The 47,910-nt window shown below is 39.1% G+C and carries 43 protein-coding genes, 4 tRNA genes and 1 pseudogene; 14 read left to right on the top strand and 34 right to left on the bottom strand.

What is annotated here, in order from left to right; genetic code table 11:
- Positions 1-223: 223 nt before the first annotated feature.
- Both B554_RS18860 and B554_RS0101605 read right to left on the bottom strand, forming a co-directional pair.
- A complete protein-coding gene (locus B554_RS18860) occupies positions 224-4,150 on the bottom strand; it encodes an esterase/lipase family protein (RefSeq protein ID WP_019456724.1) in 3,927 nt (1,308 codons plus the stop codon).
- Positions 4,151-4,479: 329 nt separating this feature from the next.
- A complete protein-coding gene (locus B554_RS0101605) occupies positions 4,480-5,031 on the bottom strand; it encodes a TetR/AcrR family transcriptional regulator (RefSeq protein WP_019456723.1) in 552 nt (183 codons plus the stop codon).
- Between the two features lie 750 nt (positions 5,032-5,781).
- Between B554_RS0101605 and B554_RS19260 the strand changes: the two genes are divergently transcribed.
- Entirely contained in the window at positions 5,782-5,937 is a 156-nt protein-coding gene (locus tag B554_RS19260; protein ID WP_081400261.1) for a DUF1524 domain-containing protein, read from the top strand.
- Here the strand turns inward: B554_RS19260 and B554_RS18930 are convergent.
- The 5 genes from B554_RS18930 to B554_RS0101580 form a co-directional block, all read right to left on the bottom strand.
- Positions 5,897-6,232: a hypothetical protein gene (locus B554_RS18930; protein WP_019456722.1), complete on the bottom strand. Its 336-nt coding sequence runs from the start codon at positions 6,230-6,232 to the stop codon at positions 5,897-5,899. The two genes, B554_RS19260 and B554_RS18930, sit on opposite strands and share 41 nt — an antisense overlap.
- Before the next feature lie 143 nt (positions 6,233-6,375).
- Entirely contained in the window at positions 6,376-6,867 is a 492-nt protein-coding gene (locus tag B554_RS0101595) for a flavin reductase (protein ID WP_019456721.1), read from the bottom strand.
- Between the two features lie 187 nt (positions 6,868-7,054).
- Positions 7,055-8,098, bottom strand: a complete 1,044-nt coding sequence (locus tag B554_RS0101590) for a methionine synthase (protein ID WP_004703605.1) — start codon at positions 8,096-8,098, stop codon at positions 7,055-7,057.
- Positions 8,099-8,119: 21 nt separating this feature from the next.
- The gene (locus B554_RS0101585) at positions 8,120-9,106 is read right to left on the bottom strand and encodes a DUF1852 domain-containing protein (RefSeq protein WP_019456720.1); all 987 of its coding nucleotides are present in this window, start codon (positions 9,104-9,106) and stop codon (positions 8,120-8,122) included.
- Between the two features lie 369 nt (positions 9,107-9,475).
- The gene (locus B554_RS0101580; protein WP_019456719.1) at positions 9,476-10,348 is read right to left on the bottom strand and encodes a LysR family transcriptional regulator; all 873 of its coding nucleotides are present in this window, start codon (positions 10,346-10,348) and stop codon (positions 9,476-9,478) included.
- A gap of 255 nt (positions 10,349-10,603) precedes the next feature.
- Between B554_RS0101580 and B554_RS0101575 the strand changes: the two genes are divergently transcribed.
- The 7 genes from B554_RS0101575 to tcuB all read left to right on the top strand — a co-directional run bounded on the left by B554_RS0101575 (position 10,604) and on the right by tcuB (position 18,428).
- Positions 10,604-11,212: a LysE family translocator gene (locus tag B554_RS0101575; protein ID WP_019456718.1), complete on the top strand. Its 609-nt coding sequence runs from the start codon at positions 10,604-10,606 to the stop codon at positions 11,210-11,212.
- A 117-nt stretch (positions 11,213-11,329) separates the two neighbouring features.
- The gene (locus tag B554_RS0101570; RefSeq protein WP_004703620.1) at positions 11,330-12,259 is read left to right on the top strand and encodes a LysR family transcriptional regulator; all 930 of its coding nucleotides are present in this window, start codon (positions 11,330-11,332) and stop codon (positions 12,257-12,259) included.
- Positions 12,260-12,537: 278 nt separating this feature from the next.
- On the top strand, positions 12,538-13,848 hold the full coding sequence (locus B554_RS0101565) for an MFS transporter (protein WP_004703623.1): 1,311 nt from the start codon (positions 12,538-12,540) through the stop codon (positions 13,846-13,848).
- Positions 13,849-13,939: 91 nt separating this feature from the next.
- Positions 13,940-14,734, top strand: a complete 795-nt coding sequence (locus B554_RS0101560; RefSeq protein WP_019456717.1) for a substrate-binding domain-containing protein — start codon at positions 13,940-13,942, stop codon at positions 14,732-14,734.
- A gap of 131 nt (positions 14,735-14,865) precedes the next feature.
- A complete protein-coding gene (locus tag B554_RS0101555) occupies positions 14,866-15,795 on the top strand; it encodes a LysR family transcriptional regulator (protein WP_019456716.1) in 930 nt (309 codons plus the stop codon).
- A gap of 103 nt (positions 15,796-15,898) precedes the next feature.
- Positions 15,899-17,305, top strand: a complete 1,407-nt coding sequence (tcuA, locus tag B554_RS0101550; RefSeq protein WP_019456715.1) for an FAD-dependent tricarballylate dehydrogenase TcuA — start codon at positions 15,899-15,901, stop codon at positions 17,303-17,305.
- Entirely contained in the window at positions 17,295-18,428 is a 1,134-nt protein-coding gene (gene tcuB / locus B554_RS0101545; protein ID WP_019456714.1) for a tricarballylate utilization 4Fe-4S protein TcuB, read from the top strand. The genes tcuA and tcuB overlap by 11 nt, the downstream gene beginning before the upstream one ends.
- Positions 18,429-18,517: 89 nt before the next feature.
- Here tcuB and B554_RS0101540 read toward each other — a convergent pair whose 3' ends face one another.
- Positions 18,518-19,042: an HPP family protein gene (locus B554_RS0101540; RefSeq protein ID WP_019456713.1), complete on the bottom strand. Its 525-nt coding sequence runs from the start codon at positions 19,040-19,042 to the stop codon at positions 18,518-18,520.
- Between the two features lie 97 nt (positions 19,043-19,139).
- On the opposite strand from B554_RS0101540, the gene B554_RS0101535 reads away from it, so the two are divergent.
- Both B554_RS0101535 and B554_RS0101530 read left to right on the top strand, forming a co-directional pair.
- Positions 19,140-19,688, top strand: coding sequence for a TetR/AcrR family transcriptional regulator (locus tag B554_RS0101535; RefSeq protein ID WP_014208449.1), 549 nt, complete (start codon positions 19,140-19,142; stop codon positions 19,686-19,688).
- Between the two features lie 14 nt (positions 19,689-19,702).
- Positions 19,703-20,362 (top strand): VOC family protein, encoded by a 660-nt coding sequence (locus tag B554_RS0101530; RefSeq protein WP_019456711.1) that lies wholly within the window; start codon positions 19,703-19,705, stop codon positions 20,360-20,362.
- Between the two features lie 85 nt (positions 20,363-20,447).
- Here the strand turns inward: B554_RS0101530 and B554_RS0101525 are convergent, their stop codons facing one another.
- From B554_RS0101525 to B554_RS0101515, 3 genes are all read right to left on the bottom strand, one after another.
- A complete protein-coding gene (locus B554_RS0101525) occupies positions 20,448-21,677 on the bottom strand; it encodes a CaiB/BaiF CoA transferase family protein (RefSeq protein WP_019456710.1) in 1,230 nt (409 codons plus the stop codon).
- Between the two features lie 51 nt (positions 21,678-21,728).
- Positions 21,729-23,051, bottom strand: a complete 1,323-nt coding sequence (locus B554_RS0101520; protein ID WP_019456709.1) for an MFS transporter — start codon at positions 23,049-23,051, stop codon at positions 21,729-21,731.
- Positions 23,052-23,275: 224 nt separating this feature from the next.
- Positions 23,276-24,496 carry an acyl-CoA dehydrogenase gene (locus tag B554_RS0101515; protein WP_024432382.1) on the bottom strand — a complete coding sequence of 407 codons (1,221 nt, stop codon included), beginning with the start codon at positions 24,494-24,496 and terminating at the stop codon, positions 23,276-23,278.
- Positions 24,497-24,742: 246 nt separating this feature from the next.
- On the opposite strand from B554_RS0101515, the gene B554_RS0101510 reads away from it, so the two are divergent.
- The gene (locus B554_RS0101510; RefSeq protein ID WP_019456707.1) at positions 24,743-25,690 is read left to right on the top strand and encodes a LysR substrate-binding domain-containing protein; all 948 of its coding nucleotides are present in this window, start codon (positions 24,743-24,745) and stop codon (positions 25,688-25,690) included.
- A 104-nt stretch (positions 25,691-25,794) separates the two neighbouring features.
- On the opposite strand, the gene B554_RS0101505 is transcribed toward B554_RS0101510, so the two are convergent.
- A complete protein-coding gene (locus B554_RS0101505; RefSeq protein WP_019456706.1) occupies positions 25,795-26,970 on the bottom strand; it encodes a zinc-binding dehydrogenase in 1,176 nt (391 codons plus the stop codon).
- A gap of 402 nt (positions 26,971-27,372) precedes the next feature.
- Between B554_RS0101505 and add the strand changes: the two genes are divergently transcribed.
- On the top strand, positions 27,373-28,368 hold the full coding sequence (gene add / locus B554_RS0101500; protein ID WP_019456705.1) for an adenosine deaminase: 996 nt from the start codon (positions 27,373-27,375) through the stop codon (positions 28,366-28,368).
- A 226-nt stretch (positions 28,369-28,594) separates the two neighbouring features.
- Here the strand turns inward: add and B554_RS0101495 are convergent.
- The 14 genes and pseudogenes from B554_RS0101495 to rpe all read right to left on the bottom strand — a co-directional run bounded on the left by B554_RS0101495 (position 28,595) and on the right by rpe (position 38,750).
- Positions 28,595-28,671, bottom strand: a tRNA-Pro gene (locus B554_RS0101495).
- Between the two features lie 4 nt (positions 28,672-28,675).
- A tRNA-His gene (locus B554_RS0101490) sits at positions 28,676-28,751 on the bottom strand.
- A 33-nt stretch (positions 28,752-28,784) separates the two neighbouring features.
- A tRNA-Arg gene (locus B554_RS0101485) sits at positions 28,785-28,861 on the bottom strand.
- Between the two features lie 56 nt (positions 28,862-28,917).
- Positions 28,918-28,994, bottom strand: a tRNA-Pro gene (locus B554_RS0101480).
- Positions 28,995-29,136: 142 nt separating this feature from the next.
- Complete coding sequence (gene nadA / locus B554_RS0101475) at positions 29,137-30,201, bottom strand: quinolinate synthase NadA (protein ID WP_019456704.1); 1,065 nt, start codon at positions 30,199-30,201, stop codon at positions 29,137-29,139.
- 146 nt (positions 30,202-30,347) lie between these two features.
- A complete protein-coding gene (gene argJ, locus B554_RS0101470) occupies positions 30,348-31,568 on the bottom strand; it encodes a bifunctional glutamate N-acetyltransferase/amino-acid acetyltransferase ArgJ (RefSeq protein ID WP_019456703.1) in 1,221 nt (406 codons plus the stop codon).
- A 136-nt stretch (positions 31,569-31,704) separates the two neighbouring features.
- On the bottom strand, positions 31,705-32,184 hold the full coding sequence (locus tag B554_RS0101465; protein WP_019456702.1) for a methylated-DNA--[protein]-cysteine S-methyltransferase: 480 nt from the start codon (positions 32,182-32,184) through the stop codon (positions 31,705-31,707).
- A gap of 11 nt (positions 32,185-32,195) precedes the next feature.
- A complete protein-coding gene (locus tag B554_RS0101460) occupies positions 32,196-32,516 on the bottom strand; it encodes a DMT family transporter (protein WP_004703760.1) in 321 nt (106 codons plus the stop codon).
- Between the two features lie 149 nt (positions 32,517-32,665).
- Positions 32,666-33,653, bottom strand: a pseudogene (locus B554_RS0101455) (cation transporter).
- A gap of 28 nt (positions 33,654-33,681) precedes the next feature.
- Complete coding sequence (locus tag B554_RS0101450; protein ID WP_019456701.1) at positions 33,682-34,437, bottom strand: copper resistance protein B; 756 nt, start codon at positions 34,435-34,437, stop codon at positions 33,682-33,684.
- Positions 34,424-36,268 (bottom strand): copper resistance system multicopper oxidase, encoded by a 1,845-nt coding sequence (locus tag B554_RS0101445; RefSeq protein WP_019456700.1) that lies wholly within the window; start codon positions 36,266-36,268, stop codon positions 34,424-34,426. Before B554_RS0101445 ends, B554_RS0101450 begins: the two co-directional genes overlap by 14 nt.
- A gap of 40 nt (positions 36,269-36,308) precedes the next feature.
- Positions 36,309-36,704, bottom strand: a complete 396-nt coding sequence (locus B554_RS0101440; protein ID WP_019456699.1) for a hypothetical protein — start codon at positions 36,702-36,704, stop codon at positions 36,309-36,311.
- A gap of 101 nt (positions 36,705-36,805) precedes the next feature.
- Positions 36,806-37,627, bottom strand: a complete 822-nt coding sequence (locus tag B554_RS0101435; protein WP_019456698.1) for a Cof-type HAD-IIB family hydrolase — start codon at positions 37,625-37,627, stop codon at positions 36,806-36,808.
- 436 nt (positions 37,628-38,063) lie between these two features.
- The gene (gene rpe / locus B554_RS0101430) at positions 38,064-38,750 is read right to left on the bottom strand and encodes a ribulose-phosphate 3-epimerase (protein WP_019456697.1); all 687 of its coding nucleotides are present in this window, start codon (positions 38,748-38,750) and stop codon (positions 38,064-38,066) included.
- Between the two features lie 184 nt (positions 38,751-38,934).
- On the opposite strand from rpe, the gene B554_RS0101425 reads away from it, so the two are divergent.
- On the top strand, positions 38,935-39,207 hold the full coding sequence (locus B554_RS0101425) for a DUF2218 domain-containing protein (RefSeq protein WP_019456696.1): 273 nt from the start codon (positions 38,935-38,937) through the stop codon (positions 39,205-39,207).
- Here the strand turns inward: B554_RS0101425 and fghA are convergent, their stop codons facing one another.
- The 6 genes from fghA to B554_RS0101395 all read right to left on the bottom strand — a co-directional run bounded on the left by fghA (position 39,208) and on the right by B554_RS0101395 (position 44,387).
- Positions 39,208-40,053, bottom strand: a complete 846-nt coding sequence (gene fghA, locus B554_RS0101420) for an S-formylglutathione hydrolase (RefSeq protein ID WP_019456695.1) — start codon at positions 40,051-40,053, stop codon at positions 39,208-39,210. It lies immediately after the preceding gene.
- Entirely contained in the window at positions 40,022-41,473 is a 1,452-nt protein-coding gene (locus tag B554_RS0101415) for a C13 family peptidase (RefSeq protein WP_004703777.1), read from the bottom strand. The genes fghA and B554_RS0101415 overlap by 32 nt, the downstream gene beginning before the upstream one ends.
- A gap of 136 nt (positions 41,474-41,609) precedes the next feature.
- The gene (locus B554_RS0101410; RefSeq protein ID WP_019456694.1) at positions 41,610-42,401 is read right to left on the bottom strand and encodes a class I SAM-dependent methyltransferase; all 792 of its coding nucleotides are present in this window, start codon (positions 42,399-42,401) and stop codon (positions 41,610-41,612) included.
- An 11-nt stretch (positions 42,402-42,412) separates the two neighbouring features.
- Positions 42,413-43,078, bottom strand: a complete 666-nt coding sequence (tsaB, locus tag B554_RS0101405) for a tRNA (adenosine(37)-N6)-threonylcarbamoyltransferase complex dimerization subunit type 1 TsaB (RefSeq protein ID WP_019456693.1) — start codon at positions 43,076-43,078, stop codon at positions 42,413-42,415.
- A 132-nt stretch (positions 43,079-43,210) separates the two neighbouring features.
- On the bottom strand, positions 43,211-43,738 hold the full coding sequence (locus B554_RS0101400; protein ID WP_081400262.1) for a gamma carbonic anhydrase family protein: 528 nt from the start codon (positions 43,736-43,738) through the stop codon (positions 43,211-43,213).
- 22 nt (positions 43,739-43,760) lie between these two features.
- Positions 43,761-44,387, bottom strand: coding sequence for a CoA pyrophosphatase (locus B554_RS0101395; protein WP_081400259.1), 627 nt, complete (start codon positions 44,385-44,387; stop codon positions 43,761-43,763).
- A gap of 114 nt (positions 44,388-44,501) precedes the next feature.
- On the opposite strand from B554_RS0101395, the gene B554_RS0101390 reads away from it, so the two are divergent.
- Positions 44,502-45,050: an NUDIX hydrolase gene (locus B554_RS0101390; RefSeq protein WP_019456691.1), complete on the top strand. Its 549-nt coding sequence runs from the start codon at positions 44,502-44,504 to the stop codon at positions 45,048-45,050.
- Positions 45,051-45,099: 49 nt separating this feature from the next.
- On the opposite strand, the gene B554_RS0101385 is transcribed toward B554_RS0101390, so the two are convergent.
- Entirely contained in the window at positions 45,100-47,025 is a 1,926-nt protein-coding gene (locus tag B554_RS0101385; RefSeq protein ID WP_019456690.1) for a hypothetical protein, read from the bottom strand.
- A gap of 29 nt (positions 47,026-47,054) precedes the next feature.
- On the bottom strand, positions 47,055-47,910 hold an 856-nt coding region (gene filE / locus B554_RS0101380; protein WP_019456689.1), incomplete at its 5' end, for a putative pilus assembly protein FilE.

Genomic DNA, 47,910 nt, shown 5'->3' with positions numbered 1-47,910 from the left:
ATCAATATCAATATCAATATTAATTAATTCTATTTATAAAAAGAGCCTACTGGCTCTTTTTATAAATATATTATTTTAAATATAAAAACCATTAGATAGATACTCCATAGCAAGGAGATCAAATTCAATTTATTGAATATAATTCAACTTATAAAACTTCAATAAGTATATATCAAAAAAAATGGTTAATTTTACTATTATTAATAGAAAAATATTTTAAAAATCAATCAAATCCTCTTAGCATTTTTTCTTCTGCCTCTCGTTTAGCTTCTAAATCAATTTGCATATCAATAGACTCAATAAATAGTCTTGCCCAATTTTTAATTTTTAAATTTTCATGATTAATTAAAGTAGCTATCAATTCTTTATCTTCCTGTAAGTAGGGAATAAGAGACCCTGCCCAGGACCTGCTTAAAAAGTTTGATGAAATCGCACTAGTAAAAGATTTATTATCACTGTACTCAGCTATTAGGCGTAGGAGCAAAGGATTAAAATATCTTTGCTCTCCATCTGAAATAAACATTTTTATTGCACGAGTAGTGATTATCAAAGCGACTTCATCTTTACACCATTCAACAACAATATCTGCATCCAATATATCAAAGATACTTTTATTACGTGTATGATATGATTTTCCACTTCCTAATAAATCTAATAATCTATATGTTTTTTTATACTTGCCATCTAAGAATTTAGGTAAGACTCTAGACCACAAATATTCTCCATAAAACTCAAATGCTTTATAAAATGCTTCGCCAATATAATCCCACAAATCATTATAATTAATTTCATATCTACCTACTTGATCAATTAAGTAAAGACACAACTTTAAAGCAAAATCTTTATCTTCGGTACTTAATAATTTTTCTACTGAAGTAAGCCAATTATAGCTATCAAATTGATATAATTTATCATTTTCTTGGAAAGAAACATTGAGAACTAAAGTAGTTAAAATTGGATTTATTATTTTCAAATCAAGCTCTGTGCGCCCAAGCATATACATGCTTAAATTATCTAGAGCAATCCAAACGGCAGTAGCGTCAACTTTACTTAAAGATAAACAAAAATTGGTAATTTCTTTTTCTGTGAGATGTTGAGTAACACCCCCATAATTTAATATTGATGCAGCACTACTTGGTAGTCTACCTGTACTGATTAGTCCGAGAAAAATATCCAAATGATATGAGTCAAACTTTCCGGTTTGAAGTATATTCGGATAGTATTGAACTAAAGCTTCGTCAGCAGCAGTTAATTCAATTATTTCTCTCCATTTAGCAATATTTTTATCATTAATTCCGCTTAAGAATCCTGAAAGGAATTGGATATTCTTTGGTTTATCGCTACGCAAGTACTTTAAAAGATTATCCAAAATTATGTTTACGCTATCTTCATCCAATTGTATAGCTAGATGTTTAGCAAAGATCCAGCTTTGCTTCTGCTCAGGAAAGGTCAATAACATTTTAAGATGAGGAATTAAATCACTGTAAATGTCTTTAATAGATTCTGCTAAATCTTTAGCAGCCTGAGCGGCCAAATCAACATATCGACCATCGACATCTTCAACATATTCTCTAGAAGGATTAAGAACAATTAATTTCAGTTTCTCTTCAAGGTCATTTTCATCAGGTGATAATAATTGTTCCCAAGATCTTAAAATTTCAATTTGTTCTTGTTGCAAAACTTTTATGTCGAATTGCAAAGCATGTGTTATTGCTTGAGAGGCTGCAGGCCAATACTTACCAGTGAGCCTAATAATTTCTCTAAAAGTTAGATCTAATTGTTGGCGGATTGGATATCTTATTAAACCTCTGATTTCATTTCCAAATAAGTTTTTAACTTGTTCTGTGATATGTCCATGCTCAATAAGACTAACTAACGTATTCAAATGATATTTTATATAATCATATATTTCTGATTGTTTAGTAGGCTGCCACTCTTTCAGCTCTGGCTTAGTTCCTTGATATTCTGCGCCAATTAATCTTGTACCTCCATGAGTACTAATAGCTGATTTGACTGCTTGACTAATAACTAAGTCGGCATTTTGATTATTTAACGCTATTGCTCTGTCTAACAATGCCATTCGCTTTTCGAAATTTACTTCAGTACCACACAAGTTTATTCTAAATAATTGTGCAAATTGTCCAGTAGCATTATTACCATAACTTTCATTTTCAAACTGAGCAAACTTGAACAAACACCAAGCAGCCTTATCGAAACAAGAAGCATGAAATACCAACATTTCCAATGACCAAATAAAATTGCGCCTCATATCTCCAGAAATAGATGATATATCTTTATCACTTAATTGATTGATAACTCTATATATAAGTTCAGTTGTAACTACAGGGTTCACTTCAACTAGTGCGCGGAAAAGTCTTGAACCCGCTTTAGTAAGCAACAGTTCCGCTTGGCCGAAAGGGCGATTAGAAGCACAAAAACCTTCAACAAACTCTTGAACATTCATTGATGAATCTAAATATTTAATTTGTTTACAAAAGCTTTCTAATAATGATTGGGGTAGTTGGTCTACTAACTCTGCTTGCCTATCGAATAAACTCGTATTCCACCACTCCATAGCTAGATTAAGAGCAAGTGGTTTTGGAACTACACGTGCAAAATTACTTGTACAATTAATTAATTCTTTTTGAGTAAAAATTCTAATTGTTTTATCAAAAGCTATTTTATCAGTACCAGCAATAGAGTTGATGAATTCCACATCTAAATTTATAGGCTGGTTAACATCATTTTGAAATTTAAAGTAATCAAATAGAGAAAAAACTTTTAATAGTTCTTTAGATTCTTCAGTAAGAGTACCATCACCATTAATCAATTTTTCAACTAGTTGAGGCTCACTGAAACTCGTTGTGATTTTTCCATCTTGTTGTAGCTCATGAGTCGTCATTTGAGCTAATAAAGGGAAGCCTTCAATAAATATCTCTAACTGATTTTTAGAACTATCATCAAGATTTGGTAAACAATCATTTATAATATCTTTAATTTGCTGAGAGGCTAACTTCTCTAATTTAATTCGGATAGTTTCTTTAAGCTGTTTTTCATCCTCATGATAAAAGTAAGTTGTTATTAGTCTAAGACGTGAATTATTCGCAGTCAGAGCATTTACTGCATAATTGTGTAATTCAACTGTACAGTTATCAATAATTACATATCCATTTGTACCATTTTCAGCTACCCTTAATACCTCATCTTTAATATTTTTATCAGAATCTCCACCATTAATAACTAAAAACTCTTCATCATCAATATTTTTATGGTTTTTATATTCTAGTATTAACCTAGATTTACCTAAACCAGAAAGACCCGTTAGCCTAACATAAGGGGTATTAGAGTTAAGCGCTTGTATTAATGCATTAAATGCTAATTTTCTAGCATTATCAGCTTTGTAAGGAAGTTCATGTTTACGTTCGTCATATCTAAGCCATTCATATATGGGCTTACCAATTCCCGAGTTAAATTTACCGACTGAAGGTGTTGATTTTATGAAATTTTTCAACAATACAACTATTGGATCACTCTCTGATTTAGGCTTGACAATCGTGCTATGGGTTACATTATTTATAGTTTCAATAGGATGATTTCTAAAGATACTTTTAGAGCTTGTAGATGAGACTACAGTCTCATTAGCATCAATAATACTTAATATATTTAAAGATTGATCAATTTTGTGATCTATCCATTGTTCATTAATCTCCTCAAGTTCGTCAGAATTATTAACTAGTGACCTTAAATGTCTATTCCTCCAGTTAATATATTTACCAATATTAGCTAATCCTGAACCTTGATGTGGTACATCAAAAAAGCATATTTTTCTAATATTATGTTTGATGCCTTGAGCATTCAGTTTTAATAATATTTTTCTAATAACTAAGCCACCCATGCTATGGCCGACTAAAATTATATCATCATGTTCTATATCACACTGAGTTTTGATTTCAGTCAATACCCCATTTGCAATATTAAGAATAGTAGGACCTGATTTAAGAAATAACCATGCAAGACTTGGTGATGTATAACCACATTCAATTACTTTATATTCAATAGATTCATCATTTTCTAAAAAATTTGGAAAATTTCCCCATGTGGTACCAACTTTTCCAGTGAGACCATGAACAAAAACTATATATTTACTCATAAATCAATCTTTATTTACATTTGAATTAAGTGAATAATATTCAATAATTTATAACTTTACTAATATTTAATTAAAACTCCTTAGAACACAAGCTATAGACAATGACTATTAAGTATAGAATTAAGATAGTATGATAAAGAATAAATTATATTAATTTTATAGTGCGCATTGATGTCATCAGGATCAATACTTGAATAATATTGTTATGATACTCAATAAGTGTAGAACTAATATTATATTGATTAGTTATTTCACCAAAGACTATCATTATTTATATTAAACTACGGCTAAATGCAGTATTTATATCTTTCTTACACATTCGCACCTTATTACCCCCTCCCCCAAAACCACTCCAACACCTCATCCCTTTCATCCAAACTATTAGAACTTAAAACCTGTAGCAGCAAACCATCGATCAGGTTTACCACCATGTCGGCATCGAATTTTGGCTCGCGGGTTTCCCCGCTAAAAATCAGGTCAAAAATTTCATGGCGCAGCCACTTTCGGTATTCAACCGCCATACAGTAAGCCTTCGGGTAAAGCAGTTTTATTTCAAAAATAGCTTTAAGTAAAAGGTTGTACAGGCTGCTTAAATTGGTATGTAAAACAATAATTGCTTTGAGTTTATCTTTTGAAGTGTAGTAACGGTTTGAGTAAATAATGGAAAGCACTGCTTCTTTCAGCAGACTTTTTTGAAAGGCGATGCACATTTCAATTAAGCGTTCTTTCGAGTGGAAATAGTTGTAAAGCGTACCTTTGGCGATTTTGGTTTCTTTAGCAATCAGGTCGATGCCTGCATTGTGGAACCCATGCGTTGTAATGAGTTGTATGGTGGTTTGAACAGCCAGTAATTTTTTGGAAGAGGTTTCTAAATTTCGCATAGTTTTACCGTTTTAAATTCTTGTTGTTTCTTCATGAGATAAAAAGCCTGTGCCCTTTTTGGGAGAAAAAAAGGCACAGCAAAGCCGTAAGACGGTGCTTGGCACATCTCAAGTTTTATTGTTGATATAAGTTTTTAGTCGTGACGAGCTAAAGTTTTAAAACGTATTTTCAATTAAACAGTTTTAAAGATGAGCTAAAGGATATCGGAATAAAAGGCTTGGCAATGGTTGCCAATAAAATAGAAATGTTGCGCATGAGCGACTCCTTAGGTAAAAGAAGTCCTACCGCATTACTGTCAAATAATGGTGGTAGAACGAAAGAGGGTTGACAGACTGAACCTAAGAATCAGCACACCCGAGGGTGTCCCCCTTCCGTCCTACCGCAACAAAAAAAGGGGGACGAACGAGTCTACATTAAAAAAACAAGTTTTTTCAATGTACTTAGGTTCTGGCCTGTCAAAGCCAGCTGGCAATGTAGGCCAGCACGCAAAGCATAATTCGAGAGTTGATAGGTGTCAATGTAGCTTTTATGACAAGTATTTAAATTTATTATTATTTTTCATTAGATTAACTTAATTATTATTTTAGATATTATATTTAATTGTATTTTTAATAGATTTAAGATGATTAATCATCATGACAATAAATTTAGATCATATACTCTTTGTTTTCGTAATTGCAGCCAAAATAAAACTATCCAGATAAGATGTAGATTACCACGAAAAGCGCTCATTCTTATTGGACAGATAAGTGCGATGTCGAGAGTCATCAAAATTTTTACATAAGCTGGGTAATCTAACATTAATTAGTGAAGGTAATAATTCACAGGCGCAGAACTTTAACTTTAAAATAAAAGCTAGGATATTTAAGACTTATCCATTAAAAAAAACACTGCAAATGCTATAAGAACTATCGAGAAATATTGTAACGGTATCCAAAAAAAAGTATGTTTCTTTTTAAGGATAACTGTTTCACCAGTTACTTGATCAAGCAATATTCGATCATGTTTTTTATTATTCAACCTCATGCCTAAAAACCAAATAACTACGGCTGAAACAATCAAACCACCAGCTGCAAATATGTGATGTGATGAATAATACCCAGTACCATATATTTGATCTACCACAATATTCACTAGTAGTACTACTAGGAATGGTACAACAATAGCTAAAAACCCCAGTCCTTGCCAAATAAAAATCATATCTTTAAATTTCCCGTGTAATTTAACTATTTATTAAAATATAAATTAACTTTATCAGTACTTTAACACTCAAATTTGTCTTATTACAGTATTTTAATTTTTGTACTCATACCAAAGAATAAAAATTTCGCATAAAAGTGGGTTTAAACAATCTCAGTCTGCCCCACTTGGTGATAAGCACGATTAAAATAAACCAAGCTTTGGTCATGCTGGCTTTGTTTAATCGCAACAATCGGACAAATAAGAATAGTGTGTGTGCCGACTTGTTGAATTTGTTCAATCTCACAATCAAAACTGACCAAAGCATCGTCTAATACAGGTGAACCTGTTTCTAACTCAATCCATTCGCCATGTTTAAAGCGTTCTTCTGGCGTGAGCTTAGATGAAAATGCTTTTGAAATATGTTCGTGGTGTGCGCCTAAAACATTCACAGTTAAGATTTTGTTATCTAGGAAATGTGCATGTGAACTCGCAGCTTGGTTCATACACACCAATAATGTTGGAGGTGTGTCAGTCACACTACAAACAGCAGAGGCAGTAAATCCAAAACGGCCAGACATGCCTGCCGTAGTCACAACACTAACCGCACTTGTGAGTAAAGACATTGCATTTCTAAAGTCTGTTGCTTGAACCATGACATTATTCCTAAATTGAATCGTACCTTGTCCTGAGTGTTTGCTATACCACCCAACTCCATCAGGAAGGTACTTTATCAACATGAGTCCTGATTAGAACGACATGTAGTAAGTAAAATGAGGGTTACTTGTTTGATTATCAACTACCATCAAAAAAGTAACCCTTTATACCACTTATTGGTAAGTATTAAGCAGTAAGATCAAAACCGGTAAGTTCTCTGCGAACGATTTCTGCACCTGCTGTTAAGGCATTTAACTTGCCACGTGCCACTTCACGTGAAAGAGGTGCCATACCGCAGTTTGTGCAAGGGTATAGCTTGTCAGCATCTACAAACTGAAGCGCTTTACGAAGTGTGTTTGCCACTTCTTCTGGTGTTTCAATTTGGTTAGATGCAACATCAATCGCGCCAACCATGACTTTTTTACCGCGAATGAGTTCGAGTAAATCGATAGGCACATGTGAGTTGTGACATTCTAACGAAATGATATCGATGTTAGATTTTTGCAGTTTCGGGAAAGCCTCTTCGTACTGGCGCCATTCTGAACCGAGTGTCTTTTTCCAGTCTGTATTGGCTTTAATGCCGTAACCATAGCAAATGTGAACCGCAGTTTCACACTTAAGACCTTCAATTGCACGCTCTAAAGTCGCAACGCCCCAATCATTTACTTCATCAAAGAATACGTTAAATGCAGGCTCGTCAAACTGAATAATATCTACACCAGCAGCTTCTAACTCACGCGCTTCTTGGTTCAAAATTTTAGCAAATTCCCAAGCAAGTTTTTCACGGCTCTTGTAGTGACCATCGTAAAGCGTATCAATCATGGTCATTGGGCCAGGTAATGCCCACTTAATTGGTTGATCAGTTTGCTGACGTAGAAACTTCGCATCTTCAACAAACACAGGCTTTTGACGAGACACCGCACCTACGACAGACGGTACGCTTGCATCGTAACGATCACGAATTCGAACTGTTTCGCGCTTCTCAAAATCTACGCCATTTAAGTGTTCGATAAACGTGGTCACAAAGTGTTGGCGGGTTTGTTCACCATCGCTCACAATATCGATGCCAGCAAGACGCTGTTCGTGCAACGCCAAACGTAACGCGTCTTTTTTACCTTCAAGCAGACCTTCGTTTTCGAGTTTCCAAGGTGACCAAAGCTTTTCAGGTTCTGCAAGCCAAGATGGTTTAGGTAAGCTGCCAGCAGTTGAAGTTGGTAGTAATTTTTTCATGATCAATGACCTATATGTTGATTAGTTAAGAGCGTAATTAGCAGACCACTGCTCAAGAATCGCTTGGTATGGTTTGATAAATTGCTCTTCAACAAACTTCCCCTGCTCTATAGCCAAACGGCTACGTTCTTCACGGTCATACACAATTCGAGTAAGTGAATAATCTTCGTGTTTCAAGCTTGGTTGATAAGACTTTCCAGCCACTGAATTTGCGTTGTAAATTTCAGGACGGTAAATCTTTTGGAAGGTTTCCATCGTACTAATGGTACTAATCAACTCAAGGTTGGTGTAATCACTCAACAAATCACCAGTAAAATAGAACGCTAACGGCGCAACGCTATTTGGCGGCATGAAGTAGCGAACTTTTAAGCCCATTTTTTGGAAATATTCATCGGTTAATGAATAGTCTTCTTGCTTGTATTCAACACCTAAAACAGGATGTTCATTTTCAGTACGGTGGTACTCTTTAGTCGTCGAAACGCTTAGGCAAATCACAGGTGCCTTTTTAAAGTTGGCTTTGTAAGTTTCAGAGTTAATAAAGCTCTTAAACAAGTTGCCGTGCAATTCACCAAACTTTTCTGGCGTGCTAAACGTAGACTTGTTTTTGTTGTGATCTAACAACAACACACTAAAGTCATAGTCACGTACATAAGACGAGAAGTTGTTACCAACAATGCCTTCAATACGTTCATTGGTTTTCTTATCAACAATATTGGTTTTCAATATTTCGATGAGAGGAAGTCCGCTAGTACGGTTTTCGGCATCAATGTTCATTTCAACTGAAATGATTTCAAGTTCAACGCCATAGCGGTCGCCTTTAGGGTTGTCCCAATGAGCTAAGGCATTGAAACGATTGTCGATCATCTGCAATGTATTGCGCAAATTCTCTTCGCGACTCATCCCTCTTGCCAAGTTAGCAAAGTTGGTTGTAATACGTGTATTGTCTGCTGGACGATAGTTCTCATCGAAACAAATACTCTTAATCGTAAATGTAAATTCTTTACTCATTGTGATCAGTACCCTAATTTCTGAGATAAAACCTAAATAAAAACTTTTTGCTCTTTTTAAACTTTCCAGACTTGTCAGATTTGTGCCTTATGGTCTTATCAAAAGTGAATGACTGGAGCGCTTCAGAGCATGGATAGATTTATACCGCAATCAGAACATGAATAAAAATGATTTAGTCTCATTCAAAACTGAGTGAAATTCATGTTTTGGGTTTAATAAATAAGTATGAAGTTAAATATTTTTCATCTTCGGGGTTTTTAGAGAGCACAAACGAGACATACGGCGCTCTATTTTTAATGCTTATAATTTTATAATTTATTATTATTTTCAATAAATTAAACAATTTATCTTTAAATAAAACTGCTCAACCTAAAGTAATTTATGTTGAATCTCACTCATCTCTGCTTTTAGCCATTCTAAAAATATAGTTTTGCGTGGATCTTCTTCAAAAGCACGATGAGAAAGTAAAAAATAAGCTGAACCGTCTTGAACGATTGGTGAAATTTTCTGTATTGCATTCCACTCAAGCTCTTTTTCAATCATATAAATTGAGATCACAGTTGCGCCGAGTCCCGTCAAACAGCCTTCTAAACATAGATAAAAATGTTCGAGTTCAACTTTGGTGAAGCCTTTTAAACTCTGCTTTAACTCAGCAATACGACTCATGTTTTTGAAAAAATTTGGTCTAGAGGTCGAGATGAGTACGTCGTTTGTTTCCGATGGCTTGGTTGCTTGAACTAGAGCGATATATTCATCGGCAATCTTTTCGCTATAAATATGCTCTCCCCAATCAAAGTCATTTCTACGAATCGCGATATCAATATTATCTTTTTCAAAATCGACCACGCCGCCTGCTGTGAATAGCACAATCTCAAAATCATGCCCGAGCTTTTTAAATTTTGAGAGCCGTGGAATGAGCCATTTCATGGAAAGAGTCGGTTCACACGACAAAACCAGTTGCTTGTTGTGAGTTTTGGGTTGGCTGAGCTCTATTAAACATTCATCAAGTTGACCAAACACCTGATGGCAACAACTCAATAAAATTTCGCCCTGCTCGGTCATCACAAGTGTTTTATTTTTTCGCTCAAACAAAGTGGTGTTTAAAGCTTCTTCTAAATTATAAATCTGTTTACTGACCGCACTTTGCGTCACAAATAATTTCTTTGCAGCTAAAGTAACGCTGCCATACTTCGCTACAAAATAGAAAAATTTTAGTGAATTCAGCGATATTCTTTCAATCATTCCAAAAACTCATAAATATGTAGTCGTTTTTATCGATTTTTATTTTTAGGTTTCTGTTCAAAATAAAAATCATCTTGATTAAACCCCATTTTAGATGATGAAAAACATATTGAATATCGATATCTATCTTCGAAAACCTGAAGCCCCAGCATCTCTTACAAAAAGAATAGCAATTTTAAGTAGTGTTTTCGCTCTCTTACATACATTCCAAAAAGTACAGAATAACCCCCTCATTTTCAGTGAGGGTGCAAGATAATGGCAGAGTTTATTGCGGTTATTCTCATTACAATTTTGGCGGTGATTAGCCCCGGCGCTGACTTCGCGATTGTGACCAAAAATAGTTATCTTTACGGCAGAAAAATAGGTGTGTTCACTTCACTCGGCATATCGCTTGGCGTGTTGGTACATGTAACCTATACACTTGTAGCCGTTGCCTTTGTGATGGCTTATACGCCGCAAATTTTGAATATTGTGAAGTATATTGGCGCGCTTTACCTGATCTATATTGGTTATAAAACCTTTACGCAAAAACCTGTTTTAGACGCTGTTGCTTTAAACGCTATAGGTACTTTGCAAGCCATAAAATACGGCTTTTTTACCAACGCCCTGAACCCTAAAACCACGCTATTTGTAATTAGTACCTATACGCAAATTGTGAGTTTAACCACACCTGAAAGCGTTCTTTTGGCTTATGGCTTTTTTATGTCTTTTGCCCATTTCGTATGGTTTTCACTGGTGGCTGTGCTTTTCTCTTCAATACTGCTGAGACAAAAAATGTTAGCCAAGCAAGTGCAAATTAATAAGGTGATTGGTTCATTTTTATGTGTACTAGGAGTGATTCTGCTTTTTACCAAGTTTCAGTAGAGCCGCTTAATTTTTCAGAACCTTTTTAATGCATTGCTGTTAATATAAAAATACATGATAGATTTTCCAATCCTTCATATCTCTATAAATCAAGGATGATGAGCGAATACATTTATTATGGAAATCAAGCAAATAAAGTATTTTTTGACAGTCGTTGAATCGGGCAGTATTGGTAAAGCTGCCCAAAAACTCGATGTCGGTGCTTCTGCGATTAGTCAGCAAATTAGTAAGCTCGAACAAGAGCTAAGCATTCGCTTATTACAGCGTAATGCTTTTGGCGTGACCCCAACCCCAGCAGGTCTTGCCTTTTTAAAGCACTCGCAACTTATTTTGCGTCAGGTAAATTTTGCCATAGATGCTGCGCATTCGGCACGCTTGTCAGGTCATGTCAGCCTTGGTTTTCCACCGACCATTACCGCTTTGATTGGTATCCCTTTAATGAAACTGATGTCTGAACGCTATCCAGACATTCGTTTAGAGATTGTGGAAACCCTGTCAGGTAATCTCATTCAGTACATTAACTCGCGTCAGCTTGATATTGCCATTATTTTTACTAATGAGATTGATAAGCAGTGGTCGATACAGCCCTTGGTACGCGAGCAAATGTATTTAATGGCACGCAAAGAAGTGCTCGAAAAATACGGTCTAGCCGATTGCATTAAAAGCGGTATTATTCAGTCTCAGCAAATTGGCGATATTCCGTTAGTGTTGCCACGTCAGCGTCATAGCTTACGAAAGCTACTTGAACACAAGATTGGACAGCTTAATGTCGTCTATGAAATTGATGGCTTACATTTACTTATGGACAGTCTGATTCACCTTGACCTTGCCAGTGTTCGCCCCGGAAGTGCTTGCTTGCAAGAGTACAAACATAAGCTGCAATTGCTTAAGGTGATTGACCCAGAAGTGGAAAGAATTAACTACTTAGTGAGCCTTGCCGAAGAAGAATTATCACCTGCTGCACTTGCTGCCAAGTCAGCCATTAAGGCATGTGTGAAAGAGTTGATTCAAAACCAAATTTGGCCGTGTTCTGAAATTATTGTTTAAAGGGTCATTAATTTTTCTAAATACCTAATTAATTTTCGCCTCTCACTCCTCCCTGCTTTTTAAGATTACATTTTTATACGAATGATAAGTGGTTTTCTGTTTATCGAAATATAGATGTGTAGTTTTAACTGGAAACAAGGCATCACATTTTCTACCAAGGACACCTTTAAATCTCATCTCTAACCCATTTCCTATTTAGGTTTATTGATTGAATCAATTTACGTCCAAACTTTGAAGATCGTGAATGTTTCCATTTTGTCAGGCCAAGGAGGTCTCCAATGGATGTCGTTAATAACCGTAGGGCTACTTTTAAAAAAATATTAAATGTAACAAGTGGCAACTTTTTAGAACAGTACGATTTTTTTCTTTTTGGTTTCTATGCCACTTATATCGCAGCAAAATTTTTCCACTCTGAAAATGAATATGTCTCTTTAATGATGACATTTACCGTATTTGCTGCGGGCTTTCTTATGCGTCCTCTCGGCGCTATTTTCTTGGGTGCTTATGTCGACAGAATTGGTCGCCGTAAGGGTTTGATTGTGACTTTAAGCCTCATGGCTATTGGTACGATCTTAATTACCTTTGTACCGGGTTATGACACCATCGGTATTATGGCCCCTATTTTGGTGGTCATTGGCCGTCTGTTACAGGGCTTCTCGGCAGGTGTTGAATCTGGCGGTGTGTCGATTTACCTCGCAGAGATTGCAACCGATAAAAACCGTGGATTTATCACAAGCTGGCAGTCTGGTAGTCAACAAATTGCGGTGGTGTTTGCTGCGTTATTTGGTTATTGGCTCAACACCGTTTTAACTCATGCACAAGTGAGTGAATGGGGCTGGCGTATTCCGTTCTTAATTGGTTGTTTGATCATTCCTTTAATCTTCTTATTCCGTCGTACTTTAGAGGAAACTGAAGCATTTAAAGCACAAAAAACTCACCCATCAACCAAAGAAATTTTCAGCACACTGGCGAGCAACTGGCGCATCGTACTTGCAGGTATGATGATGAGTGCGATGACCACAACCACATTCTATTTCATTACGGTTTACACCACAGTATATGCAAAACGTACTTTAGAAATGTCGGTCACAGATAGCCTTTTAGCAACTGTGTTTGTAGGTTTATCGAATTTCTTCTGGTTACCAATGGGTGGCTTACTTTCAGACAAAATTGGTCGCCGTCCAGTGTTAGTGGGTATTACGACACTTGCGATCTTTACCAGTTATCCAGTTTTAAGCTGGTTGGTGAGCGATATTAGTTTTTCAAACTTACTGATCACGCTTGCTTACTTCTCGTTCTTCTTTGGTATGTACAACGGGACTATGGTGGCAACGCTTGCCGAAGTAATGCCAAAACGTGTTCGTACCGTTGGCTTCTCTTTAGCGTTCAGTCTTGCAGCCGCTATTTTTGGTGGTATGACGCCAATGGCATGTACTTACCTTGTGGAAAATACAGGCAATGCAAGCACACCAGCTTTCTGGCTGATGTTAGCAGCGGTATGTAGTCTCATCTCAAGTTTATATCTATGTCGCGGTTCTAAGCAGAACAAATCTGACGCGATTGCTGAACCTGCAAAGGTTAGCGCTTAAAACAACTAACTACTTAACCTGAAATTTTAATGAACAGTACGGCGCATGTTGCAGCCGTACTGTGCTCTCCTGTCATTAAAAGTGAGATACTATGAAAAAGTCCCCTATCTTCATGACCATCTGCCTAGCTAGCGCAGGCTTGGGTTCAACGCTTGCTAACGCAGACACTCTCGAAGTGATTAGCTCAGGCGGTTTCTATTCATCTATGGAAAAACTCATTCCAATATTTGAAAAGCAAACTGGTCACACGGTTCACCTTTCGTCTGGTTCATCTATGGGTGCATCGCCAACTGCAATTCCAAACCGTCTCGATCGTGGTGAACATTTTGACATGGTGGTCTTGGCTGCTCCTGAACTCAGTAAGCTTGCAGAAAAAGGTTATGTCGACCCAAATTCACAAAGCGCTTTAGTCAATTCAAGCATTGGTATGGCTGTACCTAAAGGTGCGCCAAAGCCAGACATTAGCTCTGCGGCAAAGTTTGAAAAAGTTTTATTAAATGCTAAGCACATCGGCTATTCGGCAAGTGCGAGCGGTACACATCTTGAAAAAGATGTTTTTCCAAGCTTTCCACCTGTCGAGTACAAAGTGATTGCTGGTAAAGCAGAAAAAGTAGTTGGTGACCGCGTGGCAAAACGTATTGCTGAAGGTCAGTTTGATATTGGTTTCCAGCAAATTAGTGAAATCAAACCTTTTACTGGCCAATATGGTCAAGTTGATTTAGTCGGCCCAATTCCTGCCCCTTATCAAAAAGTCACCGTGTTTGCTGCTGGTATTGCTAAAAACTCTGAACATGCAAAAGTCGCAAAAGAACTTATTCAATTTGTGAAATCGCCTCAAGCGACACAAATTATTGAAGAACAGGGTCTTGAGCAGGTTAAACAATAAAAGCTCTAAAAGGCAGCATTTTGAGAGAATGTTGCCTTTACTCTTTGAGCGGTTTACGCAGCACAATAGAACAAAATGTATAGCAACAAACCAGTGTAGAATAATGAACAAAGGACAATGTAGTATTTGCCGTGGAACTCAAACAATTAAAATATTTTATTGCAGTGATCGAGTCAGGAAGCTTAGGTAAAGCTGCAAAAAATCTCGATATTGGAACTTCTGCATTAAGTCAGCAAATCTCAAAATTAGAAAGCGAGCTTTCTATTCGCCTTTTACAACGTACTGCTTTGGGTACAGTTCCTACCCCTGCGGGTTTAGCTTTTTTTCAACAGGTACAACTGGCGCTTAGGCACTTAGACCATGCTGTAGACTCTGCACATTCTTCACGTTTAAGTGGTCATGTTACCGTCGGTTTTTCGCCAAGTGTCGCGTCGGTTATAGGCACTCATTTTTTAAAACTAATGAGAAACCGCTACCCCGACATTAAAGTCCGTCTCATTGAAGGCTTATCGGGTGACTTAAAAGCTTTAGTTAATGCAAGACAGCTCGATGTTGCCATCATCTTTAGTGACGATGTCGACCCACAGTGGGCCATACAGCCTTTAGTCAAAGAACAGATGTTTTTAATCTCGCCTAAAGAAGTGCTGAGTCAATACCACCTTGAAAGCTGTATCGACATTCAAACCATTACGCATACACAGCTAAAAGAACTTCCGCTGATTTTACCAAGCCAACGACATGGGCTGCGCTTGTTGCTCGAACAGAAAATTCATCAGCTTAAAGTGGCCTATGAAATTGATGGGCTGCATTTGTTAATGGAAAGCATTAGCCAACTCGAAATGGCAACCATCCAACCTGCGGGTGCCTCATTAAACTCACGGCAAGATCTATGTTTACTACGTGTTGTAGAACCTGCTATTGAGCGTATTAACTATTTAATTAGTCTGTCTGAAGAAGAACTCTCGCCTGCTACTTTAGCCACCAAAGTAGTGATTCGTGCTTGTGTGACTAACTTAATTAATGAAAAGCGCTGGCCCGGTGCGAAACTCATAAACACTTAAGCCTTTAGTGTTTATTTTTACTAAACACCCATTCAAGTTTAGCCTCTCACTTCCTCTTCCCTTTTAAAGCTACATTAGCCTTAGCTGAGAAAGGGAGAAATCCATGCATGATGTGATTGTAATTGGTGGTGGGAATGCCGCACTGTGTGCCGCACTCACGGCAAAAGAAAGTGGCGCGTCTGTGCTTGTCATAGAAGCAGCACCTAAAGAATGGCGTGGTGGTAACTCACAACACACTCGTAACCTCCGTTGCATGCATGATGCTCCTCAAGATGTATTAGTCGATGCCTACCCCGAAGAAGAATATTGGCAAGACCTACTTAAAGTCACTGCCGGAAAAACCAATGAGCACTTAGCTCGTCTGGTCATTTGTAGCACGGCGACTTGCCGCGACTGGATGCGTAAACATGGCGTGAATTTTCAGCCACCATTATCGGGTGCTTTACACGTTGCACGTACCAATGCCTTTTTTATGGGTGGCGGTAAAGCCCTCATTAATGCGTATTACCGAAGTGCCCAAGAGCTTGGCATCGAGATTTTATACAACACAAAAATTAAAGATCTAAAATTAAAGCAAGGACATTTTGAAGCTGCAATAGCTGAAGATGGCCGTGTGTTTAAAGCGAAAAGCTGTGTATTAGCCGCAGGTGGTTTTGAGTCAAATTTAGAATGGTTAAGAGAAGCATGGGGACAAAATGAAAACGGCGAATGGCCTGCCGATAATTTCATTATTCGCGGAACCCGCTTTAATCAAGGCAACTTGCTCAAATTTATGATAGATCAAGGCGCCGATATTATTGGTGACCCATCACAATCGCACTGTGTCGCCGTAGATGCACGCGCACCGTTATATGACGGCGGCATCTGCACTCGTATTGACTGCGTTTCATTAGGTATTGTGGTCAATAACAAAGCCGAACGTTTTTACGATGAAGGTGAAGACTTCTGGCCAAAACGTTATGCAATTTGGGGCCGTCTTGTTGCCAAACAACCTCAGCAAATCGCCTATTCGATTATCGACTCAAAAGCCATCGGGCGCTTTATGCCACCTGTGTTTGCGGGTGTAAAAGCAAATAGCATTCAAGAACTGGCCGAAAAAATCGGACTTGATGCAAAAACCTTATGCCACACCGTAGAAGAATTTAACCAAGCTTGTGTGCAAGGCACCTTTAACCACACGGTTTTAGACGACTGCACAACCGAAAATATTGTTCCCAACAAGACCCACTGGGCAGTTCCTCTCGACAAGCCACCTTTCTATGCCTATGCACTTAAACCCGGCATTACCTTTACCTATTTAGGCTTAAAAGTTGAAGACGATGCTGCGGTACGTTTTAACAATAAAGCCAGCCGCAACCTGTTTGTCGCAGGTGAAATGATGGCAGGTAACGTACTCGGTCAGGGTTATACCGCAGGCGTTGGTATGTCGATTGGTACGACCTTTGGACGCATTGCCGGAAAAAATGCAGCCCACTATGCACTTTCACAAGGAGTTGAACATGAATGCTAGTACTAAAGCCCTAATTCCAGTTGTTCAGCTCTCTGACCATGAGCAGGAAGTTCAAAGAGCCCTACAGATTTGTAATGCTTGTCGTTACTGTGAGTCATTTTGTGCTGTATTTGCGGCGATGACCAAGCGTCTTGAGTTTAATCAAGCCGATATTCATTACCTCGCAAACCTGTGCCATAACTGTGGTGCTTGTCTACACGCTTGCCAATATGCCCCGCCGCATGAGTTTGGTGTAAACATTCCAAAAGCGATGGCGCAAGTACGCTTGGAAACTTACCAAGAGTTTGCGACGCCTAAACCGCTAGGCCGACTTTATAAATCGGTGGGCATTCCTTTTGTCTCGGCGTTATCAGCTATTTTCTTTTTATGCATGTTAGCTGTGGTGTGGTACAAAGGCACCGACCTGTTTGCAGGCTATCAAGGTAATTTCTATGCGATTTTCCCGCATAACTTTTTAGCTCTACTATTTGGAGCAACTTTTACAGTTGCGATTGTTCTGCTCGGTATTGGTATTAGTAAATTTTGGCGACAGACGTCTAAAGTTATTCATGGCAAAGTTGAGAAGCCCGACCTAATTCAAGCCACCCAAAATGTATTAACACTTAAATATTTAGACGGTGGACATGGCAAAGGCTGTAATGAACAAGATGACCGTTATACACAAATCCGCCGCGTGTTCCATCACCTCACCTTTTATGGCTTTATGCTTTGCTTTGCAGCCACAGGTGTAGCGACTTTATATCACTATTTCCTTAACCTACATGCGCCTTACCCTATCTTTAGCTTGCCTGTTATTTTGGGTACGTTGGGTGGGTTTGGCTTAGTGATTGGACCATCTGGCCTGCTTTATTTAAACCTTAAACGCCATCCATTACATGGTGACCGCGAGCAGAAACCTGTAGATCGAGGCTTTATTTTCCTTTTAATTTTAGTCAGTGCTTCAGGCTTAGCTCTTATGGCATTTCGCAATACACCTTACATGGCACTTTTACTGATTTTCCATTTAGCTACAGTCATGACGTTTTTTATTACCATGCCATTTGGAAAGTTCGCACACGGTTTTTACCGCAGTGCTTCTTTACTCAAATTTGCCATCGAAGAACGTATTTCTAAGAAATCATAATTTCATTCAAAAGTATTCACTATCTTGGCGTAGTGAATACTTTTCTTATTTCTTAGGCTCAAAATACTTCATACCTTGCCTACTTTTTACTATTTAAAAATTCCCAAGCCATACATCGGCCACTTGGTACTCGCTTTAATGTTATTAATCAGCATCGCTACCAAAACTAAAGACACTGCGCCGACCAAAACAGGGAAAATTAGAAAACTCCACTGGTAATGTATGCTGCTTGCGGTGAGTAAAATAACTAAAGGATTGGCCCCAGCAGGTGGATGGACACACTTAAACACTTGCATGAGCGCAATTGCACAGCCTACTGATAAAGCAATTGTAAAAATAGAAACACCGACAAATTTTAGAAAAAACAAACCCACAAAAGCCGAAATAAGATGTCCAAATATAATATTTCTCGGCTGCGCCAAAGGTGATTGCGACACGGTATAGAGCAATACACAGGTCGCACCAAACGGCGCCATGATAAAGATATTGTGTGTGAGCTTACTCAACCACAAAAGTATAAAAATACTGACCGTCCCCCCAATAAGGCTTCTTAAAACATCAACTTTAGTGGGCGATGGAGCCAGTTTTTCTTTGCCATAAAAGATCGAGAACATGGTTTTATTCCTTAAACAGACATTGCTTTTTAAAAAGCATATAGATAAAATTTCAAACAGTACAGATCTGTACTATTTTATTTTTTGGAAAAGACACATGTCAAAATCTGCCTTAAAAATATTAGATACAGCCGAGAAGTTATTTAACGAAAATAGTTTTGTCGGGGTTGGCGTCGACCTGATTCGCGATGAATCTGGCTGCTCAAAAACCACGATGTACACGTACTATAAAAATAAAAATCAACTGGTTAAGTCTGTGCTCGTTGCACGTGATGAACGGTTTAAGCAAAGCCTTTTAGGTTATGTTGGAGATGCAACAGGGTTAGAGGCCATCAATAAGATTCTGGATTGGCACACCAATTGGTTTAGACAAGATTTTTTTAAAGGCTGTTTATTTGTAAGAGCAGTCGCTGAATCTAACCAAGATGATCAAGACATTATTTCTATTTCTAAAGCCCATAAACAATGGATTAAAGTGTTGATTGCGGAAAACTGCAATATACCCAATGGTGAAGCTTTATCTGAGCTGATCTATACGGTGATTGAAGGATTAATTAGCCGCTTTTTAGTCGATGGTTTCGATGAAACACTTGCGATAAACATGAAAAATTCAATTAATCAATTATTTAATATTCATCAACATTAGCATGAGAACTTAAAATGGAAGTGGACCATATTTTTATTTGTGTACAATCAGGCGCTCCCGAAGCTGAAACTTTAAAAAAATTCGGTCTAACAGAAGGTTCATCCAATAAGCATCTGGGTCAAGGTACCCAAAACAGACACTTTTTCTTTAAAAATAGCTTTATCGAATTAATCTTTTTAAATAACCCAGAAGAAGCCTCAAGTGATCTCACAAAACCTACTCTGCTTTTTGAGCGACTAAGGACTCAAAATAATATCGCGTCCCCTTTTGGTATTTGTTTTCGCCCTAAAAATAAAGATGATAACGGTGCAAAATTTCCTAATTGGGTGTACAAGCCAAGCTATTTACCAGCCAGCTTAGAAGTAAATGTTGCCAAAGATTCTGTGGTATCTGAACCGATGTGGTTCTTCCTTTCATTTGCTTCACGACCAGACCTTGCCGTAAAAGAAAAACAACAACCACTTGTTCATAGCAAAGATTTATCAGAAATCACCGCGATTAAAGTTTCTATTCCAAACCTAGAGCAGCACCCGACTTCGTTACTGTTCAATACAGTTGATAATTTTGAAGTGACTAATGGATCGGAGCATTTAATGGAAATTAGTTTTGATCATGAACCTCAAGGAATGATTCATGATTTCAGACCAGAGCTACCGCTTATTTTTAAATATTAAAACGCTTAGTTTCTAATAAAAAACTGTGATTTATTGCAAATCACAGTTTTTATTTAAATTGAATCACATTAAAAACGACAATGCCCTAAGCAATTTTCCCATCAATAATGCCTTTCTCCTTTAATGCAGCAAGCTCTTCTGCTGTTTTAAATCTTGATAAGATTTGAGCCGTATGTTCACCTAGCTCAGGCGGTGCATGATGATATTCAACTGGAGTATCAGACAGCTTGATTGGTGAGCCAATCGTTTGGAGGTTTTCATTTAAACGATGAGGAATATTCACTACCAAATTGCGATGGACGATTTGTGGTTCAGCCAAAGCATCTTCAATAGAGTTGATAACACCTACGGGTACTTTAAGCGCATGAATCATGTCGACCCATTCTTTAGCAGTTTTCTGTAAAAAGTGCTCCGACAATAAAGGAATCAGTTCATCTCGATACTTTACGCGATCCTGATTACGCACAAACTTTTCATTTTCGAGTAACTCTGGATAACCAATCGCAACACACAAATCTTTAAACTGTTTATCGTTACCGCAAGCAATAATAAATTCTTTATCTTTAGCCTTAAAAGTTTGATACGGCACAATGCTTGGGTGTTGATTGCCCATGCGCTGCGGGGCTTTACCTGAAGCTAAATAGTTCATTCCCTGATTTGCCAGTGCTGCGACTTGTACATCAAGTAAGGACATATCAATATATTGACCACGCCCTGTGTGCGACCGTGCAATCAAGGCCGCTTGAATGGCAATGGTTGAATATAAACCAGTTTGAATATCTACAACAGCCACGCCAACTTTTTGTGCACCACTGCCTGCCACATCATCAGGCTCGCCTGTAATGCTCATTAAGCCGGACATACCCTGAATAATAAAATCATAACCGGGTTCTTCTGCACGTGGGCCATCTTGCCCAAACCCAGTAATCGAGCAATACACAATATTTGGGTTTAACTCATTCAAGGAAGCATAGTCCAAACCATATTTAGCCAAAGACCCTGTCTTATAGTTTTCAATTACCACGTCGGCAGTCTTAGCAATTTCATAAATTAAAGCCTGACCTTCGGGTGTGGTAATGTCCACTGCAACTGAATATTTATTACGGTTAGTACACTGAAAATAGCCAGATTCACGGGTCATGTTTCCATCTTGATCGGGCATCCATGGTGGCCCCCACATGCGGGTGTCATCACCGACTCGAGGACGTTCAATTTTAATCACTTCCGCGCCAAGGTCTGCCAAGATTTGCCCGCACCATGGCCCTGCAAGTACACGACTTAAATCTAAAACTCGAATTCCTTGTAATGCACCCATAACGATACCCTTATCTTTTTAGAAGGTGCTAATGCACCTCCCTGTCATTGTTTATGATTGTTTTTGCGGATCATACTGACGATCTTTAATAAATAATCCCGGCAATACACCCGCAACAAAATACGCAGCCCCCATCACAATAAAGGCCATGGTAAACGTACCGCCCGATGCCAAGAAACCAATGGTGGCTGGTGCAATCGCAGCCCCAACACGACCAATGTTATAAGCCCCGCCAATAGCTGTTCCGCGTACATCAGTTGAAAAACTTTCAGCCATATAAGTCGCATTCACACCGTATGGAATGCCATATAAGAAGCCAAAGGTGATTAATAAATACAAAATATTGTCAGGGGTATTGAAGAAAATAATGATTGGCAAGAACACTGCACTGGCAATTGTGCCAAACACAAAAACAGCACGGCGGTTAAATTTGTCTGCAAGATAACCCGCTAAAATTTTTCCTAGAATCATTGCTGTATATGAACCCACCATATAACTGGTTAAGTTTTTAAAGTTCATATGCACTTCTGTTTCTAAATAACTTGGCATCCAGTTGTTAATGCCGTAATAACCAAATTGTAAGAAGAATGCTGTGGTCATCCACAACAGAAACATTTTACGGTGCTTAAAGTTATTAAAAATTTGCTTATAAATGCTGCCACTTTTCGGCTTTTCAGCCACCACTCTTTCTTTAGGTTGTCTGTTGCCTTGCAAGCTTTCAATTTTAGTGAGCTGCCAAGATTTTGGTTCTGGCACAAATCGTTGTAGGAAAATATTTACAAAAGCAGGCACCACGGTCAGGAAGAATAAAACGCGCCAGCCATGATCTGGAATAATTGCGCCAGCTAATAGCGTCGCAGCAATATAACCTACCGTCTGCCCCGTCTGTAATGTACCCAATACCGTTGTACGATAACTGGTCGGCACATATTCAGCCATTAAGGTATTACATGCCATATAAAGCGCTCCAATTCCTAAAGCACCAATAAAACGTAAAGCCATAAATTGCTCAAAGCTTTGCGTAAAGCCCAATAAACAGGTCGCTACTGAAAAGAAGGTTACTGAGTTGGCAATGGTCCGTACACGACCAAACTTGTCACATGCCCAGCCACCCAAAATACCGCCAATACCCATACCCGCCAAAGAAGCACTACCTAAGGCACCTGCTTGAAAGGTACTTAAACCAAACTCTGCCTTTAAACTGGTCAAGCTATAAGACAACAGCATAATATCTATGCCATCGACTACCATCGCAAAATAGGCAAATAACAACGCCCATTTCCATGTATGAGGTCCAATCCTTTCGTATGTTCCAAGGTTGCTTGGAAATGTATTTCTTAATTCTTTCGATATTACTTGAACGTCATTGTTCATCTTTAGTTCCTCATTTTCCCAAATGAGTCATCGATAGCTTACTTATGTTTTCTGTATGACTTAATCTTCTATATTTTCATCATCTTACATTTGGTTTTAAGTACACAGAGGCGTATCTTTACATGAGTATCCTTACGATGAATCTTGTCATTTTCCATAAATTTTTGCGTAAAAATCCCTACAGGTGCTCCCAAAAGAACACCTCTATTTTTAAAATGAGTGAGTTAGTTACTAAATGCGGCAATGCCTGTTTGTGCACGACCTAAAATTAAGGCATGAACGTCATGTGTGCCTTCATAGGTATTCACGACTTCAAGATTGACCAAATGGCGTGCCACACCAAACTCGTCACTAATGCCGTTTCCACCCATCATGTCACGTGCCATGCGGGCAATATCAAGCGCCTTTCCACAGTTGTTACGCTTAATGAGAGATGTACCCTCAACTGATGCAATGCCTTCATCTTTCATGCGGCCAAAACGTAAAGCTGCCTGTAAACCCAAAGCAATTTCAGTTTGCATATCTGCCAGTTTCTTTTGGATCAGCTGATTTGCAGCCAACGGGCGACCAAATTGTTTGCGGTCCATGGTGTATTGATGTGCGGTATGCCAACAGAACTCGGCAGCCCCCATTGCCCCCCATGCAATACCATAACGCGCACTGTTCAAACAGGTAAATGGACCTTTTAAACCTCGAATTTCAGGGAACGCATTTTCTTCAGGCACAAAAACGTTATCCATTACAATTTCACCTGTAATCGATGCACGTAAACCGACCTTGCCATGAATGGCAGGCGCAGATAAACCTTCCCAGCCCTTTTCTAAAATGAAACCACGAATATCACCAACATTGCCTTCAGCAGAAACTTCTTTTGCCCAGACCACAAATACATCGGCAATTGGGCTATTGGTAATCCACATTTTTGCGCCACTTAAACGGTAACCACCGTCAACTTTTTTAGCACGTGTAATCATACTACCTGGGTCTGAACCATGGTCAGGTTCAGTCAAACCAAAACAGCCAATGTATTCACCAGTAGCAAGTTTAGGTAAGTACTTCTGCTTTTGTTCTTCGGTACCAAATTCATGAATCGGAACCATGACCAATGAGCTTTGCACGCTCGCCATAGAGCGGTAGCCTGAGTCAACATATTCAATTTCACGCGCAACCAAGCCATAACTCACATAGTTCAAACCCGCGCCGCCGTATTGCTCAGGAATAGTTGGACCCAGTAAGCCAAGCTCTCCCATTTCACGAAAAATAGATGGATCTGTTGTTTCATGACGGAATTGTTCAAGTACACGGGGTTGCAAACGTTCTTGGCAATAGGCATGAGCCGCATCACGAATCATGCACTCATCTGGGCTAAGCTGCTGCTCAATTAAAAATGGGTCTTGCCAGTTAAATTGAACTTTTGCTTTTTTTGTTGTCACCATGTGATTCATCGCATCCTCTGCTTAATTTGAACTTCTTTATTTGACTCGATGTTATGCGTGAAAAATGCAGTAATCAAACGATAAATGTTCATGCAGATATGCGACTTACGCATATTTAAAATAAGACATATTAAATTTAGATATTTAATTGGTTGTATTTCATTAAAAATGGCTTATTTTTATACTAAACTCGGATATCTGCATTTAGATCATATGCTGTTTTGAAATATGACCACAAATAAAAGGATTTTATTTATGCGAAGAAGCATCCCGTCCATTCAGGGCCTGATTTGCTTTGAAAGTGCAGCAAAACATCTAAGTTATACCTATGCTGCGCAAGAGTTATGCATTACCCAAAGTGCAGTCTCGCGCCAAATTCAGCAATTAGAAGATTTCTTGGGTGTTGAACTTTTTATACGTACTCGGCATGGCGTTGAGCTGACCATTGCAGGTCAACAGTATTTTAAAAGTATTAAGCCCTATTTATTGGGTTTAGAGAAATGTACGGCCGATGTGATTTCTCATAAGGGTTTAGGTGGAACATTAAAGTTAGGTGTGGTTCCTACCTTTGCAACACGCTGGCTATTACCCAAGCTTCATCTTTTAAATCAAAAACACCCTGAAATTACCGTTCATTTAGAAACCAGTACTAAACCTTTTTTATTTAATGACAACATTTTTGATGCTGCGATTTTTGCAGGTACGCAGCAGCAAATTGACCACTGGCCCGGCATACAAGCGCATTATTTAATGGATGAAGAAATTGTACCTGTGTGCTCACCAAGGCTAATCGAAAAGTATTTTCCAGATGCAGTGAGGATCAATGAAAATACCTATGATCTAAGCCCAGAAGATCTACTGAAAATTCCTCTACTGCAACAAACCACTCGGCCTAGCATTTGGCAAGAATGGTTTCTAACCCATCAGATGCAGCACCCTAAACCTTTTGATGGACAACGCCATGAGTTATTTTCGATGCTTGCCGTTGCCGCTAGTCATGACATGGGAATGGCTCTAATTCCACAAATGTTGATTGAATCTGAACTACAAAAAAAAGAACTGGTGATTGTTTCCAATAAAAAACTTAAAGGTAGCCGAAAGTACTATCTCATCCATTCGAGCCAGGACATAACCCCAACCATTCAAAAATTTGTTGAGTGGATTCATCAAGAGTTAAAGCAACTAAAGATCAATACGCATTAGCTCAGCAGCTTTGATTTGTGCCACATATTGCGATCTATAAAAATAAAAAAAAGATTGTGATTAGTGAGATCACAACCTTTTATTTATGCATAAATAACTTTGAATTAATGACTCATCAATTGAATATCTGAACCGCTACGTTTCGGGTCAATCAAGATTTTGGCGTGCTGTTCAGGGTCACGTAATGCTTCAAATGCACTGATAACACCTTCTAGGCCAACAACACCCGTAATGAGCGGTGAACAGTTCACTTTACCTTCTGCAATCATGTGTAGCGCATCTCGGAACTCAAGCGGCGTGTATCCCAAAACAAACTGAATTTCTAACTCTTTATTAATCGCAAGTGCTGGTTCTATTTTGTCACTTTGCATGCACACGCCCACCCCAACAATTCGGGAAAACAAAGGTGCACCTTCAATAATTTGCTGTAAAACACCCGGTACACCGACACACTCAAAAATAACAGGGCGTTTTGGCAAAGCACCTAATTTATCAATCATGCGCCATCCATGCCACCATGGTAAGCGTGTCGCTTGCAACTTATCAAACAGCCCCATGCCCATGTTAATTGCATCCGAAACATTGCCAAGCAAACCAAACTCTTTCCAGTTGGCAAATGGCGATGTCTCTTTAGGATCTACCACAATATCGGCACCGCATTGCTCGGCAAGCTTACGACGGTTTGGTGAAAAGTCGCTGGCTACTACGGTTTTTACCCCAGCCGCTTTAAGCATTAATATGACACCTAGCCCAACGGGACCACAGCCAATCACAATCGCAGGTTCACCAGTTTTTACACGGCTACGGCGAACAGCATGTAATGCAACAGCCATAGGTTCAGTCATGGCAGCACTATCTGCATCTAGACCATTGGGTACTTCAAACATCAAGCTCGATTGAGCCAATACTTGCTCGGCATAACCACCCGAAGCATTTGGAGAAAGCCCTGTAGACAAATAACCATGCTGATCTACATTTAAAAGCGGCATTGCACAAACGAGTGTATCCGCTTTAAATTTATGGCGTGTTTTTGGGCCGTAGTCTAAAACCTTGCCGCAGAACTCATGTCCTAGTACAAATGGGTCTGTAGACTTGGCTAAACCATTAAACCCTACACGTGCAGCCAAATCATGCATGTGGTCGCAGTGGTGCTGCATATGTAAATCTGAACCACAGATCCCACATCGCACCACTTCTAATAAAACCTGCCCTTTTGCAGGTGTTAAGTTCGGTTGGTCCACCACTTGTAATTTTGCTTGATGACAAAGTACCGACTTCATTTGAGCGCTTCCTATTTCTTCTTTTTCATTTACTTGCCAGAAATAGATTTCTACAGATAAATTAATCGCTTTATCAGTTTGGTCTTTAGCAAGCCTTTATTCATCTTTACAACTAAAAGCCAAAATACCAATGACCATTCTTCAGCCAATCTACTCTTGAAGAGTCAACAAAAAACAGGCTCAGCGAAATTAAAAACAATAAAAATCTTGGTGCTTGTATCTTACACAGACTGCGTTATCTTCTTAGGCCAGAACAATGTCATCAAAATTAAAACTTATACAAATATAGTAAGTTCAAAAAACTCAACTCAACGCTTTTCACAAAAACATAGCAAATCCAAACTTTTATCAGCAGCTCTAAACAGGCATGATGAATTAAGACGAACAGATAAGAAGAAATCTATGATTACAAAAACGCTTCCGCTTACAGATATACACCGCCACCTTGATGGCAACATCCGTATTCAAACCATTTTAGAATTGGGGCAAAAATACCATTTAGATTTGCCTGCCTACGACATTGAATCTTTACGACCACATGTACAAGTGATGGATAACCAACCTGACTTATTAAGTTTTTTATCTAAGCTCGATTGGGGAGTAAAAGTATTAGCGAGCCTAGATGCCTGCAAACGTATTGCTTTTGAAAACATGCAAGATGCAGCACAACAAGGCCTAGATTATGTAGAGCTGCGTTTTTCACCGGGTTATATGGGAATGACCCATCAACTCCCGCTCGAAGGTGTAGTTGAAGCTGTGATTGCTGGTATAAAAGAAGGCAGTCAAGCTTACGGGGTAAAAGCGAATTTAATTGGCATTATGAGTCGTACTTTTGGTCAGGAAGCCTGCGAAAAAGAATTAAATGCCCTGCTTGCCCATAAAAATGATATTAAAGCACTGGATCTGGCTGGAGATGAGCTTGGTTTTCCGGGTAATTTATTTATTGAACACTTTAAAAAAGCACGTGATGCAGGTTGGCACATTACAGTACATGCAGGCGAAGCTGCCGGCCCAGAAAGTATTTGGCAAGCCATTGAAGAATTAGGTGCTGAACGAATTGGGCATGGTGTTAAAGCGGTTCAAGATTTAAAACTTTTAGATTATTTAGCAAAACACCAGATTGGTATTGAATCTTGTCTCACCTCAAATATTCAAACCAATACAGTACCTTCACTAGCAGAACATCCATTAAAGACATTTTTAGAACATGGTGTGCTTGCCACCATTAATACAGATGATCCAGCGGTTGAAGGCATTGAGATACAGCATGAATATTTAACTGCTGCCCCACTGGCAGGTTTAAGCCCTGAGCAAATTTATACAGCTCAAGAAAATGGTCTTAAAATCGCATTTTTATCAGATCAAGAAAAAAATGAGTTAAGACAGAACTATCAATAACAGAGAACAGAGAACAGAGAACAGAGAACAGAGAACAGAGAACAGAGAACAGAGAACAGAGAACAGAGAACAGAGAACAGAGCTTATATAAATAAGTTCAAATATTGGAGTGTGTATAAATTAAAATTTAAATATATAAAAACAAAAAATTCCTTCTATCTGTAAAACTAGAAGAAATTCTTTTTAATATTTGGGATATTTTTAAAGCTTGAACGCTTTTTAAATATGGTCGGAGCAGTAGGATTCGAACCTACGACCCCCTGGTCCCAAACCAGGTGCACTACCAGGCTGTGCTATGCTCCGAAATTGGGGTGAATGACGGGATTCGAACCCGCGACAACTGGAATCACAATCCAGGGCTCTACCAACTGAGCTACATCCACCATCAAATAAGTTCTATGTACCAAGCTACCAAATGGCGCGCCTGACAGGATTCGAACCTGTGACCATCCGCTTAGAAGGCGGATGCTCTATCCAACTGAGCTACAGGCGCTTAACCGATGATGCTTATCATGCGATACTTCGCCGATCTTAAAATATTATTTTAAGTGGTCGGAGCAGTAGGATTCGAACCTACGACCCCCTGGTCCCAAACCAGGTGCACTACCAGGCTGTGCTATGCTCCGATCTATCTCAGCTTTTGCTGTATCGCACATCGTGCGGTACGGTGTGCATTCTAGGCGCGACGCCCTCAGACGTCAACACCTATTCTAAAAAAAAGTTAAAAATCCTTATCAAATGTATATTTAACAAGCATTTTGAGGTTTTTTAACGTTTTAACGATGCACTAAAGGCTAACATTCGATCTAAAGGCATTTTGGCACGTTCAGCTAGCGCTGGATCAACGTGTATTTCCTGATTACCTTTTTGTAAAACTTCTAAAATCCCATCGAGTTCATTCATTGCCATCCACGGACAGTGAGCACATGAACGGCAAGTTGCCCCCTCACCCGCTGTTGGTGCTTCAACTAAAATCTTATTGGGTACCGCTTGCTGCATTTTATAGAAAATACCGCGGTCAGTTGCCACAATGAGTCTTTCATTTGGCAAAGTCTGCGCAGCTTTAATCAGTTGAGACGTACTACCTACCGCATCGGCAATTTCTACAACCGACTCTGGTGACTCTGGATGTACCAATACAGCAGCGTCTGGATACAGTGCTTTCATGCTGGCAATACCACGTGCACGGAATTCTTCGTGCACAATACATGCACCATCCCAAAGCAACATATCAGCGCCGGTTTTCTTTTGAATATAACGGCCTAAGTGCTGATCTGGTGCCCAAATAATTTTTTCGCCCAAGCTGTCTAGGTGCTCAACAATTTCAACAGCACAGCTTGAAGTTACGACCCAATCTGCACGTGCTTTAACAGCAGCCGATGTGTTTGCATAAACAACTACAGTATGGTCAGGGTGTTGATCACAAAATGCTGTGAACTCATCAACTGGACAGCCCAAGTCGAGTGAACAAGTTGCTTCAAGTGTCGGCATTAAAATTGTTTTTTCAGGAGACAGAATTTTAGCTGTCTCTCCCATAAATTTAACCCCAGCAACGACTAATGTTGAGGCAGCATGATCGCGTCCAAAACGGGCCATTTCTAAAGAATCAGAAACACATCCACCTGTTTTTTCAGCAAGCTCTTGTACTTCAGGGTCGCAATAGTAATGAGCAACAAGGACAGCATCACGTTTTTTGAGCTCTGCTTCGATCTGTGCAAACTTTTGTTGTTTTGCTTCTTCACTTAAGCGATTGTCTTTTGGCTCACCTAAACGGTCTAAATGCGCTTGTACAATGTTTTTTGCATCGTTGGCAATTAAAGTCGCATCACTCATAAAACGTCTTCTCTATCCTTTATGCTGGCATACCTGCTCGCATATAACGTTACTGCTTAAATGATTTAATAGATTGAATCATTTAATATCAAAAGTTGGGGCTAATAAAAAAGCCTCTTTGTCGAGGCTTGATTATAACTGAATATTTACGAACGGTAATCTGCATTAATCTTGACATAGTCGTAAGATAAATCGCATGTATAGACTGTGTCTTTGGCTTGTCCGCGACCTAAATCAACACGAATGGTAATTTCGGTTTGTGCCATAACGCGCGCGCCCGCTTCTTCGGTATAGTCCTCGGCTGCGCCACCATCTTTACAGATTTGCACGTCATCTAACCATACCTGAATTTTAGACACATCTAAGTCTTTCACTCCAGCATAGCCAATTGCCGCTAAAATACGTCCCCAGTTCGGGTCAGACGCAAAAAGTGCGGTTTTAACGAGTGGAGAATGCGCAATGCTATACGCAATGTCACAACACTCCTGAATGTTACCGCCACCCTCTACAGCAACAGTAATAAACTTAGTCGCGCCTTCACCATCACGTATAATTAACTGCGCCAAACGGTTCATGACACGAGCAAGCACTTCTAATACCTTCGCATAGCGTGCATCGCTGTCTAATGTAATTTCAGTGCCACCAGCTTGACCAGTTGCTACAAAAATACATGAGTCATTTGTTGAAGTATCGCCATCAATGGTAATACGGTTAAATGAATGATCGACTGTGGTCTTTAACAGCTTTTGTACTAAATCGCGGCTAATAGGCGCATCTGTAGCAACAAAGCTCAACATGGTTGCCATGTTTGGACGAATCATGCCTGCACCTTTACTAATACCTGTCATGGTATAAGTAATGCCATCAAGTTCAAATTGTTCAGATGCACCTTTAGGCACAGTGTCTGTCGTCATAATGCCAGTTGCAGCATCATTCCAAGCAGCCTCTTGTACGCTATTTAATGCAGGCTGAAGACCAGCAAGTAAACGCTCCATTGGAAGCTGCTCACCAATCACACCTGTAGAAAACGGAAGTACTTCAAAACTGTTCACACCAGCAAGCTCAGCTAACTTCGCGCAAGTGTCTTGGGCATTTTTTAAGCCTGTAGGTCCAGTACCCGCATTGGCATTACCTGTATTAATTACTAAATAACGAGGATTGCCTTGATCAAGATGAGCTTTCGATACATGAACAGGTGCAGCACAGAATGCATTTTGGGTAAATACCCCAGCAACATTTGAACCTTCTGCAAACTCAAAAATGACTAAATCTCGTCGGTTTTGGTAACGTACATATGCTTCTGTTGAGCCAATTTTTACACCTTTTACCACATGCATTTGTGGCATTGTTACGTCGCCGACAGCCATTTTTAGAACATCCAGAGTTTGTTATGAAAAGATCAATATTTCAGAAAATAGCGAGGTCATAAAACCCGCTTTATATGAAATATCAGTATTGACAGCTTATTAGAAAAGCCTGAAAAAATCGAGCGCTAAAAATAGCTTATTGTTGCTCTAATTTTAATAAAATATCTTTCTTATCAAGACCACCAGCAAAACCGACCAAGGCGCCGCCTGCCCCAATGACTCGGTGACAAGGTGCAATAATTGAAATCGGGTTTTTACCGTTGGCAGCTCCTACTGCACGCACGGCTTTTTCATTGCCAATTTGAACAGCAATCTCTTTATAACTTCTTGTTTCACCATAGGGAATACTGAGTAATGTCGCCCACACCTGCTTTTGAAATGCTGTACCTTCAAAATCTAATGGCAAGGTAAACTCACGGCGCTTACCTTCAAAGTATTCTTTTAACTGTTGCTCAGTTTTTAATAAGACTGGATGCTCAGTTTGTTCGACCAGCTCTGCTAGTCGAACACGTTTTGGATTTTCATTGTCCCAAAGTACTGCCACCAAAGCATTTTCATTCGCAACTAGCTTTAATTGCCCAACAGGCGAATTGATATACTTATAAGACAGCAACATACTTTATCCTTTTAAGATGGAGACGAAATTTTCATTAGAACCAGTCCCGATACAATCAGTACAGCGGCAATCATTCTCATCGCACCAATAGGTTCATGAAGAAAAAATATACCCACTAAAAATGATCCAATTGCACCTATGCCTGTCCAAACCGTATAAGCAGTACCAAGGGGTAGAGTTTTCATTGATATTGAAAGCAGAACTACACTCAAAATCATAAAAACTACGGTAATAATACTAGGGGTTAAACGTGTAAAACCTTCAGACATTTTCATAGAATATGCCCAAATGATTTCAAATACACCTGCTAAAATTAAAATAGCCCAAGCCATAACATTCACTAATTTTTATAGTGTCAGGTCGTCCTGACATGATTACCCATTATGGGGGAGGTCGTTCCTCCTTATGTGAAGACTCAGTTTACTTTAAAATAAAAAATGTGGGCAAACCCGAACTCAAGTTCACCTTTAATCTATAAATCTTATTCATTTTTGAGTTGTAAGATTTTCCGTGCACCATTTAAAACAAACAAAACAATAATTAGCCCAATTATGAGATCAGGATAACGAGAGCCTGTGATTGCAACTAATATTCCCGCAATTATGACACCTAAATTTACGATGACATCATTGGCAGAGAATATATAACTCGCTTTCATGTGTGCCCCGCTCTCCTTATGGTCCCTCATTAAATAAAGGCAGCTAACATTGGCCGCAAGCGCTAAACCACCAATTAAAATCATGAGAATTGAAACAGGTTCACTGCCGTAAATAAAACGACGTAGTACATCAACTAACACAATCATGGCTAAGCCAAATTGAAACCATCCGGAAATATGTGCGGCTTTTAATTGAGCATTGAGGTTTTTACCTACCACAAATAAAGCAATGCCATAAATTGCCGCATCGGCAAACATATCGAGTGAGTCAGCAATTAACCCTGTTGATGACGCAATGATGCCCGCCATAAATTCGATGAAAAACATCACAGCATTAATGAGTAACAACCATTGTAAAACCTGTTTTTGTGCTGCATGGTTTGAAGAGCTAGCACGTACCTTTTTAGGCTTTTCAACGGGTTCATAGTGAGGCTGGGTTTGCTGTAACTCTGCCCCTAAACCTAGGCGTTGCAGGCTTTGGGTAATTTTTTCAGCTGCTGTACTGTGATATACCGCTAAATGACGAGTAGGTAAATCAAATTCAAGTTCTTGAATATGTTCAGCATAAGGTACTAAAGCCATTCGCACCATTTGCTCTTCTGCTGCGCAATCCATGTGAGGAATATGGTAATAACTCACCCATTGGATTTTATTCACCATAGGTTCACTCGGCATAGAATAGTCCTGAGTTGCTACGCTTGAGCACCCACAGCTTTTATTTACATTTATTTGATTCTCTTGTTTTTCTAAAGCCATCTTTGCACCATAACTGACACAAAAAAACAATGCCATCAGTATAAACCAATGGCATGTCATTAAGCTTAATTTTTGTTCGGCAATTAAAACTTAAGTGTTAACCCTGCACCATAATACCAACCATGTTCAGAGTCTGTTCCAGTTTGCCAAGCAGTTTGTTTTAAGCCTTTTTCATAGCCGTAACCAACATCAACAAATGGCATGACCTTTTTATTGATTTCATAACGGGTTTGAAAACCTGCCTGCAAACTCGATAGCCCCGTTTTACTGGCATAGCGAGATTCATCTTGCAAAACAACGTTTGCTTTTAAATAGGGCTTACCAATCAACTTTTGGGTAAAGAGTAAGTCCCTTTCCGTTTCTAAACTTAACTTCCATAACTGATCTTCACCTGCATACAGATAAGCATCGGTTTCAAAAAAGTAAGGCGCCATGCCATGTAAACCCACTACACCAGCCCAGCGATCTTGCTTTTCATCTTCCCGCTGTAAACGTTCGTAGTTTACCCCAGCCTGTACATCCCAATAGTCGGCAACATTGCGGCTATAAAGTACTGAACCGCCATAATTGGCATCTTCTGACTCGGCTTTTTCAACATGGGCTTTGATGAATAATTTGTTCTCATCAGTCCCCACCCAGCTTTCCAATTCAGAAGAAAAACGTCCTTCTCCTTCTTCATTTTGAGTCCAGCCCGTATCAATTTTTGTTGCTTGATAAACCTGTCCACCATGTTCACGTAAATGATCATGCGTTAAGGGTTCTTGTGCCAAAGCAAGAACCGATACACCAGAGAAAACACCGCAACATATCATTTGAGAAAATAACTTAGTGATGCGCATGACTAGCTCCTTTTTCATTTTCAGATTGAACAGGTGCTTGAGATGCATCTACTGCTCCATCATTCACTTGAGCCACAATCAACTTATTCATCATTCCAGCACTCATGTGATAAAGCAGATGGCAATGAATCGCCCACTCTCCTAAGGCATCGGCTGTCAGTAACGCAGTAACTGTCTTTCCAGGTGGAACAATAACGGTATGTTTATTTGGTAAGTTTTCAGCTTGTTGACCATTTTCTAATTGCATAAACATGCCATGTAAATGCATTGGATGGGCCATCATGCTTTCATTCACGAACTTCAAGCGAATACGCTCGCCATATTTAACTTGTAACGGCTCAGCTTCGTTAAATTTCTTGCCATTAATGGTCCAGATATAACGCTCCATGTTACCGCCTAAACGAATAACAAGCTCTCGTTCTGGCGCACGTGTGTCTGGCTGAGGTGTTAAAGATTGCAAATCACTATATTGCAGCGCTTTCATACCTGCTGGTGTTGAAGCATTTGCCCAACCATAAACTGGCTCATCTTTTTTGGACTTATTCTCAGATTGAGTCGGCATCTCATGCTTCATATTCATCATGGCGTGATCATGCTCGCTAGCTGACATTGCCTGCATATCATGCTTCATTTCAGGCATCGCTGACATGTCATGCTTCATTTGCATCATAGGATGATCATGTTGGCTAGATGACATGTCATGTTGCATATTCATTTGATGGCCAGCATGTTCATCACTTCCTTCACCATGACTCATGCCCATGTCGTCCATGGTTAACAAAGCACGCGGACGCGGCGGCGGCATTTGAATTGACTCTACAGCCTGCGTATTTTCATTGTGCAAAGTCCCAATGGCAAAACCACTACGGTCAATAGACTCTGCTTCAATCTGATAATTTGGCTGTTTAGGTTCTACAATGACATCGTAGGTTTCAGCTGTGCCAATACGAAACTCGTCAATTGCAACAGGTTTAACTGACTGTCCGTCTGCACTCACGACAGTCATTTTTAAATTTGGAATTCTGACATCAAAAAATGACATTGCTGAAGCATTAATAAATCTTAATCGAACCTTATCGCCAGCTTTAAAATTAGCTGTCCAGTTTTGCTCTGGTGTCTTGCCGTTAACTAAGAAGGTATAACCCGTCACATCAGACATATCGGTTTTTAACATCCGCATCTGATTCCACATGGAATGATCTTGCCAAGTTGCCTTTAAGCCTTGTGTTTTAACTTGCTTCAAAACATCAGATACGGTTTCACGGCGGTTTTGATAATACTCAGCAGATTTCTTCAAATTCTTCATAATGCTATCGCTAGAAGAGTTATGAAAATCTGAAAGCATCACCACATAATCACGGTCAGTTTTTTCATGCGCCGCTACGGGTATTTTTCCTTTTGGATAAATCACGAGCGGGCCATATAAACCATCTTGCTCTTGGCCTTTACTATGAGCGTGATACCAATATGTGCCATTTTGTTTCACCTTAAAACGGTAAACAAAATCTCCGTTTGGCGCGATTCCTTTAAAACCATTGAAACCCGGTACACCATCCATTAACCCGGGTAGTAATAAGCCATGCCAGTGTAAAGACGTATCTTGATTTTTTAATTGGTTATGAACATGAATAACAGCCTCATCTCCTTCCTCAAACTCAAGGAGTGGTGCTGTAAACTTGCCATTTACGGTAATTCGCTTGAGCGGCTGACCAGTAAGATTGACCTGTTGTTCATTAATATTAAGGTGATATTCCTTAATTGCCGCGAGGGTCCATGGTGAAACCAATAGACCAAATACAGCGACGAGGCTGCTAATTGTTTTATGAGACATTGCTGTAATCCTTTGAACTAAAAAAATAAGTAAGAAAGGATTAAGCTTTTGGAGGACGTAAAATTTCTTGCCAGTATCCGGCTAAATGCTGAGCCTGATAAATACTACTAAATTGAGACGGAATAGGAATAAATGATGGCTCAATATCTGGTACAGCTTGCTGTAAAGCCAGATTCACCAGCTGACAATGGACTGGGTTACAGTCTTGGCAGTGTTCACCATGTTGATGAGAAACTTGAACCATAGATTGATGACATATCGCCTGATCATTAGCTTGACTATGCATAGTGTGATGTATCATTTGTTTACTATGGCATGGCATTGTATGAAGATCATGCTGCATAGGCATCTGAGCAACAGACACGCCACTCCACCCAATGACCAAAGTCATTAGGAACACAAACCAAGCATACTTGCGTAAGTGTTGCAGCATCATCATTAATTGCCTTGAGCAATCCATTTATCTATGGGATATAAGCATAACCAAGTTTTAAAACAGATACAATTTTACATCTTAATTGATTGTTTTTATGGTCATTAAGCAAACGGAGCTTGATGCTGAAGAACTAAATCAATCACTTCTAATACACCTTCTCGTTCATTACTTACCGTTGTATAAGGTGCTACTGCTTTTAAAGCTTCAACAGCATTTTCAACCGCAAACCCATAACCAACTGCTTTAATCATCTGAATATCATTATTGTTATCGCCAATCGCGACCACCTGATGAGGCTCAATCTGCCATTTTTGCAATAATAGCTTCAAACCATGCGCTTTATGTTGGTTCGGAAGGATCAAATCAATAAAACCAAAGCCACTTGAAACAGGCACTAAGACTTTATCTGCTACAAAACTTTGTTTCTGAAAATGTTCAAAAATGGCAAAACTTTCGTTTTCCTGAGCAGTAAAAGTAATTTTACACACCAGATCATCTAACGCATAAAAGTCATCGATAACTGTCAGCTTCTCAAAATATCGAGCGACTTTAGCGTAGTCCTCTGCATTCATACTCCTATGTACATAAGCGCTCTGTTTTCCACAGATCACCATAGTCGAGGTATACACAGAGTCAATCGCTTTTAGAATCTTACCAAACTGTTCTTTGCTTAAATGGGCAAAAGCAATTTCTTGCCCTGCATCGACAACATGTGCCCCATTTTCTGCAATGAAAGCAATTTCATGATTAATTTCTGGAAAATAGGTCACAAGCTTTGCAAGTTGGTTACCGCTGGCCACCACAAAATGAATATTATTTTGTTTTAGTTGTTCATACTGTTTTAAAAAACGTGCTTTGTTGTACTGCTTCTTAGAATTAAGAAAAGTCCCATCCATATCTACCGCTAAAATTTTTACCGACATTAATTATCAAGATCTCTTACTAAAAACTTATTAAAGCAAATTTAGCTTTACTTTTCATGACACTTTTACAGTTTTCTATCTATTATGTTTTAAAAGCTTTACACAGCTCTATCTCGTTTTTTGCACAGGTTATTTTTTAGTAAAGCTCAATAAAAAATCAGGTAATAAAATATTCAATATGCGTAAAAAAAGAACGCCAAAACGTTCTTTTTTCATAGCTTTTGTCTAGAGAATAAACGGTTGATCTAATTTTGTTTATTTTACCAACATCTTATCCATACGGTTATCAACACAGTTATCCATACAGTTATAAACAAAGTTATCCACATGAGCGAGGGGTAGCAGCGATTAAGTATCGCTGCCCGAGTGCAAGACGAACAGCTATGCTGTAAGTGGCGAAAAACACATCTCACCTTATCCAAGCACAAAAAAGCTGTTAAACCTCTTTCGTCCCTACTTTAGCAAGCTCTGCACGCATTTGATCAATCACGACTTTATAATCTGGTTGACCAAAAATTGCTGAACCAGCAACAAACATATCTGCACCCGCTTCTGCAATTTCACGAATATTTGCTGGGCCCACACCACCATCTACTTCTAAACGGATATCACGGCCACTTGCATCGATAATTTTGCGCGCTGCACGTAATTTTTCTAAAGTCATTGGAATGAACTTTTGTCCACCAAAGCCAGGGTTTACACTCATTATTAAAATTTGATCTACTTTATCAAGCACATAATCTAAATGGTGTAACGGCGTTGCTGGGTTAAAGACTAAACCTGCTTTAGCACCACCAGACTTAATCAGTTGTAATGAACGATCAATGTGGTGAGATGCTTCTGGGTGAAACGTAATGATATCTGCACCAGCTTCTAGGAAATCACCAATAATACGGTCAACTGGAGACACCATTAAATGCACATCAATTGGAGCTTTAACACCATAGTTTTTTAGAGCCTTACATACACCAGCACCAAAAGTTAAGTTTGGAACGTAGTGATTATCCATCACGTCAAAATGCACTACATCTGCACCTGCAGCTAACACTTTGTCTACATCTTCGCCTAAACGAGCAAAATCGGCAGATAAAATAGAAGGAGCAATCAAATAAGGCTTGGACATAGGTGGATGACCTGGCTAGAAATTTAAGGAGAGGCTGAAAATTATAACAAAAAAGAACCTCCTTGACCCGCTCTTCCTTGCCTAAATCACAACATTTCAAGCTTGCAACGTAACGTTGCTATTATAGAATGCCAAGTGCCATACGAATTTGTTAAGGTACATTAAACCAATGTGAGGATTGATAATGAAAAGTACGACTCATCTATTAACAAATGATGGAAAACGCATTGCAAAACGTCTCGTTAACCATTGGAAACATAAGTTTGAAGTACAAGAAACTGAGCAAGACTTTAAAATCTTAATGCCTACAGCAACCATTACACTTGCACCTCAAACAGAGCTGTTAAATGTTGCTATTGATAGTCAGTTAGATGACCATGACCACTTGGAAAAAGTTGTCCTTGATCATCTAAACCGTATGGCTCAACAAGAATTTGAGGTGGAATGGCAACACTAATTAGCCAGCGACCTTTTCTAATTGGATCGCATGGAACTGTAAGTGCTCATCCATAAAGGTCTGGATAAAGTAATAGCCATGATCATAGCCAGCATGTTGTCTTAAAGTTAAAGGCTGTCCTACTTTTAAACATGCTTGCTTAAATTTTTCAGGGTGAAGTTGTTCATAAAATTGATCATCTAATCCCTGATCAACCAAAATTTCGCTAAAAACTGCACCATTTTTTGAGACTAAAGCTGTGGCATCATGGTCCAACCAGCTCTCACGATCTGCGCCTAAATAATGACTAAATGCTTTTTCGCCCCATGCACATTCACTTGGCGCGCAAATCGGTGCAAATGCAGATACCGACTTAAACTTGTCAGGATATTTAAAAGCCAAAGTTAATGCGCCGTGGCCGCCCATAGAATGCCCAAAGATACCAACTTGTTGAGCATTTACTGGAAAACTTTTTAAAATGAGTGGATATAACTCATCAATTAAATAACTTTCCATCTGATAATGCTCAGACCAAGGTGCTTGCGTTGCATTAATATAAAAGCCCGCACCTTGTCCTATATCCCAATTGTCACCTACTGCAACCTGTTCGCCACGAGGTGAAGTATCAGGCGTAATCAATATCAGACCAAGATGGGCTGCCATATGCTGCGCATGTGCTTTAATGGCAAAGGTTTCCTCAGTACACGTTAACCCAGCGAGATAAAACAAAGTTGAACAGGCTTTCCCTTCCAAAGCTGCTGGTGGTAAATAAACACCAAACTTAGTAGAGCCTTTTAATAATTGAGAATCAAACTGGTAAATGCGCTGCTCACCCTCAAAGCAACGGTTTTTTTGCAGGAGTTGCATCGTTTTTAGCCTCTGTTTGTGTTTGAGCAATATTTACACTACCTGTACTTTGCTGTGGGAAAAGATATTTTTCCAACTGAGGTAGCATAAGTTCCATATTCTTACCAATCACCCATTGCGGTTCTGAAGGGTCTACACCTTGAGCCACTTCCCATTTGGTCACAGTTTGCTTGGCAGCATTAAACGAATCTTTCATAGAAGACTGCTCTCTCATCGCCAAGTCAAAAAAAGCTCGTCCAAAATAGGTGTAGTCAGCTTCGTTATTACAACCAAAAGAAGTTTTGTCTGCCGCAGATGCCGTAATAATTAAAGTATCTGGTGACTGCAAAGCGGGAATGAAACTTCCTGAATAACAAGCAGAAATGACAATCACGCGCCAACGAATACCAGCTTTATCGAGTGTTTCACGTAACCATTTCGGATCGACCTGCCCCAAATCTAGAGGAGCATTTTCAATTTCAAAATGGTTTTGCTCACCATGCGATGTCATATATAAAAATAGTACATCACTATCGCGGTTCATTTGTTGGCCCATACGGCGTAGAGCCAACTCTATACTGGTTTTAGATGCAATCGGGATTTCGGTTCGGGTATCTGGGTTATTGACCAGCATCATAGAACGCCCAACTGTACCAAAACGCGTATCGAATTGTTCTTTAATACGAACCACTTCCGATTTAAAAACGTCTTGGTAACTATCGCCCGCAACACCCAAGAAATACCAATGACTTTTGGCTATCTCACCATATTGGACTTGTTCTAAGGCATCATGAAGTAACTTACTTTGTGCATAAAAAGCATCTTCGGCAAACGTAGGTGGAGAGTCTTCTACTTTCCAAATAGGCTGATCTTTTACTGAAAGTTGCCAGACCACCATGGTCGCAATAGTCGCAACCATGACCAATGCCCGCTCCCACCAAGGCCATTTCAACTCACGTGAGAAAACCCAAATGACAGCTAAACTTTGCCACACAAAAAGTGCCACAAATAGACTTGGTAGAATACCGTTATAAATGGCATCGGGAATAAAGTTTAGATAACCGTTAGAACCCAAATATTGAATTAAACATTGAATTAATAAAATATTGGTATCTAGAACCAGCCAGAGCAAAGCTGGAACTAACATCAAACGCGGCTGATTAATACGCTGTGATAGAAAAATACCAACAATAAGCGCGATAAAAGGCCAAAGTGCGTACCCAATTAAACCTTGCGAGTTGAAATCACCCGTTTGACCAGCAACAAGCCAGCTATAAAGCGAGTTGGTACATCCACCTAATATTCCCCAAACAATAAGCTGAAGAATAGAGGGATGTACGATCTGTAAGGAACGTCTTGACCCCAAAAATAACCACATTCCGGCAAGCTGGTTACTTTTAAAATCATGCCAAAAGTTAATGGAAGGTTTGAGATCAATCATAAAAAGGTTTCAAAAATTTCGTTTTTGTCAGGCACCATAAGTGTATGCCTGCTAAGAATTTTAGCAATCATGCTTTTGAACTATATCACATATATTTGTGCATTATTCAAGCAATAAAACTTAACCTTACATAAGCTTACTGAAAGTAAGCATCAAAACGACAAGCATCTCCCTGCCACTGATGGGCTGGCTCTTGATTTGCTAAAAAAATCGCATGTCGTGGGCGTTTCACAATCACACGCTTGGCAACTTTCTTGGCTAACTCAAGCAAATTATCACCTAAATCCATTTCACCATCTTCTGGTAAAAGTAAATGCAAAAGCTGCATCTGCTTTTTGACTTGGGCTTGTTTTTTAATCGCTTGTTGGTTCTGGTCACGCTGTGGAAACATCGGGTCTAAATAAACCACATCAACCGTTTTTGCTTCTTGATCTAATTGCTGTAAATAGCTTGCAGAGTCAGCAAACACCAGTTGAATACGATCTATAAACTGATTTAAAAATGGATCACGCTGTGCTTGAGCTTTTGAATCTTCAAGTAAAGTAAATAAAATCGGATGACGTTCAACAAGCTGTATTTGAGCACCTAAATACGCCATGAGTAAGCTATCGTGACCTAAACCTGCTGTTGCGTCTACAAGTATTGGTTTTTCGCCGAGCTGACAAGCTCGAGCAATCATTTCTGATTTAAGACTGGCACGTTTTAAACGCGGAATTTCCGCTTTCCAGTCAGGCTGCATTTTCATGCCATTTGCAGATAACCAAAGTCCGTTTTCATCTACACAAAGTGCTAAGTCAGGGTTTAAACGTAAAAAACGAGCATTGAGCTTTTCAATGGGCTGTAAGTCGGTAGTCACGCCTCTAGAACAAAGCACAGCTTGGTAGTGCTGTGCTTGCTCCTGAAAATCTACTTCAAAATATATATGCATGAGTACTGCCTTTACTTTGCTTTACCCTGATCCGCTATTTTTTTCCAAGCATCATCACGTAAGTAAACCGGCAAGGCATGTTCTGCATCAACCCACTGTTTTTGAGCAGCATAGACACGTGCAATCGAAGCAATGTCTTGTGCAGTAGCAGTGATAGTTTGATGCTCTGCATCGGCTTGAAGAAGCTTAGCACCTGAACCGATTAAGCAATGCTTTGCATAAGCAGCGGCTTGTTCATAGCTCATTAATTTTTCTTCATCAATACACTGCATGATGCCTTGTTCGTTTAGAACAAAACTTGCAATGTAAACTTCATTCATACGGGCATCGAGTACCGCAGTCACCTGCTCTAAGCCTTCAAGGCGATAAGCCGCTTGCGCGAGAGCTTGCAAGGTAGAAACTGGAACCACAGGTAAATCTTGTGACCAAGCTAAAGCCTGAGTAACGGCAGCATTAATTCGAACACCGCTAAAAGAACCTGGCCCACGGCTAAAGGCAATTGCATCTAAACCAGCAATTTCTAGTCCAGTTTGCTGTAAGCCCTGCTCAATCATTGGCAAAATGGTCTGGGTTTGTGCTTTCGCTCGCGTATCGAGTTGGAAAAATAGTTCTTGGGTTTCATCAATTAATGAAATGGAACATTGCTCATTTGCAGTTTCCAACGCCAGCAGTTTCATGCACAACCTTAGTATTCAATCAGATTAAAAACGGAAGTAATGATAACCCACTCGGCCCTGATAGGCGAGTTGTTCCTATCTAAATAAAAACGCCAAGCGAGTGCTTGGCATTGAAAATATCTTACTGAAAATTTAAAAGTGAAATTCTTTTAAATCTGTATAACTTTTAAAGTGTTCAGCATAATGTAGGGCACTCAAGCGTATTTTTGCAGCGCCTTCTTCATCTAGAGTTTTGACAATTTTACCAGGCGAACCCATCACCACTGAATTATCTGGAATCACCTTCCCTTCAGGAATTAAAGCATTCGCACCAATAATACAGTTTTTACCAATTATAGCTCGATTTAAAATGACAGCGTTCATACCAATCAGGCTATTATCACCAATCGTACAACCATGCAGCATGACTTTATGACCGACTGTGACATATTCACCAATGTTCAACTCAAGACCTGCATCGGTATGTAATACCGAGTTTTCTTGAATATTAGAAAAATTACCAATCCGAACAACACAGTTATCAGCACGTACTACCGCACCAAACCAAATACTGACCTGACGACCTAATTCCACTTGTCCAATGAGCGTTGCTGTTGGAGCAACCCAGCCATCCCATGGTTCATGTAATGCTTTTGGGTGCTGTCCTTGATAGCTATACATCATAATTTATCAATCCTGATCTTTATTTTTTATGAGAAAATTTTGGCATTCCAAACGTTGGTGAGTTGAGTAAAAATGGCCATTCCTTTTGATAGCCTAAACCATATTTAAATAGAGCTACCAACATACGCGCAGTTAAGCCCCAGATAATTTCATTATCAATCTGTAAGCTTGGAAAATACAAAGACTGATGGGCATATCGAACTTCATAGGGTGTCGGACGCGTCTCTATAAGTTGCTGTAATGGCACAAAGAAAATTCGATCAATTTCAGTAGGCTGAGGTATTAAGTGAACCTCTGGTGGAATAAGCCCAACAATTGGCTTTACAGACAAACCACTTCTTGCGCGCTGCATTGGCAAATCACCTAACAACTGTACATCAAACGGGTTTAAGGCCGTTTCTTCTTGAGCTTCTCTTAGCGCTACAACAATATTACTGGTATCACTGGGGTCACGCTTTCCACCCGGAAAAGAAACCTCCCCCGCATGGTTGTTCATATGTATTGAACGACGTGTAAGCAGTACCTTAGGATTATTTTCATTTGTAATCGCAATTAGTACTGCAGCTTGTGCTTCTTGTATGCGGGTGGAAAAGCGCAATCTTTGCTGTAACTTTTGTGTTAGCAAGTGCTCTTCCATACCTTTCACCTATTATTCTGTCTCTCTTTTCATCATATCTGAAAATAAAACTTAGGGAATAGAGTTGATGCGTAAGTCTAAAAATTCAGTTATGCTGAGTCATCTCTATACTCGATGATAATTATGAGTTTCTGTGTAGCGTGTGGGCATAAAACCGAACAAAAAATTCCTTTAGGTGATCATAAAGTACGCCGTGTTTGTACTCATTGTGGCAATATTCACTATGAAAACCCCAAAGTAATCTGCGGTGCCTTAGCGTTATGGGAAGACAAAGTACTACTCTGTCGTCGAGCTATCGAACCTCGTTATGGTTTATGGACATTGCCTGCTGGCTATATGGAACTGTTCGAAACTATGGAACAAGGTGCGGCACGTGAAACACGTGAAGAAGCAGAAGCGGAGATTGAAATAGAACAACTCTATTGTATGTACAATATTCCTCGTATTGGGCAAATTTATGTACTTTTTAAAGCGCAGTTAAAAGATGGAGTTTTTGGTGCAGGTGAAGAAAGTATAGAAAGTCGCCTGTTTGAAGAGCATGAAATTCCATGGGGAGAGCTAGCTTTCCCGAGTGTCGAACACACACTCAAACATTATTTTGAAGATCGTAAAAAACAAGTTTTTCCAACGCACCTAGAAACGCTAGGCACTCGTTTAGACCATACAGGCTAATAAATTCGATAATAAAAAGACCGCATTTGCGGTCTTTTTTTTTGGGCTCTTATTTTGTCTTAATTTGATAACAATCAGCCGTCCGAATCGTTATCGTCCCACTCATTCTCTGAGCTAAAGCTTTATCATCTTCTGTAGGAGCAGGGCTCACATCCTTAATATTATTATAGACTCGTTGATAGAAGGCATATGGGTTTAACCATGAGACTGTCTTGTTATCATAAGTTGTAAGGTTAATGCCATTTACCTGCCCTTGTAATAAGTTAGCAACGTTAATTTTTGCCCCACTTACAATTAAGGTTTGACTACCAGTTGCAGTAGTACCTTGAACAACGTTCGAGTTTAACCCCGCCAAAATACCATTGAGATTGCCTAGCTTCGGTTCAGCAAAAATCATTTTTACTGTAATTGATTTATCATTTGAAGCAGACTCAGTACCACCTGTTGTTCCTATGCGGTACTGTTGAACGCCATTGTTATCAATTAAAGTATTATCTGAAACCACACCGCACTGACCAGACATATCCGTTGCTGTTGCATTAGGTTTAATATCAGTACGAATATCACCATTTTCATCAATCACAATCCCTAAATCGATTGGTGAAATTCCAGCGGTATCAAATTTAATATTTAAAGTACCATATAACGGGAAAATATAAGTTTGCCCAGCGCTCACATTTTTAGAAGTTCTAAAGATATCTTTTGCAAGATAACTTGCTGGAGTCACTTTATAGATATCTAGAGAACCATTATAGTTTTGATTCCCAATACTTTGACGCCAAAGCGCATAGTGCTGAGGATTTGGTGTTTTACTATTTATTGCGCCTAAATACAAACTTTCACGACCGGCAATAAATGAATCATTTAATAATTTACCTTGATAAATCAGTAAATCTTCACTGCTATTAGCTGAAGCTTTTAAATGGAATGGTTGTGTTGACTTAATCTCAGCTTGTAATGGATCAAGCCATGTTGTTTGAGCATTTGCTGTAAGTTGAGCTGGCTTAGATTTAGTTAATACTTCCATTACAGCCGTCACTGTTGAATTATTTGTAGTCGTGCTCGTACCTTTCCACTGTAAGCCATAACCAAATGTATAGCCTTGACGATCTGAAAGTAAGAATAAATTACCTATAACATGCTGCGTATTAGCAGCATTTTTTGGACAATCGGCTAAATTAGCTAAATTACATCCATAAAAATTTTCTGAAATTAAGTTTGGTTGAGCTAAGGTCAAGTAATCCGACTGATATAAACCAACTAAACTTAAATGAGCCAATTGCGTTACTAGAGCAAAAGCTTGATTATTATTAATCTGACTAACATCTAACCAAGGTTTCAAAATACTGGCGTATGCTCCACTTTTCCATTCAGTAGCAGTAATATTTTGAAGTACAACATTTAATGTGTTTTTCTTATCTTCTGTAACTTGAGTTGGCTGTATATCCCCAATTACATTATCACCACGTTCTAAACCAACACTTTGAAAAAGTTTAACCAAAGCCATGGCTACACCGATGGTTGGATCATCTTGACTTAATGAAACTGGTGCAACACCCGTTAAAGCTGTTGCCATATCCATAATTTTCAAACGTGGTGGAACAACTACCTTAATTTTTGAAATGTTATCTAAGCTGACAGAACCCAAGTCAATTTTAGTTTTTGTTTGAGTACCTTGTAAAAAGAAGTTTGCTGTATCACCAAGTTTACATGTACCCACAACACTATTGCCTGATGCTTTAGTGACAAAACTCTGATTTGCAATACTACTACAGGTAAAATTAAGGCCAGCAACCGGATAATCGAGTGAAAATTGTAAGCAGTCACTATTTGATACATCACAACTTCCATTTGCATTTGAACTACCAGACCCACTTGTAGGATCTTCATTAATTGTTGAACTACCACCACCACACCCATTCAACATGATTGCTAATGTGGTTAATGCAAAAGGCCATAATAATTTTTTATTCATTAGATACTCTACCCATTCTTACTTAATTTTTAGCGTAATACCGAAATTTGAATCTGTCCCTGATTAGATAATTCATGTTCCTCTACATCTACAGAGGAAGATAAAGGAGTTAACATCATATAACGTGCATGAGGTGGTACTTTTAAAGTACCCTGAATTGATGCATGTTGTAATATTGTAGAAGGATAAGACTTACTCTTAAAACCACTTGCCCCCTCTAAAATGCAACCTTTTTCATCTAAAAATATAGCTAAAGGCCAATAATATAGAGGTGTCGAATTACTCGCTGCAAAAGACATCAGCTGTAAATGTTGTACAGATGGATCTAATTTTACCAACTCATATTCAAACTTTTCTTTTAATGGCTTTCGAGGCCATAAATTTACGTCTTTTTTATCACCAAGTACTTTGATTGACTTTTTGTGGCCTTGAACAAAACACTTATCTTGTTCAAAAGTCGTTTCTAGGTCTTTTTGAGATAGTCGTATATAAGTTGGCGCTAAAATAATTGCTGCTTGATCATCTTGAGATTGTTTATTGAAGAGTTGTTCTAAAGTGGATTTACTCACCCCCTTTTTCCGTTCAATAAACTCAGTTCGCCCTAAACCATCGGGCATCACATAAAAGCGTTTTTTTCCTTCAAGATTAAATTCTTGATCTTCTAAATACTCATTATTTACATACTCTACGCCATCAACAGTCGTAAACTTAGATGGATCATTCGATGAGTTTTGAGTAGAAATAGCTTGTGAAATATTTGGTACAGATGGAGGAGTTTTAACTGGAGTACTTTGTTCTTTAACAGTACTACTTTGCTTTTTAACTTCATTCTTCTTAACTTCACTAACCGTTACAGGATGCTCTAGTGCAGTCGGTGCAGTCGGT

The organism is Acinetobacter sp. GG2, from assembly GCF_000292385.1.
Classification (GTDB): Bacteria; Pseudomonadota; Gammaproteobacteria; order Pseudomonadales; family Moraxellaceae; genus Acinetobacter; species Acinetobacter seifertii.
Note: the sequence above shows the minus strand (reverse complement) of the source record. Positions and strands in the feature narration are given on the sequence as shown.

Bases quoted from the DNA above. Each gene is read 5' to 3' on its own strand.
- add (WP_019456705.1), top strand. From the start codon at position 27,373: ATGATTACAAAAACGCTTCCGCTTACAGATATACACCGCCACCTTGAT.
- B554_RS0101535 (WP_014208449.1), top strand. From the start codon at position 19,140: ATGTCAAAATCTGCCTTAAAAATATTAGATACAGCCGAGAAGTTATTT.
- B554_RS0101525 (WP_019456710.1), bottom strand. From the start codon at position 21,677: ATGGGTGCATTACAAGGAATTCGAGTTTTAGATTTAAGTCGTGTACTT.
- tsaB (WP_019456693.1), bottom strand. From the start codon at position 43,078: ATGAAACTGCTGGCGTTGGAAACTGCAAATGAGCAATGTTCCATTTCA.
- B554_RS0101510 (WP_019456707.1), top strand. From the start codon at position 24,743: ATGCGAAGAAGCATCCCGTCCATTCAGGGCCTGATTTGCTTTGAAAGT.
- B554_RS0101590 (WP_004703605.1), bottom strand. From the start codon at position 8,098: ATGAAAAAATTACTACCAACTTCAACTGCTGGCAGCTTACCTAAACCA.
- B554_RS0101540 (WP_019456713.1), bottom strand. From the start codon at position 19,042: ATGTTCTCGATCTTTTATGGCAAAGAAAAACTGGCTCCATCGCCCACT.
- fghA (WP_019456695.1), bottom strand. From the start codon at position 40,053: ATGCAACTCCTGCAAAAAAACCGTTGCTTTGAGGGTGAGCAGCGCATT.
- B554_RS0101415 (WP_004703777.1), bottom strand. From the start codon at position 41,473: ATGATTGATCTCAAACCTTCCATTAACTTTTGGCATGATTTTAAAAGT.
- B554_RS0101400 (WP_081400262.1), bottom strand. From the start codon at position 43,738: ATGTATAGCTATCAAGGACAGCACCCAAAAGCATTACATGAACCATGG.
- B554_RS0101565 (WP_004703623.1), top strand. From the start codon at position 12,538: ATGGATGTCGTTAATAACCGTAGGGCTACTTTTAAAAAAATATTAAAT.
- B554_RS0101580 (WP_019456719.1), bottom strand. From the start codon at position 10,348: ATGATTGAAAGAATATCGCTGAATTCACTAAAATTTTTCTATTTTGTA.
- B554_RS0101570 (WP_004703620.1), top strand. From the start codon at position 11,330: ATGGAAATCAAGCAAATAAAGTATTTTTTGACAGTCGTTGAATCGGGC.
- B554_RS0101605 (WP_019456723.1), bottom strand. From the start codon at position 5,031: ATGCGAAATTTAGAAACCTCTTCCAAAAAATTACTGGCTGTTCAAACC.
- B554_RS0101450 (WP_019456701.1), bottom strand. From the start codon at position 34,437: ATGCGCATCACTAAGTTATTTTCTCAAATGATATGTTGCGGTGTTTTC.
- B554_RS0101560 (WP_019456717.1), top strand. From the start codon at position 13,940: ATGAAAAAGTCCCCTATCTTCATGACCATCTGCCTAGCTAGCGCAGGC.
- B554_RS0101425 (WP_019456696.1), top strand. From the start codon at position 38,935: ATGAAAAGTACGACTCATCTATTAACAAATGATGGAAAACGCATTGCA.
- B554_RS0101390 (WP_019456691.1), top strand. From the start codon at position 44,502: ATGAGTTTCTGTGTAGCGTGTGGGCATAAAACCGAACAAAAAATTCCT.
- B554_RS0101440 (WP_019456699.1), bottom strand. From the start codon at position 36,704: ATGATGCTGCAACACTTACGCAAGTATGCTTGGTTTGTGTTCCTAATG.
- tcuB (WP_019456714.1), top strand. From the start codon at position 17,295: ATGAATGCTAGTACTAAAGCCCTAATTCCAGTTGTTCAGCTCTCTGAC.
- B554_RS0101465 (WP_019456702.1), bottom strand. From the start codon at position 32,184: ATGTTGCTGTCTTATAAGTATATCAATTCGCCTGTTGGGCAATTAAAG.
- B554_RS0101445 (WP_019456700.1), bottom strand. From the start codon at position 36,268: ATGTCTCATAAAACAATTAGCAGCCTCGTCGCTGTATTTGGTCTATTG.
- B554_RS18860 (WP_019456724.1), bottom strand. From the start codon at position 4,150: ATGAGTAAATATATAGTTTTTGTTCATGGTCTCACTGGAAAAGTTGGT.
- B554_RS0101385 (WP_019456690.1), bottom strand. From the start codon at position 47,025: ATGAATAAAAAATTATTATGGCCTTTTGCATTAACCACATTAGCAATC.
- B554_RS0101505 (WP_019456706.1), bottom strand. From the start codon at position 26,970: ATGAAGTCGGTACTTTGTCATCAAGCAAAATTACAAGTGGTGGACCAA.
- B554_RS0101515 (WP_024432382.1), bottom strand. From the start codon at position 24,496: ATGAATCACATGGTGACAACAAAAAAAGCAAAAGTTCAATTTAACTGG.
- B554_RS0101410 (WP_019456694.1), bottom strand. From the start codon at position 42,401: ATGCATATATATTTTGAAGTAGATTTTCAGGAGCAAGCACAGCACTAC.
- B554_RS0101575 (WP_019456718.1), top strand. From the start codon at position 10,604: ATGGCAGAGTTTATTGCGGTTATTCTCATTACAATTTTGGCGGTGATT.
- B554_RS0101595 (WP_019456721.1), bottom strand. From the start codon at position 6,867: ATGGTTCAAGCAACAGACTTTAGAAATGCAATGTCTTTACTCACAAGT.
- B554_RS0101435 (WP_019456698.1), bottom strand. From the start codon at position 37,627: ATGTCGGTAAAAATTTTAGCGGTAGATATGGATGGGACTTTTCTTAAT.
- B554_RS0101460 (WP_004703760.1), bottom strand. From the start codon at position 32,516: ATGGCTTGGGCTATTTTAATTTTAGCAGGTGTATTTGAAATCATTTGG.
- tcuA (WP_019456715.1), top strand. From the start codon at position 15,899: ATGCATGATGTGATTGTAATTGGTGGTGGGAATGCCGCACTGTGTGCC.
- nadA (WP_019456704.1), bottom strand. From the start codon at position 30,201: ATGAGTGATGCGACTTTAATTGCCAACGATGCAAAAAACATTGTACAA.
- rpe (WP_019456697.1), bottom strand. From the start codon at position 38,750: ATGTCCAAGCCTTATTTGATTGCTCCTTCTATTTTATCTGCCGATTTT.
- B554_RS0101585 (WP_019456720.1), bottom strand. From the start codon at position 9,106: ATGAGTAAAGAATTTACATTTACGATTAAGAGTATTTGTTTCGATGAG.
- argJ (WP_019456703.1), bottom strand. From the start codon at position 31,568: ATGGCTGTCGGCGACGTAACAATGCCACAAATGCATGTGGTAAAAGGT.
- B554_RS0101520 (WP_019456709.1), bottom strand. From the start codon at position 23,051: ATGAACAATGACGTTCAAGTAATATCGAAAGAATTAAGAAATACATTT.
- B554_RS0101530 (WP_019456711.1), top strand. From the start codon at position 19,703: ATGGAAGTGGACCATATTTTTATTTGTGTACAATCAGGCGCTCCCGAA.
- B554_RS18930 (WP_019456722.1), bottom strand. From the start codon at position 6,232: ATGATTTTTATTTGGCAAGGACTGGGGTTTTTAGCTATTGTTGTACCA.